Source organism: Ferruginibacter albus (genome assembly GCF_020042285.1).
Lineage (GTDB): Bacteria > Bacteroidota > Bacteroidia > Chitinophagales > Chitinophagaceae > Ferruginibacter > Ferruginibacter albus.
In genome coordinates, this window is the sequence record NZ_CP083388.1 from 3,249,876 (window position 1) to 3,307,546 (window position 57,671).

51 protein-coding genes (2 of these 51 cut by a window edge) are annotated in these 57,671 nt (G+C 36.9%); 22 read left to right on the plus strand and 29 right to left on the minus strand.

Annotation, left to right across the window (positions count from 1 at the left end; translation table 11 throughout):
- On the plus strand, nt 1-3,156 hold the 3' portion of the coding sequence (locus K9M53_RS13885; protein ID WP_224015944.1) for a ShlB/FhaC/HecB family protein. Its footprint begins 225 nt before the window's first position; only the last 3,156 of its 3,381 coding nucleotides appear in the window; its start codon lies off the left edge, out of view; it ends in the stop codon at nt 3,154-3,156.
- A gap of 23 nt (nt 3,157-3,179) precedes the next feature.
- Here the strand turns inward: K9M53_RS13885 and K9M53_RS13890 are convergent, their stop codons facing one another.
- The 9 genes from K9M53_RS13890 to K9M53_RS13930 form a co-directional block, all read right to left on the minus strand.
- Nucleotides 3,180-3,818: a DUF1361 domain-containing protein gene (locus K9M53_RS13890; RefSeq protein WP_224015946.1), complete on the minus strand. Its 639-nt coding sequence runs from the start codon at nt 3,816-3,818 to the stop codon at nt 3,180-3,182.
- Between the two features lie 70 nt (nt 3,819-3,888).
- A complete protein-coding gene (locus K9M53_RS13895) occupies nt 3,889-4,248 on the minus strand; it encodes a diacylglycerol kinase family protein (RefSeq protein WP_224015947.1) in 360 nt (119 codons plus the stop codon).
- A 10-nt stretch (nt 4,249-4,258) separates the two neighbouring features.
- Nucleotides 4,259-5,014: a ferritin-like domain-containing protein gene (locus tag K9M53_RS13900; protein WP_224015949.1), complete on the minus strand. Its 756-nt coding sequence runs from the start codon at nt 5,012-5,014 to the stop codon at nt 4,259-4,261.
- 10 nt (nt 5,015-5,024) lie between these two features.
- Entirely contained in the window at nt 5,025-6,575 is a 1,551-nt protein-coding gene (locus K9M53_RS13905; protein WP_224015951.1) for a DUF4153 domain-containing protein, read from the minus strand.
- A 41-nt stretch (nt 6,576-6,616) separates the two neighbouring features.
- Nucleotides 6,617-7,018 (minus strand): hypothetical protein, encoded by a 402-nt coding sequence (locus tag K9M53_RS13910; RefSeq protein ID WP_224015953.1) that lies wholly within the window; start codon nt 7,016-7,018, stop codon nt 6,617-6,619.
- Nucleotides 7,019-7,057: 39 nt separating this feature from the next.
- Nucleotides 7,058-7,357: a winged helix-turn-helix domain-containing protein gene (locus K9M53_RS13915; protein WP_224015955.1), complete on the minus strand. Its 300-nt coding sequence runs from the start codon at nt 7,355-7,357 to the stop codon at nt 7,058-7,060.
- A gap of 38 nt (nt 7,358-7,395) precedes the next feature.
- The gene (locus K9M53_RS13920) at nt 7,396-8,028 is read right to left on the minus strand and encodes a hypothetical protein (protein ID WP_224015957.1); all 633 of its coding nucleotides are present in this window, start codon (nt 8,026-8,028) and stop codon (nt 7,396-7,398) included.
- Between the two features lie 103 nt (nt 8,029-8,131).
- Nucleotides 8,132-13,312: a PKD domain-containing protein gene (locus K9M53_RS13925; RefSeq protein ID WP_224015960.1), complete on the minus strand. Its 5,181-nt coding sequence runs from the start codon at nt 13,310-13,312 to the stop codon at nt 8,132-8,134.
- A gap of 227 nt (nt 13,313-13,539) precedes the next feature.
- On the minus strand, nt 13,540-14,727 hold the full coding sequence (locus tag K9M53_RS13930; protein ID WP_224015962.1) for an aspartate aminotransferase family protein: 1,188 nt from the start codon (nt 14,725-14,727) through the stop codon (nt 13,540-13,542).
- A 118-nt stretch (nt 14,728-14,845) separates the two neighbouring features.
- Here K9M53_RS13930 and K9M53_RS13935 point away from each other — a divergent pair, with 118 nt between their 5' ends.
- From K9M53_RS13935 to K9M53_RS13960, 6 genes are all read left to right on the plus strand, one after another.
- Nucleotides 14,846-15,952, plus strand: a complete 1,107-nt coding sequence (locus K9M53_RS13935) for a hypothetical protein (protein WP_224015964.1) — start codon at nt 14,846-14,848, stop codon at nt 15,950-15,952.
- Nucleotides 15,900-16,160 carry a hypothetical protein gene (locus K9M53_RS13940; RefSeq protein ID WP_224015967.1) on the plus strand — a complete coding sequence of 87 codons (261 nt, stop codon included), beginning with the start codon at nt 15,900-15,902 and terminating at the stop codon, nt 16,158-16,160. The genes K9M53_RS13935 and K9M53_RS13940 overlap by 53 nt, the downstream gene beginning before the upstream one ends.
- 76 nt (nt 16,161-16,236) lie before the next feature.
- Nucleotides 16,237-16,710 carry an MlaD family protein gene (locus K9M53_RS13945; protein WP_224015970.1) on the plus strand — a complete coding sequence of 158 codons (474 nt, stop codon included), beginning with the start codon at nt 16,237-16,239 and terminating at the stop codon, nt 16,708-16,710.
- 48 nt (nt 16,711-16,758) lie between these two features.
- Nucleotides 16,759-17,274 carry a gamma carbonic anhydrase family protein gene (locus K9M53_RS13950; RefSeq protein WP_224015973.1) on the plus strand — a complete coding sequence of 172 codons (516 nt, stop codon included), beginning with the start codon at nt 16,759-16,761 and terminating at the stop codon, nt 17,272-17,274.
- 52 nt (nt 17,275-17,326) lie between these two features.
- Nucleotides 17,327-17,515: a hypothetical protein gene (locus K9M53_RS13955; RefSeq protein ID WP_224015976.1), complete on the plus strand. Its 189-nt coding sequence runs from the start codon at nt 17,327-17,329 to the stop codon at nt 17,513-17,515.
- Between the two features lie 61 nt (nt 17,516-17,576).
- Nucleotides 17,577-17,879, plus strand: coding sequence for a hypothetical protein (locus tag K9M53_RS13960; protein ID WP_224015979.1), 303 nt, complete (start codon nt 17,577-17,579; stop codon nt 17,877-17,879).
- An 81-nt stretch (nt 17,880-17,960) separates the two neighbouring features.
- Here the strand turns inward: K9M53_RS13960 and rsgA are convergent, their stop codons facing one another.
- Entirely contained in the window at nt 17,961-18,887 is a 927-nt protein-coding gene (rsgA, locus tag K9M53_RS13965; RefSeq protein WP_224015983.1) for a ribosome small subunit-dependent GTPase A, read from the minus strand.
- Between the two features lie 142 nt (nt 18,888-19,029).
- Between rsgA and K9M53_RS13970 the strand changes: the two genes are divergently transcribed.
- The gene (locus K9M53_RS13970; protein WP_224015985.1) at nt 19,030-19,362 is read left to right on the plus strand and encodes a YbjQ family protein; all 333 of its coding nucleotides are present in this window, start codon (nt 19,030-19,032) and stop codon (nt 19,360-19,362) included.
- A gap of 19 nt (nt 19,363-19,381) precedes the next feature.
- Here the strand turns inward: K9M53_RS13970 and K9M53_RS13975 are convergent, their stop codons facing one another.
- Complete coding sequence (locus K9M53_RS13975; RefSeq protein ID WP_224015987.1) at nt 19,382-21,064, minus strand: NAD+ synthase; 1,683 nt, start codon at nt 21,062-21,064, stop codon at nt 19,382-19,384.
- 88 nt (nt 21,065-21,152) lie between these two features.
- Between K9M53_RS13975 and gldB the strand changes: the two genes are divergently transcribed.
- Entirely contained in the window at nt 21,153-22,169 is a 1,017-nt protein-coding gene (gene gldB, locus K9M53_RS13980; protein ID WP_224015989.1) for a gliding motility lipoprotein GldB, read from the plus strand.
- A gap of 55 nt (nt 22,170-22,224) precedes the next feature.
- Here gldB and apaG read toward each other — a convergent pair whose 3' ends face one another.
- Nucleotides 22,225-22,611, minus strand: a complete 387-nt coding sequence (gene apaG / locus K9M53_RS13985) for a Co2+/Mg2+ efflux protein ApaG (RefSeq protein WP_224015991.1) — start codon at nt 22,609-22,611, stop codon at nt 22,225-22,227.
- A gap of 78 nt (nt 22,612-22,689) precedes the next feature.
- On the opposite strand from apaG, the gene K9M53_RS13990 reads away from it, so the two are divergent.
- A complete protein-coding gene (locus K9M53_RS13990) occupies nt 22,690-22,917 on the plus strand; it encodes a (4Fe-4S)-binding protein (protein WP_224015993.1) in 228 nt (75 codons plus the stop codon).
- A gap of 24 nt (nt 22,918-22,941) precedes the next feature.
- On the opposite strand, the gene K9M53_RS13995 is transcribed toward K9M53_RS13990, so the two are convergent.
- The 3 genes from K9M53_RS13995 to K9M53_RS14005 all read right to left on the minus strand — a co-directional run bounded on the left by K9M53_RS13995 (nt 22,942) and on the right by K9M53_RS14005 (nt 24,719).
- Complete coding sequence (locus K9M53_RS13995; protein WP_224015996.1) at nt 22,942-23,292, minus strand: translation initiation factor; 351 nt, start codon at nt 23,290-23,292, stop codon at nt 22,942-22,944.
- Nucleotides 23,293-23,294: 2 nt separating this feature from the next.
- A complete protein-coding gene (gene nadC / locus K9M53_RS14000) occupies nt 23,295-24,143 on the minus strand; it encodes a carboxylating nicotinate-nucleotide diphosphorylase (protein WP_224015997.1) in 849 nt (282 codons plus the stop codon).
- 129 nt (nt 24,144-24,272) lie between these two features.
- Nucleotides 24,273-24,719: a DUF4783 domain-containing protein gene (locus K9M53_RS14005; protein ID WP_224016000.1), complete on the minus strand. Its 447-nt coding sequence runs from the start codon at nt 24,717-24,719 to the stop codon at nt 24,273-24,275.
- 58 nt (nt 24,720-24,777) lie between these two features.
- Here K9M53_RS14005 and gpmI point away from each other — a divergent pair, with 58 nt between their 5' ends.
- The 5 genes from gpmI (at nt 24,778) to uvrC (ending at nt 30,774) form a co-directional block, all read left to right on the plus strand.
- Nucleotides 24,778-26,292 carry a 2,3-bisphosphoglycerate-independent phosphoglycerate mutase gene (gene gpmI / locus K9M53_RS14010; RefSeq protein ID WP_224016002.1) on the plus strand — a complete coding sequence of 505 codons (1,515 nt, stop codon included), beginning with the start codon at nt 24,778-24,780 and terminating at the stop codon, nt 26,290-26,292.
- Nucleotides 26,293-26,364: 72 nt separating this feature from the next.
- Entirely contained in the window at nt 26,365-26,943 is a 579-nt protein-coding gene (locus K9M53_RS14015; RefSeq protein ID WP_224016004.1) for an RNA polymerase sigma factor, read from the plus strand.
- A gap of 3 nt (nt 26,944-26,946) precedes the next feature.
- A complete protein-coding gene (locus K9M53_RS14020) occupies nt 26,947-28,137 on the plus strand; it encodes an outer membrane beta-barrel protein (RefSeq protein ID WP_224016007.1) in 1,191 nt (396 codons plus the stop codon).
- Between the two features lie 187 nt (nt 28,138-28,324).
- A complete protein-coding gene (locus K9M53_RS14025) occupies nt 28,325-28,930 on the plus strand; it encodes a hypothetical protein (protein WP_224016010.1) in 606 nt (201 codons plus the stop codon).
- A gap of 29 nt (nt 28,931-28,959) precedes the next feature.
- Nucleotides 28,960-30,774 carry an excinuclease ABC subunit UvrC gene (uvrC, locus tag K9M53_RS14030; RefSeq protein WP_224016012.1) on the plus strand — a complete coding sequence of 605 codons (1,815 nt, stop codon included), beginning with the start codon at nt 28,960-28,962 and terminating at the stop codon, nt 30,772-30,774.
- Between the two features lie 220 nt (nt 30,775-30,994).
- Here uvrC and porN read toward each other — a convergent pair whose 3' ends face one another.
- The 8 genes from porN to K9M53_RS14070 form a co-directional block, all read right to left on the minus strand.
- Nucleotides 30,995-32,026, minus strand: coding sequence for a type IX secretion system ring subunit PorN/GldN (gene porN, locus K9M53_RS14035; RefSeq protein WP_224016014.1), 1,032 nt, complete (start codon nt 32,024-32,026; stop codon nt 30,995-30,997).
- 20 nt (nt 32,027-32,046) lie between these two features.
- The gene (gene porM, locus K9M53_RS14040) at nt 32,047-33,588 is read right to left on the minus strand and encodes a type IX secretion system motor protein PorM/GldM (RefSeq protein ID WP_224016017.1); all 1,542 of its coding nucleotides are present in this window, start codon (nt 33,586-33,588) and stop codon (nt 32,047-32,049) included.
- Nucleotides 33,589-33,645: 57 nt separating this feature from the next.
- Nucleotides 33,646-34,419, minus strand: a complete 774-nt coding sequence (gene porL, locus K9M53_RS14045; RefSeq protein WP_224016019.1) for a type IX secretion system motor protein PorL/GldL — start codon at nt 34,417-34,419, stop codon at nt 33,646-33,648.
- Between the two features lie 151 nt (nt 34,420-34,570).
- Nucleotides 34,571-35,857, minus strand: coding sequence for a T9SS ring complex lipoprotein PorK/GldK (gene porK / locus K9M53_RS14050; protein WP_224016021.1), 1,287 nt, complete (start codon nt 35,855-35,857; stop codon nt 34,571-34,573).
- A 144-nt stretch (nt 35,858-36,001) separates the two neighbouring features.
- Entirely contained in the window at nt 36,002-38,044 is a 2,043-nt protein-coding gene (locus K9M53_RS14055; RefSeq protein ID WP_224016023.1) for a thioredoxin domain-containing protein, read from the minus strand.
- 132 nt (nt 38,045-38,176) lie between these two features.
- Complete coding sequence (locus K9M53_RS14060; protein ID WP_224016025.1) at nt 38,177-38,962, minus strand: uroporphyrinogen-III synthase; 786 nt, start codon at nt 38,960-38,962, stop codon at nt 38,177-38,179.
- Nucleotides 38,963-38,988: 26 nt separating this feature from the next.
- The gene (locus tag K9M53_RS14065; protein WP_224016027.1) at nt 38,989-39,930 is read right to left on the minus strand and encodes a DUF4271 domain-containing protein; all 942 of its coding nucleotides are present in this window, start codon (nt 39,928-39,930) and stop codon (nt 38,989-38,991) included.
- Nucleotides 39,931-40,006: 76 nt separating this feature from the next.
- A complete protein-coding gene (locus tag K9M53_RS14070; RefSeq protein WP_224016028.1) occupies nt 40,007-41,755 on the minus strand; it encodes a POTRA domain-containing protein in 1,749 nt (582 codons plus the stop codon).
- A gap of 94 nt (nt 41,756-41,849) precedes the next feature.
- Here K9M53_RS14070 and hemW point away from each other — a divergent pair, with 94 nt between their 5' ends.
- A complete protein-coding gene (hemW, locus tag K9M53_RS14075) occupies nt 41,850-42,977 on the plus strand; it encodes a radical SAM family heme chaperone HemW (RefSeq protein ID WP_224016030.1) in 1,128 nt (375 codons plus the stop codon).
- 3 nt (nt 42,978-42,980) lie between these two features.
- Here the strand turns inward: hemW and K9M53_RS14080 are convergent, their stop codons facing one another.
- The 4 genes from K9M53_RS14080 to K9M53_RS14095 all read right to left on the minus strand — a co-directional run bounded on the left by K9M53_RS14080 (nt 42,981) and on the right by K9M53_RS14095 (nt 46,463).
- A complete protein-coding gene (locus tag K9M53_RS14080; RefSeq protein WP_224016031.1) occupies nt 42,981-44,027 on the minus strand; it encodes an NAD(P)H-dependent glycerol-3-phosphate dehydrogenase in 1,047 nt (348 codons plus the stop codon).
- Between the two features lie 65 nt (nt 44,028-44,092).
- Nucleotides 44,093-44,797: a ribonuclease III gene (gene rnc / locus K9M53_RS14085; protein WP_224016034.1), complete on the minus strand. Its 705-nt coding sequence runs from the start codon at nt 44,795-44,797 to the stop codon at nt 44,093-44,095.
- 143 nt (nt 44,798-44,940) lie between these two features.
- The gene (gene fabF, locus K9M53_RS14090; protein ID WP_224016036.1) at nt 44,941-46,194 is read right to left on the minus strand and encodes a beta-ketoacyl-ACP synthase II; all 1,254 of its coding nucleotides are present in this window, start codon (nt 46,192-46,194) and stop codon (nt 44,941-44,943) included.
- Nucleotides 46,195-46,226: 32 nt separating this feature from the next.
- Nucleotides 46,227-46,463 carry an acyl carrier protein gene (locus K9M53_RS14095; protein ID WP_147189896.1) on the minus strand — a complete coding sequence of 79 codons (237 nt, stop codon included), beginning with the start codon at nt 46,461-46,463 and terminating at the stop codon, nt 46,227-46,229.
- A 212-nt stretch (nt 46,464-46,675) separates the two neighbouring features.
- On the opposite strand from K9M53_RS14095, the gene K9M53_RS14100 reads away from it, so the two are divergent.
- The 3 genes from K9M53_RS14100 (at nt 46,676) to K9M53_RS14110 (ending at nt 51,363) form a co-directional block, all read left to right on the plus strand.
- Nucleotides 46,676-47,107 (plus strand): GNAT family N-acetyltransferase, encoded by a 432-nt coding sequence (locus tag K9M53_RS14100; protein WP_224016039.1) that lies wholly within the window; start codon nt 46,676-46,678, stop codon nt 47,105-47,107.
- Between the two features lie 290 nt (nt 47,108-47,397).
- On the plus strand, nt 47,398-47,556 hold the full coding sequence (locus tag K9M53_RS14105) for a hypothetical protein (RefSeq protein WP_224016040.1): 159 nt from the start codon (nt 47,398-47,400) through the stop codon (nt 47,554-47,556).
- A gap of 111 nt (nt 47,557-47,667) precedes the next feature.
- On the plus strand, nt 47,668-51,363 hold the full coding sequence (locus K9M53_RS14110) for a TraB/GumN family protein (protein ID WP_224016043.1): 3,696 nt from the start codon (nt 47,668-47,670) through the stop codon (nt 51,361-51,363).
- Between the two features lie 10 nt (nt 51,364-51,373).
- Here K9M53_RS14110 and K9M53_RS14115 read toward each other — a convergent pair whose 3' ends face one another.
- On the minus strand, nt 51,374-52,993 hold the full coding sequence (locus K9M53_RS14115) for an ABC transporter ATP-binding protein (RefSeq protein WP_224016044.1): 1,620 nt from the start codon (nt 52,991-52,993) through the stop codon (nt 51,374-51,376).
- A gap of 108 nt (nt 52,994-53,101) precedes the next feature.
- On the opposite strand from K9M53_RS14115, the gene mnmA reads away from it, so the two are divergent.
- From mnmA to K9M53_RS14130, 3 genes are all read left to right on the plus strand, one after another.
- Nucleotides 53,102-54,211 carry a tRNA 2-thiouridine(34) synthase MnmA gene (gene mnmA / locus K9M53_RS14120; RefSeq protein WP_224016047.1) on the plus strand — a complete coding sequence of 370 codons (1,110 nt, stop codon included), beginning with the start codon at nt 53,102-53,104 and terminating at the stop codon, nt 54,209-54,211.
- A 34-nt stretch (nt 54,212-54,245) separates the two neighbouring features.
- On the plus strand, nt 54,246-55,001 hold the full coding sequence (locus K9M53_RS14125) for a hypothetical protein (RefSeq protein ID WP_224016048.1): 756 nt from the start codon (nt 54,246-54,248) through the stop codon (nt 54,999-55,001).
- Nucleotides 55,002-55,066: 65 nt separating this feature from the next.
- The gene (locus tag K9M53_RS14130; RefSeq protein ID WP_224016050.1) at nt 55,067-56,944 is read left to right on the plus strand and encodes a S8/S53 family peptidase; all 1,878 of its coding nucleotides are present in this window, start codon (nt 55,067-55,069) and stop codon (nt 56,942-56,944) included.
- A gap of 3 nt (nt 56,945-56,947) precedes the next feature.
- On the opposite strand, the gene K9M53_RS14135 is transcribed toward K9M53_RS14130, so the two are convergent.
- Nucleotides 56,948-57,671: the 3' portion of an RsmB/NOP family class I SAM-dependent RNA methyltransferase gene (locus K9M53_RS14135; protein WP_224016051.1), read on the minus strand. The gene runs 473 nt beyond the window's last position; only the last 724 of its 1,197 coding nucleotides appear in the window; the start codon falls outside the window, past its right edge — the gene reads right to left on this strand; its stop codon occupies nt 56,948-56,950.

Sequence of the window (57,671 nt, forward strand, 5' to 3'; positions counted from 1 at the left end):
ATTGAAACTTTCGTTGAATATTCTTTGCAACGCCGGGTTACCATTGTTGTTTATAACGAATATGCCGATATGCAGCAATCTAATATTGGATTAGGAAACGATTGGCAAAGCACCAATGGCGTAACCAAATTGGTAAATAATAAAATGGTTGTGTATTTCAATGGCGACCATTCCAATCTTCGCAAGCAAATAAAAGAAGGCATTGCGCAGGTACTAACAGAAAATGTTTTGTTTGGTGAGGACCTTGGCGAAGTAGTAGGCAATCAAACGCTATTGGATCTGCCAAAATGGTTTACCGATGGATACATTGCTTTTACCGCACAAAACTGGAGCACCCAATTAGATGATGAACTAAAAAGTGAAATACTCAGCGATAAATACAAAAACTTTTATGCGTTTGCCTTTGAAAACCCTGACCTGGCAGGACATGCGTTTTGGTACTACGTGCAGGAAAAATACAAAAAAGAAAATGTTACTTACCTGCTTTATTTATGCCGCGTATATAAAAATGTAAATAAGGCTTTTAAACAGGTATGCAAGAAAAAATTCAAGTACGTATTGGCAGATTTCATGCAATACGAAAATGAGAAATATGAAAACGATATCAATAAACGCAAAGCTTATCCAAAAGGAACTTCTGTTGAAAGCTTCAACATTAATAAACGTCATGATTATTATCGCATCAACGTAAACCCTAATAAACGCAATAATTCTTATGCGTACATCGAATATAAAAAAGGAATCACCCGTTTAAAATATTACGATGATGATGAAGGAAAAACAACCGTATTATTAAAGTATGGTGTATTAAGCTATCAAAACCAGGTTAACCCTAATTATCCGTTAATGGCGTGGGATCCTAAAGGAACAAGATTAGCATTTATTTATTTGGAAAAGGGGAAACCGACATTAATTGTATACGATGTAGTTACAAAGAACAGGGGCTTTTTGGTAAATCTTAGTAATGAGTTTGATCAGATACAGGATGTAAAATACATGCTTGATAGTAAGACACTTTTATTGAGCGCTGTTAAAAACGGGCATACAGATATTTTCACTTATAACATCGATAATCAAAAAGTAACACAAATTACTAACGACGTGTACGACGACCTGGATGCAAGTTTTGTGGCATTTCCTAACAAAACAGGAATTCTATTTGCAAGCAATCGCCCGAGCCCTTATGCTAAAACTGCCGACACTGTTTTGCCAAGCAAGAACCGTTACAATATTTTTCTGATCACCAACTTTGGCTCTAAACCTGAATTAAACCAGATAACCCAATTATCTGATCTAAAATATGGCGATGCACGTTATCCAACACAATACAACGAAAGTCATTTTACTTTTATAAGTGATGAGAACGGTGTGGCTAATCGTTACGCAGGTTTTTTCACTACCAAAAAAGCAGGGCTGGATACATTAGTGCTGATCAATGACGACATCCTCCGAAACCCTTCTGTTACAGAAGTGGATAGCGCATTGCGTGCCAATAAAAAAACGGATGTTGATTCTATTGCAGTAATAAGTGTATCGGATGATTCTGCTTATACATTTCCTCTGACCAATTATGAAAGCAGCGTGGTAGAAACAAGAATTGCAGGAACTAACCGGCAAGTAAGCGAGGTAACAAGAGATGGTGACGAAAAGACTTTGTATAAATTAAAGATCGATGAGAACACCTTACATCGTCGCAACGTAACTGTTCCGCCTACTACTTATATGAAGGAGATCATAATGGCAGACAAGGTTGTTGAAACAAAAATTGATTCTGCACTATTGCCAACTGTTGATACCACCAAAAAGAAAGCAGATATTTTTCAAAGTGAATTTGAAGACGAAAAACAGGATAGCAGTAAAGCAGGAGCGGGTAATCTATTTTCAGAAGAAAAGCCGGTTACAGAAAACGTATTAAAAACTGCCAAGCTATTTACCTACAAACCCGTTAAATTTTATGTAGACAATACCGATGTTGGGTTTGATAATACTTTATTAGGTCCACGTTTTCAGCCATACACCAACGGTTCCGGGCCAATTTATTCTAACACAAGCAGCGTATTCAATCTACTAACAAAAATCGGCACCAGCGAATTACTGGAAGATCAAAAAGTAACCGGCGCCTATCGCCTTTCCACTAACTTAAGTGATGCAGAAGCATATATTGGTTATGAAAATTACAGACGCCGTTTAGATTGGGGAGGAAACTATTACCGAAAATCAGAAGGCGGTTATGCGGCTATCATAGGAAACCTGCAGTATAACGCCAAAGTATATACAAACATTTATACTCTTAATGCTTCTTACCCGTTTGATGTAAGCAGAAGTATTCGCTTTTCTACAGCCTTGCGCTCTGATAATATTGTTTTGATACCGGCAGACAGCATAAGCCTTTTAGTTCCTAACCAAAGAAATAATTATTGGTTGAATCATTTGGAATATGTGCACGATAATGTATTAAATCCTGCTTTGAATATCTGGAATGGGTTGCGTTACAAAGTTTACATTGATTGGAATACCCGTTTAAATACCATAAAAGAAATTGGTGGACAAAACCTTGGTAAAGGTCTTTTCAACTGGGGATTTGATGCCCGTTATTATTATCCTATTTACAGAAACTTTATTTGGGCAGGAAGAGTTGCCGGTGATTTTAGTTGGGGCGGACAAAAGACGGTATTTTATTTAGGAGGCACTGATGGCTGGTTCAACCCTGAATTCAATTCAAGCAACAAGCCGGACCCTTCACAGAACTACGCCTTCCAGGGATTGGCAGTTAATCTAAGAGGATTCAATCAAAATATTGCAAACGGAAATAATTCTGTTGTTATTAACAGCGAATTCCGTTTGCCTGTAGTTACAACATTATTCAATACGCCGGTAAATAATGCTTTTTTAAGAAATTTTCAATTGATCCAATTCATTGACCTGGGCAATGCCTGGACAACTGATTTTGCTCGCCCTCAATTCTTATCCGATCCTTTAGGTCCTGTTCAAGTACGAATCAAAGCTGGGGGTATTGGTCCTTTTGCAGGAGGCTATGGCTTCGGTGCAAGAAGCACATTACTGGGTTATTTTTTAAGATTCGACCTGGCTTGGCCAATGGTTGGCTTCTTTAGCGGTAAGCCGGTAACTTATTTTAGCATGGGACTGGATTTTTAATTAAGCTTTTATTTAAGCAGTTATTACAATTTTATTTTCCATACATACTTTACTGGAATAAAGAGAAGAAAAACAAATCCTGCAAAAACAAAAGTGAAGGCCCACGCATGGAAATAATTGAATGGAAAAACAAAAAGCTTCACTACTGAAATCAGTAGCCCTCTTGGATGATTGGTAACATTCCAGCTGTTCCAACGCTGGAACCTTCCTAAATAAACACCAAATGCACCTAAGAACAAACACATCAAAATAATGGCATCTGCATATCGCTGCTTTACAAACTGACGAAGAAATATCTCTACTTTATATAGCGATGCAAAAGCCAGTATTAACCCTGCTATTGCTGCCGAAAGTATCAACAACGCATCATACCAAACAGGAACCTTTGTTTCTAATTTCAAATGCATAAGATCCGTTACTATATACAAGGAATTGGGAAAAAACAATAACCATCCAATAAACAATGCAGCAGAAAAGATTTTGATATCTTTTTCACCTGCCAATAACTTGCTTAATTGAAAAGGTATCCATGCTAAAAATAAATTCCATAGTAAAAAAATGTACATCATACTATCTGAATAAAATATTCTTGCACCAATTAAGCAGCCTGCAAAAGCGATAAATGCAAAACTTATTTTTTCTACCGGAGATACATGTTTCATTGTTAAATTTTTTTATTAAAAAGAGTACGGATATTTTGTTTTACATCAGATACATTATGGCGGCTGATTTTTATTTATAAAAAGCTGTTATTTTAGGAAGAAAAATAATAACAGCAATTACAACACTTCCAATAGCACTGATCAAAACTGCACCTGCTGCCACATCTTTCACTATTTTAATTTGTTTATTATAACCTGGCGAGATCACATTACTAATTTCTTCTAAAGCAGTATTAACCATTTCCAACGCCAACACTGCAGCAATACAAGCCACCACAACAATCCATTCTACATAAGAAATATGCAACAGAATTCCGAGAACAATGCAAATAACAGTTGCTATAAGATGAATTTTAAAATTCAGCTGCGAAACTATACAATGTCTTATTCCATTACCGGCATACGCAAATGATCGAAACAACTTAATCATCTTAACAGTATTAAAAAGATGTTTTATAATTATATTGATGTTTAGGTTTTACAATTTCCGGCTTTAGGCTGCCAATGGTTTTATAAAACTTCATCATCATTTTTTTATAGTATTGCCTAAAATTATTGTTCCCAGCTTTAAATAACCTTCTATGCGCAACCCATACTACCAACGTAGTTGCAATAAAGAAGTATTTATAGAAATGCCAGGAGATGACTTTGTTGAAGCTTGTCTTCAGCTCAAAGATCATAGCAAATCGTTCCTGTTGAAAAACAATGTGTGGCGCTTCATCGATCAGTATGTCGGTGCAAATTTGTTTTAACAGTGTGCAATCGGTAGCATTTTTTAATGATTGATAAAATACTTGTGCTGCACTTTCTACTGTTATCACAGCTAATGTCCATGCTTCCATACTTGTATTAAAGTACCGTACTTTTCTAAATAGGCTGTCGCCCCAATCTTTTTTAATCCGCTTCTCTCCTATCAGGTCAAGATATCTTCCAAGGTTATTCCCATGTTTTTGTTCTTCTTTAATGAACAACTTAACAGCTTCTACATATAGAGCATCATCAACTTTAGCAGCATATAGCCTGCTTGCATTTATCAAATTATGTCCGTCGGATGTCTCACCTAATTGCCATGCCTGCAATGATTTTAAAACCGTTTTAATTTCCTCTGCTGTAATTGTTGGTTGCAGGTTCCAATCAATTCTGTTGCGTTGACTGTTTTCTTTGAAATAATCAATCCATTGTTTAGACGTTTTCATATTAATCGTTTTAATTGTTGAGGTGTTGTTTTGTGTATGCATCTGCTTCATTCCACGACAACCAGGAATACTCTTTTTGTTCATTGAAAAAATCTTTCTTCCGCTGCTCGAAATAATCTTTTATCAAGTATGTTTTGGGATAGAAATTCGCAACGTCTATTTCAATAGTAGAATCCTTATCCAGTATATCTTTATTTTTTTCAATTAAGGGAAGAGTTTTGTCAGAAAGAGATAAGAGGAATTTAACGTCCAGCTTAATGGTATTTTTCCTTGCAAGATTATACTTAGCAATTGTTTCATCCCAATTGACACAAGAAGAAAGCACAAGCAATACTATCGCCACCCAGGCATTTACTCGTAACAAATAATAATTGGTACGTCGTTGATATATTTTTAAAAAGATGGTTATTAAGCCGGTTAAAACCATTACAAGGAAAAACAACACTCCTATACGTTTATATGCCAGTCCATAGTGGGCTATGTAATAATAATCTCTGATCAAAACAGAAATCACCAATATCATGTTTTGAAATATCCATCCATAAGCGCCAACACGTAGCCATTTATTTTTTTGATAGAAATTAAGGTTTCCTCTGAAGAAAAATAGCAGAACACTCATAGCCAACACAATAGAAAGAATAAGCAGCCAGGTTCCTTCATGCACGTAATCGGAAAGATTCATATCGTACTTGAAAGTAAACCCAAACCATACATACACTATATCAATGCAATTAATAAACAGTAACAATAAATTTAATAATGCCAGACTGATAATGCCTACAATGTTTTCATTCTTTAAAGCAAGGTTGCCTTCTGCAAGCTTGCCCATTACAAGAGATAAAGCATCAAACGCATTTGATTGCTTCCATTTTTTCAAACTTTTTCTTTTTCGTAACAAAACATCTTCTTTGGTAATATCTTTTATGGAGAAATAATTTGTTTTGGTCTTAAGCAGTAAGCCTACGGTGATAAATAGTCCTAATAACAGAAACAGTATTCGCTGCCAATTGAACCAATCAAAAAAATTAGAAAAAAACAATGCTATCTTCTCTCCTATATCATCCATAATATCTTTAAAAACATCATTGGATGCAGCATAAATAATGTAGAATACAACTACTATTACCAATGGTATGATGAGAAACCGAACCACCCTTGAAATAGAATACGAACGGGCAGGCTTAACTTTTGCTTTAGAAAACGTTGCATAGAAAGTTTTACTTATGAGAAAATAATTTGAAAATATAGAACCTGCTGCATACCATACCGAACGATGAACATATTGTATAAAAGCAATCAGCAACAGTAAACTAATACTAAATGCCAGCTTGCTTAGCAATGTATTTTGAATAATAACCGTTGCTATGGTAATTAAATGACCCAACAATAAAAGCTTTACAGTGTTATTGGTACGTGACATAGGATATAAATAAAAAACAGCCGACAAAACAAATCCATCAAAGAACAAAGTATTCAATGCCATTTTTTCTTTCCAGAAAACCATGTTGAACAATAGCGTGCCGATTACTACGAACAATGCTTTTAGAAATTCCTTTTTCATATATTTTATTTTTCCTTTTATACTTTTAATGCCAACAACATTCATTGAACACTTTTAAAAACCTTTTTCAATAACATGACTGCACTTACGGCAGATACTATAATACTTATACAAACACAAACTGTCACTTCTCTAAACTCACCCTTAAATGCGATATAATTAAAAACAGCTGCCAATACCGATAAAAGAAAAGCTGCTTGCAGTATGGTCCTATAAAATCTTTCCTCTCTATAATTCTTTTGATAAAGAATACAGGCGATTATCCAAAGCAAAAAAATAAAGGGCACGGAAAAGAAAAAGGAAAAAAAGATCACTTCAATAAAGGGTATTTGATTACGATCAGTTGATACAGCCAGCCAGCAGATCGCCAAAATACCATTGAATAAAGATGCAATTATCCAAGCTGCTGCTAAGCCTAATGAATATTTAAAAAAATTAATCATAAAAGTACTTTGAATTTCAAAGTGTAAGTACAAAAAAAATTATTTTGAGGCTTTGATCATTTTTTCCAACGCTTCTAAATGAAGGCGAAAGGATTTTTCTCCTGCCTTTGTAACAGCATAAGTAGTATTTGTTTTACGTCCAATAAATCCTTTTTGCACCCGTATCATAGCGTTCTCTTCTAATGTTTTTAAATGACTGGCCAAATTGCCATCTGTTATATCCAATAATTCTTTCAGTTCATTAAAGTTCACCGACTCGTTTACCATCAATGCGCTCATTATACCCAACCGTATCCGGTTATCAAATATCTTATTTAAATTTTCTATTGGATTATTCATGTTCGCTCTCCTCTTTGTAATATAAAATCGTTTTCAGCTTATGCTGCCTTTTCGTTTTTCCACCACATAATTGCACCATAAATTATGTGCAGTAGCCCAAAGCCAATTGCCCAAAATCGCAAACCATAACCCAAATTCCATAAATTAATTACGCCTAATATTATCTCAGCGTAACCCAGGTAGCGTATTTCACCTAATGTATATTTACTGGCATTTACCAATGCTAATCCATAAAAAATTAAACAACCGGGAGCAATTAAACCAACCATTCCTAGCCCTAACATTTTAAATAAAAAGATCGCCCCGGCCAGCAATGGTATAGTGGTATTCCATAATAAGCGCAATGTAGCACCGCCCCATATCGGAATATTTTTCTTCTTGCTATGTAAATAAGTAAATATAAAAGAGGATATAAAAGCAGCAATAAAAGTAATAGCAGCTATCATCAATAAATGTCGCAATTCGTTCAAATAATATTCCGGATGAACATTGCCCGGAATATAATCTGTATTATTCCACTGCAGCAAGCTATTATGCGCAAAATAAGCGCCGCCTAGAGCACAAATACCTGCGGCAATACCGCTTAGTCCGCTCAAGCTGATGAAACGCTCGCTTCGTTCCATCATTTTACGTATATGTTGTAGATCTTCGAGTGATTGTTGATTACTCATAAAAGCACTTTGAATTACAAAGTAAATAAATAGATATGATACTTACAACTTTTTCTTCTTGAAAAATTAAGGTTGACGGATATCCGTCAACCTTTTAACTAACTTATTTATTGGAATCTTTTATAACCCTGCTGATGATCCGTTCATTATTTAGAAGCAGCTCTACAAAATAAACGCCTTTCGATAACCCATTTAAAGAGATGGTTTGTGTAACGGCTGATGTTTGCTTAACAAAAGAAAAGCTTTTCAACGGTTGCATGGCTGCATTGTAGATCGTTACAGCAGCAGTTCCTGTAGCGTCGCTATTATAATCCAATGTAAGACTGGTTGAAAACGGATTTGGATATACATTCAAGGTTGCCTGGTTGTCTGCCAGTATCGCCGGCCTTGCCGTAACGGTTGATTCAATTTTAATATCCACTACACTTATATACCCGAATATACTTCCTGATTTTGCACGGATATCAAAAGTTACCTGCTTTAAACCTGTGAATGTAAAGACAGCTGCTTTGTTATAGTTATTGTTTACAGCGCCGTCATATTCTGTCCAGGTAGTTTGATCAGTACGTTTAATTTGTATAACCCTGTTTGTTGCATCACTTTTTGTTCCCCAGAATTTTATAGTATATGTTTTGGTACTATCTAATCCTGTAAACTGCCATTGCCCGTTGGTAGCACTTGGATCTGCAAAAGCATAATCTGCCGTTGCTGAAACCGGGTAATCATTAACGGTAATGCCGGTAGTAATATTATTTAATCCATTGGCAGAAGTATTAAATGTACCATCGATCCTGTGTACTACTACAAGATTTAAAGTAGTAGATGTATTCGTAGTGGTCTTCGCATTTTGAACACGTGTTCCTTCCCGTGCATCCGTCATATTGTTCCAATAGTTTCCATTTGCATCCGGAGAGCTGGTAAGGTTGGTAGAACCCACATCTATTAAAACCCGTTGAGAAGATACCGTTACTGCTGCATTCACGATCACATTCATAGTGTCTTTTGCTGTAGCATTGGAATTGTCTGTAACCGTTAATTCAAATTGATAAGTACCTTGAACAAGTCCTGTCACAGTTGTTTGTGCAGCAGTAGTATCTGTTATTGTAAAAGTGGTTGGCCCGCTAATTTTTTTCCAACGATACTTACTTATACTTCCATCAGAATCTGTCCCAATGCCTTTCAATGTTATACTGTTTACGGGTAATTGAATCGTAGTATCATTACCGGCCTTTGCTATGGGTGGCGTATTCGTTGCCGCAGTTACAATGGCATTCATCGTATCTTTTGCTGTAGCATTGGAATTGTCTGTTACGGTTAATTCAAATTGATATGTGCCTTGAACAAGCCCTGTTACAGTAGTTTGTGCTGCAGTAGTGTCCGTTATTGTAAAAGTGGTTGGTCCGCTGATTTTTTTCCAACGATACTTACTTATACTTCCATCAGAATCTGTCCCACTGCCTTTTAACGTTATGCTGTTTGCGGGTAATTGAATGGTAGTGTCATTACCGGCCTTTGCTATAGGTGGTGTATTCGTTGCTGCATTTACAATTGCATTCATCGTATCTTTTGCTGTAGCATTGGAATTGTCTGTTAAGGTTAATTCAAATTGATACGTGCCTTGAACAAGCCCTGTTACAGTAGTTTGTGCTGCAGTAGTGTCCGTTATTGTAAAAGTGGTTGGTCCGCTGATCTTCTTCCAACGGTATTTGCTGATCGTTCCATCTGCATCTGTACCGCTGCCTTTTAATGTTATACTGTTTGCTGGCAATTGAATCGTAGTGTCATTTCCGGCCTTTGCTATAGGTGTCGTATTCGTTGCCGCAGTTACAATGGCACTCATCGTATCTTTTGCTGTAGCATTGGAGTTATCTGTTACTGTTAGTTCAAATTGATAGGTGCCTTGAACCAAATTAGTTACAGTGGTTTGCGCTGCTGTAGTATCTGTTATTGTAAAAGTGGTTGGCCCGCTGATCTTTTTCCAACGATACTTACTTATACTTCCATCAGAATCTGTTCCGCTACCTTTTAACGTTATGCTGTTTGCGGGTAATTGAATGGTAGTGTCATTGCCGGCTTTTGCTATAGGTGGGATATTCGTTGCTGCATTTACAATTGCATTCATCGTATCTTTTGCTGTAGCATTGGAGTTATCTGTCACTGTTAGTTCAAATTGATAGGTGCCCTGAACCAAATTAGTTACTGTTGTTTGTGCTGCAGTAGTGTCCGTTATTGTAAAAGTGGTTGGTCCGCTTATCTTTTTCCAGCGGTATTTACTGATGCTTCCATCACTGTCAAAAGATCCATTTCCTTTTAATGTTATGCTACTTGCCGGCAGTTGAATCGTTGTATCATTTCCAGCCTTTGCAACAGGCGGAACATTTGGTGGCATTGTACCTGCAGATGTTATGTTGATATCTACCAAGCTTATATATCCAAACTGGCTTCCCGACTTTACTCGTATATCAAAAGTTACCTGCTTTAAACCTGTGAATGTAAAAACCGCCGCACGATTATAATCCGAATTGGTTGCAGCATCATACTCCGTCCAGGTAGTTTGATCTGTACGTTTAATTTGTATCACACGATTGGTTGCATCACTTTTTGTTCCCCAGAATTTTATAGCATATGTTTTAGTGCTATCTAATCCTGTGAACTGCCATTGTCCGTTAGTAGCACTGGGATCTGCAAAAGCATAATCGATCGTAGCAGATGCAGGATAGTCATTAACCGTAATGCCGGTAGAAACATTATTTAATCCATTAGCGCCGGTATTAAAGGTGCCGTCTATCCTATTAATAACAATTAAGTTTAGAGAAGTAGCATCGTTCTTTGTCGATATCGCATTTTGAATACGGGTGCCGGCACGGCCATCCGTCATATTATTCCAATAATTTCCATTTGCATCAGGTGAGCCGGTGAGATTTGAAGATCCTACATCTATTAATACACGTTGTACTGTAGCTGCAGCACTTACAGTAACAGTTATAGTATCTTTTGCAACAGCATTTGAATTGTCCGTTACTGTTAACTCAAATTGATAAGCACCCTGGACAAGATTTGTTACAGCTGTTTGAGCTGCAGTTGTATCTGCAATAGTAAAAGTGGTCGGCCCGCCGATCTTCTTCCAACGATACTTAGTGATCGTTCCATCTGTGTCGTAAGAAGCGTTTCCTTTAAGCGTTATTGAAGTTGCAGGCAACGTAATAACCGTATCATTTCCTGCTTTAGCAACCGGTGCAATGCCTGCAGGTCCACCGGCCCGGTTACACAAAGAATCTAATATTTTTTCTGCTACCACTCTTGTGAAGAAAATATAATGGCCGGCATTATTCACATGAATGTCATCATAATCATAAGCTGGCACTATCTTACCGTTCGTGTCTGCTACGGTTGTCCAAAAATCAATCGACTTAACACCAAATCGACTTAATGTCCAATCTCGTTGTGCTTTTAAAGAATCACGCTGTGCATCGCTGATATCATTTCTTGGTTGCGATGTAGTTACCCAAACCAGCACATTTTTAGCGCCGGCTAATGCAATAGCACGTTCATAATTTGCTTTTTGTTCCGATAACCAATATCCATTTGCCACATCGTTCGTTGGCAAATTAATGATGATGGCATCAGGATTATATTTTAATGCTGCAGTGATGTTGCGGGCCGTATCAGGTGCAGGACGATTAGCCGGCGGCGTAAGACCTGTAGGGCATAATACCTGGTATGTGGTATAACCGCCTAACGCCAGGTTGATCACCTGGCTTTGTGAATTCTTATTTTTTACATATGCTGTGTAGCGATTCACATAGGAGCTATCGATCGGTGTAGCTCCATTTCCGTAAGAAGTGGAAGAACCCAACACGACTATTGTAAATGGTCGATTACAATTGATGACATCCGTATCTGTAAGTTGATTGGGGTTGCTTTTTTCTGTTATCTGAACAGTATCTTTTTTTACAGCATTTTGATTATCCGTTACCGTTAACTGAAAAAGATAAGTACCCAATTGTAAATTATTAATGGTAGGATTAACCAGTGTCGTGTCGCTTATTGTTACCGAAGGACCGGATATTTTTTGCCAGCGATACGATTCGATATCACCATCACTATCTAAAGAAGCTTTCCCGTTTAACACACCCGAGTTAGCAGGCTGGTATATAGTGGTATCATTTCCTGCATTCGCCACCGGTAATACATTCGCAGCGGGATTTGTTACGGTAATTTTTACCGTATCCGCAGCAGTATTGCCTTGATTATCCGTTACTGTTAGTTTGAATTGGTACACGCCCGCAACCAGGTTGGTGGCCGTTGCAGTAGCGGCAGTACTATTTGCCAAAGTAAATGAAACCGGCCCGCTTACTTTTTGCCATGCATAAGAAGCGATCGTTCCATCAGCATCTGATGAAGCTGTACCATTTAGTGTTGCTTGTTTTACCGGGAATGTTATAGCCTGATCTGTACCTGCATTCGCAACCGGAGGGATTCCGGCAGCTTGTTGCCGATATTGATAGAACCATTGGTATATGGACATAGATGTACCGGACAATTTGAACAAAGAAGGATTATAAATATAGTTCTGTGTTGTATCAACATGCCCACATAAAGAAGTGCTTGGTACACAGGAAACAGTGATCTTAGCAGGGATAGCCGGGTTATAAGAATTAAACTTATTTACATAAGTGGTTCCGCAATCAGTTGGAAGTGCTGTTTGATCGTTTGAATTATGAAGATCCCATAATGCCACGCCGGCATTGGCGGCATTGGACATGGTGTTCATATCCGGCGTTGGATAACAAAATTGCTCCAACGGTAATGCAGCTGCAATTTTTTTTGCATTGGCAGCGCTGCTCATTAAGTATTGCCATGTAGCACGCCCACCATAACTAAAGCCTGTTATATATACTTTGCCTGGATCTATACGATAAGTGGAAGTTTGCTTCAATATATAATCAATAACAAGCCCCGCATCCGAAGCCGGGTATTGATTAATAAACATCGGGCAAATGATAATGTAAGAAAAAGTATCTGTGCCGGATATAAAACTAGAAGGCATTTTGCCTGCATTGATCACCAATGGAATGCCGGCCGCTTTTAATTTTTCCAAATTATTACCGTTAGTATTTCCCAATTGGCTACCACCATGAAAATAGAATATGACCGGGTATTTTTTGTTTGCATTTTGTGGCAGTTGATACCCCGCAGGCAAATACTCGTAATAACCAACAATGTTGGACCCTATAGATGAATTATACTTTGGAGTAAATGTTTGTGCGTTACAAACATTCATAAGTACTCCTATTAAAATAAGAACAGAGAGGCAATTTTTTTTCATCAGCCAATAATTGTTTAATACATTGATTAAAGCATGGCGCAATAATTCATTTGGATTTCCAGGTATCGGATAGCCACATTTACTTGTGGAGAGAGGGGGTAAATTGAGTTGTCGGCAAAGATAACTTTTATTTTTTATAAAGTCAATCGATAAAACGGTCTAACATATTGATAACACGGAGCCTATCCTTTAAAGGAATTCAGCACATCAATCATGTTTTTACAGACCTTTCTTATTTCATCAGCAGTAATAATTAGCGGGGGAACAATTCTCAGGCAATTGGATGCAAACAAGAACCAATCCGTAAAAACTCCGTTTTCAATCAGCTTATCAATTACCTGCTTGTTAAATTCATAATTTTCAAATTCTATAGCGATCATTAAGCCGCAGCCGCGAATGGCTTTTATTGCAGGATGATTGAGCGAGCTGATAAATAATTGTTCTTTTTCTTTTACCTGCTCTATCAATTTTTCTTCCAGCAAAACATTGAAAGCCGCTAATCCGGCAGCACAACAAACCGGGTGACCGCCAAATGTATTGATATGCCCTAACACAGGGTTATCACTCAATGCATCCATTATTTTTTTATCGGCTACAAAAGCCCCCAAAGGCATTCCGCCTCCCAATGCTTTGCCTAATAATAAAATATCAGGCACAATATCAAATTGTTCAAATGCCCATAAAGAACCATTACGACCAAAGCCGCACTGTATTTCATCCAGCACCAATAATGTTCCTGTTTGGGTACAGCGTTTACGCAATGCCGTTATCCATTCCTTTTGCGGAACAACTACGCCGGCTTCAGCCTGTATGGTTTCTGCAATTACGCAGGCTGTTTGTTCGGTTATTTTTTCCAGATCCTCAAATGAATTATAAGTAAGCTGAAGAATACCCGGCAATAAAGGACGAAACGCATTACGCCAATATTCATCGCCCATTATGCTTAATGCGCCTTGCGTACTGCCGTGATAGGATCTTTTAAAAGAGACGATCTCTGTTCTGCCGGCGTAACGTTTTGCCAGCTTCATGGCACCTTCTGTTGCTTCTGCACCGGAAGCTGTATAAAAAACAGCATTTAATGTTTCAGGCAGGTGTTCGGTTAGTGCTTTTGCATAAAGCACTTGCGGACTTTCTATCAATTCGCCGTACACCATTATGTGCATGTATTCATCCAGCTGCTTTTTTATGGCTTCAATTACTTTTGGGTGGCGATGCCCGACATTGCAAACGCTGATGCCGGCTATCAGGTCAATGTATTCTTTTCCTTTAGCATCGTACAGCTTAGTGCCTTCGGCTTTTACAATTTCCAATGCTAAAGGAGCGGTAGATGTTTGTCCTACGTGATTTAAAAATAACTGGCGAAGATTCATACTGCACAAATGTCGTAAACTTTGTGAATGTTATGGCAGAACTTGGCTACATGTATTGTTAGCAGCCGATCTAATTGAAATAAAAATTGTATAAATTGGTTACTAAATTAGTGGGCGTATGATTATTTTGAATACCAGCATAAAAGGTTGGCTATACTTGGTGGTATGTTGTATGCTGGCATCCTGCTGGTATTATCCAAAAGCTAAAGTCGAAAAAGATAAATTTCCTCAAATACCCAATTTTCCGCTATTTGAAGATGGGAAATTAAAAGCACAAAAAGTTTTTAGTGTCTACCCTGCTAAAGAAACAGAAGTTTGCTATTTGAACAGAAACGATACGCTGTTCCTGGTTATAATTACATCCAACTTCAGTAAAGATTCTTATTATCTCACGTATCATATAGCGGCGCTGCACTCGGGCAAGCTTTTTTTTACGGATTCATGCCTGCCAGGTGTTAGTCGCTTTTTTACAGATGTAAAAGGAAATGTGTTTTTTCAACAATGGAAGTATTATGCACCGTCTTACCAGCGCAAAGACTCTTTGGCGTATTATGATATTAATAGTATAAGAAATAAATTTCAGTCAGCGCAGTATGAAGGAGATACTGCTGTGTCCAAAAACGATTCGCTTTTACATGCAGCTACTATAAAAGAAGAAAGCAAATTTCGACAGCAGGTTTTTAACCAAATAAAAGAAATAGTACAGGTTACTCCCGACAATATTCAAACTAAAAAGTTTGGTGCTGTGGAAAATGGGCAAACATTTTTTTTATGCAACGCCAATTCCACTACTCCCTTTTATATTGATGCCAATATGTTTAATACGGCTCACCCTGAGTGGGGTAAAAATTTTGAAGCTATTGATTCCGGATATTATTATAAGATGAAGGACAAAGTGAATTTTTTACCGGCACGGCAATACTTTACAGATGACATGTATGATACCACTAAGCGGAATATTGTTACTCACCGTATCCTGCACGAGTTTGACAAAATAGTAGTAGAAAACAAATGGCTTAAGGGTGGTAGCCGTATAATTATAGAATTTGGATACAAGCAGGTTTACCTTTACTATTATGATGTTACTGTGAATACGATAAAAACAAGAACCAAGATAAATCATCAACAGCACGACAAAGTAGAAGTATACCGTGCTGCTAAAGACTTTTATATTGCAGACTGGAATATTGCCGATAACAAGCTGGATATATATTACCTGCAATAAAGCTTATGTAAGCGGCGGGTTACCGGAAGGCATGTTTGTTGGAAACATAGGCACTGGAGAAGTCCCGGAACGCATGTTTACAAGAAACATTGGCACTGGAGAAGCCCCTGAAGGCAGGCTTACCGGAAACAGGGGCAGTGGGGCAGTCCCGGAGAACAGGTTTATCGGAAATATGGGCACCGGAACTACTCCACAGCATATATTTTAACTATAAGTGGGAATTTGAGTTGAAACCGCTTCCCTGTAAAGCATGAGTAAAGTTAAAAGCTGATATTTACTATTAAATGAAATACATTTTAATCATATTTCTTTTCCCTTTTTTATTGTTTAGTTGTAAAAAGAATTACCCATTGTATATTATTTCGGATAGAGTAGATGGAGTAACAGAAGATACCAAGGTATTCATGAACGGCATTGCCGTTGGACACGTGGATAATACTGAATTATACAAAACCAAAGTATTAACTAAGCTCATTTTGAACGAAAAAGTAAATATTCCTATGGGTTCATTGATTACGATAGAATTCGATCCTTTATTTAACAGCACTATCAATATTCAATCCTCGTTAAGTAATACGTTTTTAAAAGCTAACGATACTGTGTATGCCGCCTTTAAACAAAAAGGCATCTTAGATAATTTTATTACCGATTCTGTTAACCGTGAAAAAGTAAAACAAACATTGGAAACAATTAACGATAGCCTGAAAGCATTGCTAAAAACGTCTCAATGTAAGGATTCGGCAGCAAAACGTAATTAAAGCTTATAATATCAACAGTAAACATTCAATCTAAAATAATAAATACTTATGTCAGCAGTAATTCTTCCGGTGAATGGTGTTTCACCTACGTTTGGAAATAATTGTTTTATTGCACCCAACGCTACTATTGTAGGCGATGTGGTGTGCGGCGATGATTGCAGCTTTTGGTTCAATGCTGTAGTACGCGGCGATGTAAACAGCATACGCCTGGGAAACAAGGTAAATGTGCAGGATGGCGCTGTTATTCATTGCACATTTGAAAAAACCAAGGCAATTGTAGGAAATAATGTTAGCATTGGACACAATGCAATTGTACATGGCTGCGTTATAGAAGATAATGTGCTTATTGGCATGGGGGCTATTGTAATGGACAACGTGAAAGTGGGCAGCAACAGCATTATTGCGGCAGGTGCCGTAGTTCTTGAAAATACCATTGTAGAAGCGGGAAGTATTTATGCCGGCGTTCCGGCTAAAAAGGTGAAAGCCATTTCGCAGGAATTGATCAGCGGCGAGATAAATCGCATTGCGGATAATTACCTTAAATACAGCGGATGGTTTAAGTAAATTTTAAGATTGCTTAATTGTAATAACATTTTTAAAAGAGTATTTTTGAGATATGAGAAAGTTAACAATAATTGCAGTATGCGTTTCACTGGTAATGACATCCTGCTCGGTTTTTCATAAGGACCAATACGGATGCCCGAGCAATGGAAGAAATGTAGGAGCAGAGAAGATCGCCAGTGGTGATCCCAAAGCTATAAAAGCGTCACAAAAAGCCAAATTTAAAGGTGCTCAAAGCTTTTAAAAACTGGTTTCAAAATAAGATCGTATGTATTCCTTAAACCGTAAACTTTAAAATCCAATTTATGTGCTACCATCTTAAAATGAAAAGCGGCAATACCGAAGCAGTAATCGACGACAATTGCGGCATTACAAAATTCTATTCCATTGCCGACACCTTAGCTTCTCATCTTCATGTAAAATTTTTAAACCAGGTAGATGATGCTGAAAATCTTGACTGGGATTTTCGTTTCAGGAACCAATTGCTGACATTGCATTACAGCATTTTCGGCGGCGTATCAATTTTTCCGCATCACGAAAAAAGTGTGTTGAAAGAAAATAATGCCGTGCTGGAAGTAGCGCAATTTTTAGAGCATCACGCTTATTAATTTCTCGCAACGAACGCAAAGGTTATAAAGTAAACAATGCTTTGTCGCTTTGTATTCGTTGTTCCATTGTGAGAAACAACCTCAATAATTTTTATCGCTGATAGTATCTAAAATGCTGCAATAGCTAATGTAGCGTTCCATGGTAATATTGCCATCGGCTACGGCTTGCTTTACTGCACAGCCCGGCTCATTGATGTGCATGCAGTTATTGAACTGGCAATCGTTCATCATTGCTTTCATTTCCGGAAAATAATGTGATAATTCCTGCCGGGAAATATCAACCAACCCCAATTCACGAATACCGGGTGTATCAATGATCTTACCGCCAAAAGAAAGATCGAACATCTCGGCAAAAGTAGTTGTATGCATTCCTTTACCACTCCAGCCGCTTACATCCTGTGTTTTTAATTTTAATTCCGGCAGAATAGTATTTACAAATGAGGATTTGCCTACTCCTGAATGCCCGCTTAACAAGGTGATCTTATTTTTCAGCAGATCTTTAATTTCATCCACACCGATATTTTGTTCAACGCTGATCAAAAATACTTTGTAACCGATATTTTCATACATCGATCTTAGTGCATCAAATTTCTCCGTTTCTTTTTTTTTGTAGAGATCAGCTTTATTAAAAATGATAATAGCCGGGATATGATAAGCTTCGGCAGTAATTAAAAACCGGTCTATAAAACCTTGTGATGTTTTTGGATCTTTTAATGTAGCGAATAAAACAGCCTGGTCAAGATTAGCCGCAACAACATGATGCTGGTTTTTGCTGTGCGGTGATGTGCGTATGATATAGTTATGCCTGGGTTCAATATTGGTGATTGTTACGGTTGATTCCGTTTCATTTTCCATTTCAACGTCCACTATATCGCCTACTGCCACCGGGTTGGTAGAAGTAAGCTCATCGTTCTTGAATTTCCCTTTGATACGGGCGTTGAATGTGTTGCCAAGATCATTCTTAACGATGTACCAGCTTCCTGTGCTTTTATAAACCGCTGCTTTCATGCAGCACGAATTTAATTTCAATTGCACGAATTATACGAATTATTTTATCTATTGTTGATCTTTAAAATTTGCATTTTAGGATTCATGTACTTAGCTTTAAATCGCATTATCAATCTTAATCTTTAATTATTAATTCAATTTTATGGTAGATGAACAATTAATTACGGCTTCCACTAATTTAGAAGGCTATCGTATTACCAAACATTTGGGTATTGTACGTGGCATTACAGTACGTAGCAGAAGCGTGCTGGGAAATTTCGCAGGAGGTGTACAAAGCTTTTTTGGCGGCAGACTTTCTATTTACGTTAACCTTTGTGAGAAAGCAAGAGAAGAAGCGTATCAATTGTTGATACAACATTCTAATGAACGTGGCGCCAATGCTATCATTAACGTACGTTACGACGCCAATGAAGTAATGAATGGGATTACAGAAGTATTAGCGTACGGAACGGCTGTAGTGGTGGAGAAAATATAATGCCTAAACGTTGCACTTCTTAAGACAAGTATTTTCCAACAATCGGCACTCTCCTACCAACACCAAAAGCTTTTGGTGAAATGCGAATGATGGGGCAGAATTGATTGCGCTTGTATTCATTCATATTCACCATTTTCAACACTCTGTCAACTAAAGCAGCATCAAATCCTTGCTGCTTTATTTCGTTGGGGCCTTTTCTTCTTTCAATATATTGATATAAAATCTTATCAAGCACATCGTATTCAGGCAAGCTGTCGCTGTCTTTTTGATTTGGTCGAAGCTCTGCACTTGGCGCCTTGGTAATAATATTTACAGGAATGATCTCTTTATTACGGTTGATGTATTTTGCCAGTGCATATACCTGTAATTTATAACAGTCTCCCAATACACCTAACCCGCCTGCCATGTCGCCGTATAACGTTCCGTAACCCGTTGCCAATTCGCTTTTGTTAGATGTATTTAATAGGATGTATCCAAATTTATTGGCAATAGCCATTAACAAATTTCCTCTTGTGCGGCTTTGAATATTTTCTTCTGCAATATTGAAAGGAAGGTCTTTAAAGATCGGCTTTAATTCATCAGTAAAAGATGAAAAAATATTTTTAATAGGAATGATATCATAAGGATTATCCAGGTTCTTACTCAATTGTTCTGCATCATTTACTGAATGATCGGTTGAGTATTGTGAAGGCAATAGGATCGCCCGCACATTTTCATTCCCCAAGGCTTCGCAGGCCAATGCTAATGTTACAGCGCTGTCAATTCCTCCACTACTCCCGAGTATAGCTTTCGTAAAGCCCATCTTGGAAAAATAATCTTTAATGCCCATCACTATAGCATCGTGCACTCTCGCTATATTTAATTCAGCTTCTAATTGTTCGGGATCTAATTCTTTATCAGGAATAGTATTGTTTTCTTCAACAGGAATGCCGGCGATCGTTCCATCATCATTCAATTGAAAAGATTGGAAGGCTTCTTTAAACAAGGGTAATTCTGCACATAAGTTGGCATGCTTATCAAACACCAAAGAACCGCCGTCAAAAACGATCTCCGTCTGGCTTCCAACGGTATTACAATAAAAAACGGGCAGCTTATATTTTTTAATGTTCGATTTTATCATTGCCTTTCGGTCTTCCTCATGTGTATAGTCAAAAGGAGATGCCGAAAGATTTATCATTACATCCGGTTGTTGTGTTATCAGCTTATCCATCGGGGAAATGCGGTAGATGGGTTTATCATTCACATTCCAGATATCTTCACAAACAGTAACGGCTAAACGCTTTCCTTTAAACTCAACAATGTTCCATTCAAAAGCAGGTTCAAAATAACGGTACTCATCAAACACATCATAATTAGGCAGGCAGGTTTTATGTATCATCTGTTTCACTTCTTTATTAAATAAAAAATAAGCAGCGTTAAACAATCCCTTTCCTTCTTTGGTAAGATTTCTATCCGGAGCGCCTACTAAGACACCAATGGTATCTGCATGTTGCTTGATAGTATCAATACTTTGATAGCACTTTGCAATAAAATCATCGAACTCTAAAAAATCTCTTGGAGGATAACCGCAAATACATAGCTCGCTGAACACAATTAGATCGGCACCGCTTTGCTTTGCTGTATTTATAGCTTCAATGATCTTTTTGGTATTGCTCTCAAAATTGCCAATATGATAGTTTTGCTGCGCCAGGAATATTTTCATCTATACAACGTTGAGGGGTGCTTAACTTTATTTTTAAGAATTATTTTCTTTCTTTACAAAGTTAATTTATTCAATAGCATTTTAATCTATGAGAAGATACATTCTGTTGTTGCTGCTTACCGTCTTCCTTTTTTCTTGCAGGAACAATAAAACGCCTGATGTTTCCAATATTAAAATAAACCTTACCACGCAACGGTTTGAACAGGATTTTTTTGCAGCTGATTCTGCAAATTTCCCTCAACATATAAATGAATTAAAGGCAAAGTATCCCCGGTTTCTTCCTGTATTTTTTTCTGAATTATTAGAAACAAATCCAGCAATGCCAATAGACACCACGAATAAATACATTGGTGGTTTTTTAAATTTATATAAGACCGTATATGATAGCTCTCAATTGACCTTTAAAGATTTTACTCCTTATCAAAATGAGATCGTTAAGGCGTTTCAGTATATTAACTATTATTTCCCTGATTATAAATTACCAACCACCGTTGTTACTTACATTGCCCCTATTGAAGGAACAGGAAATTTTTTAATGAGCGATTATAAACTATTGGGTATCGGGCTAGAGCATTATTTAGGTAAAAATTATCCGTTATATAAAATTGACCAGGTTCAGGAAACTTACCCTGCTTATGTTTCAGCAAGGTTTGAACCTTCTTATATCGCAATAAACTCCACACAAAATATTTTAAGTGACATCTATCCCGAAAAAGAAAACGATGATCCTTTAATTACACAAATGATCGAGAAAGGGAAGCGCTTATATATCTTAAGCAAATTATTACCGGCTACAGAAGAATATAAGCTGATAGGCTATACAGATCAACAATTAAAAGACTGTTATAAAAACGAAGCGATCGTTTGGAATATGTTCATTCAAAATTCTCTTTTGCAAGAACACAATCCCGACATCATAAAAAATTATATAGGCGAAAGCCCCAAAACACAGGCTTTGGGCGAAGGTGCTCCCGGCAACTTAGGTTCTTTTTCAGGTTGGCAGATCGTAAAAAAATATATGAGTAAGAATGAAGAGATGAGTTTAAAACAATTGATGAGTACAGATGACGAAAAAATCTTCCAGGAAGCGAAGTATAAACCGTGAGTGGTGAAAGTGCGAAGAAGAATTATTCAACAATAATTTCAGTATTGACCATTCACTAATTCATTTTAAACGGAACCGTCATTTCAAAAGCGGGAATGGTAACGTCAAACTGTTTTTTATTATTGCTGTTTTCCATTAAATAGGTGCCATACATTTTTCCCATCTCTGTACGAAAATTACAACCACTTACATATTGATATTGCTCTCCGGGATTGATCTGTGGCTGCACTCCTACAACGCCCTCTCCCTCTACTTCCCGCAGGCTGCCGGTAGCATCAAAAATATACCAATGTCTTCTCAATAATTTTACGGGAAATGAATTGTTGTTTTCGATAGTGATACGATATGCAAACATATACTCACTGTTTACAGGATTGCTGTAATCAGGCTGGTAAAAGGTTTCCACGCTTATATTTATTCCTTCTGATATTTTAGATATCATAGGTTTTTCTTTATGTAAAAGTAAAAGAAAAAATCTTTTGTAACTTACATAACGATTTAATTACATAAAAAGTTCATAATGCCACTGAAAACATTACATTATACCAACGGAGATATTACAGTTGTGTGGAAACCTGAAACATGCATCCACTCCGGCATTTGTGCCCATGGATTAATTGAGGTTTTTGACCCGAGAAGAAGACCATGGATCGATATGAGTAAAGCCGATACGGATAAAATAAGAGAACAAGTAAAAAAATGCCCGAGCGGAGCGTTAAGTTTTTTTGAAAATGAAAAGATGCCTTGACAGCACGAATTTTTAATCGAAGATCTAAGCGCCGCTTTTTTTAGAATTACTATATCCATTCTTAAGCAGCCATTGCAACACTTTATCTCTATTATCACCCTGGATAATTATCTCACCATCTTTTACAGAGCCTCCGGTACCACAGAAAGACTTCAATTTTTTACCTAGTTCTTCTTTATCCGCTTCTTTACCGATAAAGCCTTCTACTAACGTAACGGCTTTGCCTGCACGATGTTTGGTTTCGAGCTTTACTCGTAATTTTTGCTGAGCCGGAATCAAGGTCTCTTCATTCTGTATAGTATCATCTTCCAATTTAAAATTGGGATCGGTTGAATAAACCAATCCGCCTAAGCTGTTTAATTTTTTCTTGTTCACGGTTACAGTTTTATTTTTAAGCTTAGGTCCAAACTTACTGCATGATGAATGACTGCACCGCTGCTGATATAATCTACGCCTGTAGCTGCATATTCTTCAATATTATGTAAGTTGATGCCGCCGCTTGCTTCCGTTTCACAAGCACCGTTAATTAATTGCAAGGCTTCGGTAATTTGTTGCGGTATAAAATTATCCAGCATGATACGATCGACCTTTTTTGTAGAAAGTGCCTTTGCTACATCATCAATATTCCTGGTTTCCACTTCAATTTTTAATCCGGGCTTTATTTGTTGTACATATTGATAAGCTCTTTCAATAGCTGTAACGATATCGCCTGCAGCATCAATGTGATTATCTTTCAGCATGATCATATCAAACAGCCCAAAACGATGATTAACTCCGCCGCCTATACGCACTGCTTCTTTTTCCAATAAACGAAAATTAGGTGTTGCTTTGCGGGTGTCGAGCAGCTTTGTTTTGTATGGCTTTAATTTATCGGTGTATTGTTTCGTTAACGTTGCAATACCGCTCATTCTTTGCATACAGTTTAATACCAGCCGTTCGGTTTTTAAAATGGTATGCGTTAAGCCGCTTACTTCAAAAGCGGTTTCACCGAATTGCATGGCTTCCCCATCTTTTTTAAATCCTGTAAAAACAATATCGGGTTGCACCTGGCGGAATATTTTCTCGGCAACACTCATGCCTGCTAGTATGCCGGCTTCTTTAATCTTTAGCACAGCTGTGCTCACAGCATTTTTATCGATAGAAGAAATCGTGGAATGATCGCCATCACCAATATCTTCTGCTAAAGCTTCCTTGATCAAATGTTCTAATTGCAGATCGTAATTCATGATGCGCAAAGGTATGCCATACAAGTGAGTGACACAAGAATGATGAATAAGGTGAAGAGGTTGGTCACAAAAAAGAAAAAACCTGTAAAAGAAACTCTTACAGGCTGCTGGTAATTGTTAGGAATATTTTTACCTGTTTTCGAAACGAAGCTCCTGGAGATATTGACTACCGCCGCGTAGTTTCATAAAAACAGTAGTGCGATAAACTCCGGTGGATGTTTGCAACATTCCGATACAATATTGTGAGCCTGCGTTTTCTCCTTTATGAATGATAGCAAAGCTTTTTACATTGTTATTGGAAAAAAAGTCTTTTAACACTAACTCCGCCTGGCTTTTGCTATAGTTATTACTTTTTTCAGGCGTGCAAAGTTCAATATTCGTATCAAAGTATTTTGTGAGCTTTGATACATTGCCTGTATTTAATGCCACAACTATATCATCAATGGAAGTAAGACTTACAAAGGAAGAAAACAAGATAATGATAGGTAGTAAAAGGGTAAATTTTTTCATACGTTTAGCCATTGCCGCTCTTCCTTTTGCGAAAAGTGTGCCAATCTTATTAAAAAAATGAGCCATATAGAATATTTTTCTTCACCGTTTATTTAAAACATTGAAAAAAAGTTAGTTTTGATATATGGAATCAAAAAAAGTTATACTCATCATCATGGATGGATGGGGTTTAGGAAAAATTAAGAGCAGCGATGCTATTCAAAATGCTAACGTTCCTTTTGTTAGTTCTTTATATAGTAAATATCCCAACACTACTTTAATTACCTGCGGCGAAGAGGTCGGTCTTCCTGCCGGGCAAATGGGCAACAGCGAAGTAGGTCACTTGAATTTAGGAGCCGGCAGAATTGTTTACCAGGAATTGGAAAGAATAAATGTAGCTATCCGTTCGGGTGAGTTTGCCAAAAATGAAGTATTATTAAATGCTATCAAGTTTGCGAAAGACAATAATAAAACATTGCACCTGCTGGGGTTGGTTAGCGATGGTGGCGTGCATTCTCATACAAGCCATTTAAAAGCTATTACTTCACTTTGTGCCGATAAGGGATTAAAAAATGTATTGATTCATGCGTTTACCGATGGACGCGATACGGACCCCAAAAGCGGTTTAGGATTTTTAACCAGCTTACAGGAACATCTTGACAAATCAACCGGTGCTATTGCAACCATTACCGGCCGTTATTACGCAATGGATAGAGACAAGCGCTGGGAACGTGTAAAATTAGCTTATGATGGAATGATAAATGGCGTTGGTGAAAAAGCTACGGATCTGATGGCTGCTGTAAAAAAATCGTACGATGAAAATGTAACCGATGAATTTATTAAGCCAATTATAAATTCCAACCTGCCCAATACTAAAATACAAGATGACGATGTGGTGATATGTTTTAATTTCCGTACAGACCGTTGTCGTGAAATCACCCAGGTACTAACGCAAACGGATATGCCCGATCTTGGTATGAAAACGTTGAAGCTTCATTATACTACAATGACGCAATACGATCATAGCTTTAAGAATGTGAACGTGGTTTTCTCTAATGATGATCTGAAAAATACATTGGGTGAAATTTTAGAACAAAATAAAAAAACTCAAATACGCATTGCAGAAACAGAAAAATATCCGCATGTAACTTTCTTTTTTAGTGGTGGCAGAGAAAAACCTTTTGAAGGCGAAACCCGCATCTTAAAAGCTTCCCCCAAAGTGGCTACATACGATCTGCAACCCGAAATGAGCGCTTATGATCTGACAGATGCTATTGTTCCTGAGATTGAAAAAAAATCTGCCGACTTTATCTGCCTGAATTTTGCCAACCCTGACATGGTGGGACATACAGGTGTTTGGAGTGCTGTAATTAAAGCGGTTGAAACAGTTGACAAATGCGTTGAGCGTGTAGTAACGGCTGCCTTAAAAAGTGATTATGCTGTTTTCTTAACGGCTGATCATGGGAATGCAGATTTTGAAATAAATGAAGATGGTTCTCCCAATACGGCACATAGCCTAAACCCTGTTCCGCTTTTTGTAATTGACAACGAATGGAAAGGAACGGTTAAAGCCGGTAAGCTGGGTGATATTGCTCCATCTATATTGACGATGATGCACCTGCCTATTCCAAAAGAGATGACAGGAAATGTGCTGATATAGGCTGAGCTATTGACTGCTGCCCGTTTTCGTCAGTTTTTTACTATATTTATGTGATAAACCCCAGGCACAAGTATGACAGAAGAGCTTATGTTAGCCGGATGTCGAACAAACAATGCTGCTTCGCAGGAAGCCTTGTATAGCCGTTTTAGTCCTCGTATGCTGGGTGTCTGTTATCGTTTTGCACGAAATAAGGAAGATGCAGAAGATATGCTCCAGGAAGGCTTTATCAAAATATTCTCACAAATTCATCAATACCGAAACGAAGGTGCGCTGGAAGGTTGGGTAAGAAGGATCATTGTTCATACCTGTATCAATGTGCTCAAAAAAAATAAAAAATTCTCCGACAGTGTCGATATCTCTTATGCAGGCGGTTTAAAAATTACTGAAGAAAATATTCCGTCTATTGTTCAGGCAAAACAAATTGTGGAATGCATCCGGCTACTACCGATCGGTTATCGTACGGTTTTAAACTTATATGCTATTGAGGGTTATTCTCATAAAGAAATCGCCAACATGTTGGATATTGAAGAAAGCACCAGCCGTTCGCAATACACACGAGCCAAAACAATGCTGGAAGATATTTTATTAAAGAAACACATTTTATTAAATGGTCGTCACAGCGGTGCCAATTTTGCAACTGCAACTAAATAAATAATGGAGAGCAAGCTATATAGTGACAGTTTTGAAAGAATGCTGAAAGAAAATTCAGACAACTTCAGAATGTATCCCACACAAAAAGTTTGGAAAAGCATTTACAATAATATTTCTCCCGGGCGCAAGTTTCCTTCAATACTTACCAGTCTTTTTTTAATTACAACCTTATTGGCAGTTGGTTATTGGAATACCAGTATTACTACTAATACCGTTGAGGCTGTTAGCCCGTCTTCAGCACCTGTTAAAAATGAGCCTCTTATAATAAATGTTGCAAACCGGCTTAAACAAGAAGCTATGATGGCGGTTGCCGATGCCAGGCAGAAAAACAGGTTACACTATACCGTTAGTGCAAAAAGTATTTTTGAAAATAAGCCGAGACTTAATGTTCCTATCAATACTGTTGCACCAAATGAAGAAAATATTTCTGCAGTAAGCTCACAAAAAGAAGTTGTTGCCGTTGCTGTCAGTGAGTCTAAAGTAATTAATAAGCCATTTTTAAAAATAAAAGAATTATCTACTCCAAAAAACTATCCTGATCTTCATATTTCAAAGAAACAGGAAGACAAATTGGCCTTACAGGTTTATGCATCTCCTTATTTTGTATATACAGATAACAGAACCAGTGATATAGCTTTTGCACAGGACGCATCAAAATTCAGCCAGCCTTTATCGCTTGGATTAGAAGCGGGGACTGCCATGCAATACCCCTTGACACATACTATCAAATTAAAGGCAGGCTTACAATTTAATTATGCCAGTTATAATTTAGAAGCTTATCAAAATTCATTTAATACAGATTTGATCCCTAAAGCAGCAGAGCTGCCTGTTACTTTACACAATGAAATGTATCAATTTTCTTTACCTATAGGTGTTGAATTTAAACTATTGCAGAATAATAATCTTCAATGGAATGCAGGTGCTACAATTCAACCAACTTATATAGCAGGCGGAAATACTTATTCATTTGCAGATAACAATGGTAATGGAAACGACCTTTCTATCTTAAACAGGTGGAATTTAAATGCCGGTTTTGAAACGTTCATTTCCTATAAGATCAAGGACATTTCCTGGCAATTTGGACCACAGGTTCGCTACCGCTTCTCTTCTCTTTATAACAAGAATTATACACTCTCTGATGAGAAATTTGCCAACTTTGGTATTAAGTTCGGCGTAAGCAAAACACTTCATTAAATAGTTAAAAATTATATCTGTTTTCCTCCGCAATTTTTTAAATGAGGGGGCGTTTTTATATAGACAACTATAATGATTGATTTTCAAAAGCCGATGCTTCGTACCCTGCATCGGTTTTTGTTTTTTATTGCTTTAAGCCACTTTATTTTTCACTTTGCGATTACATTGCTTTGCCTAAATTTGAAAGATGAAAAATATAGTTATTGCTTTTGCCATCGTTCTTTTTTTATACAGTTGTGCCTCAAAAACGAATGATGAAACGGCAACACCTGTTCCTGTACAACCAGAAGGTGACACAACAAAACTTTCATTTTTTCCTGTTACAGACTATTTAAAAGGACAAGCCTTATTATTTGATTCGTTGCTGGTAACACCTCGCCATATTCTTACTATTAAGGAAAAATCTGATACACAATACATGAAAAGAGAAGAATTAAAGAACATGCTGCAACCCTTCTTTTCTCCTGAAATAGGCAAAACCAATCTCATAAAATATTATGGCGAATCAAAATTCAACGATAGAAGTTTAAATGCCATTACTTTAACGTATAGTCCCGTAACTAAAGTACCGGATAGCATCGGATTAATGAACTGGACGGTATATGTAAATCCTGAAACCCAAAAAGTAGATAAAATATACATCGCAAAAAAAATAAAAGGTATTGCTTTGGATACGATACAGCAGTTATTATGGCAGACAGATAAATTTGCAACTATTACTACCATTGTTACGGACACAACCGGAAAAAGCGAAGTCTTAAAAACGGAAAAATATATCTGGTCTCCTGAATAGTAGGAAAATGATATTTTCAGAACATACAAATGACACAATCGGAGTTTTCAAAAATAGCATCCTCCATTCCTTTACAACCCGGCATTTATAAATACTTTGATGCCGCAGGAGATCTGTTATATGTGGGCAAGGCTAAAAGCCTTCGCAAAAGGGTGTCCAGTTATTTTTCCAAAACATTTACATCGTATAAAACACACGAGCTGGTTCAACGCATTTCTTCGATTGAGTTTACTATTGTAAACAGTGAACATGATGCTTTTTTGTTGGAGAACTCTTTAATAAAGCAGTTTCAGCCCATCTTTAATATCAATTTAAAAGATGATAAAACCTATCCTTTTATTGTAATTAAGAAAGAACCTTTTTCGCGTGTGTTTTTTACCAGGAAAAAATTAAGCGATGGTTCTACTTATTTAGGTCCTTATACTTCGGTTGTAAAAACAAAGGAGTTGCTTGATTTTATAAAGCAGAATATTCCTTTACGTACCTGTAAGCTCAACTTAACGCCAACGAATATTGCCAAAGGAAAATTTAAAGTTTGTTTAGAATATCACCTGGGTAATTGCAAAGGACCTTGTGAAGGCTTTCAAACAATAGAAGATTATAATGAAGGATTGCAACAGGTGAAAAATATTTTAAAAGGAAATCTTTCGCCGGTGAGCAGGCATTTGAAAGATGAAATGCAGGATAATATTGAAAAGCTGGAATTTGAAAAAGCAGAAATACTAAAAAAGAAATTACTAAATCTTCAACAGTATGCAGGCAAATCTGCCATTGTAAGCGACTATACAGGCACTGCGGATGTTTTCACAATTCGTGAAACGGAAGATATTGCTTATGTAAATTATCTTTCGATAAACAATGGAACAGTTATTCAAACGCAAACCATTGCCTTACAAAAAAAGCTGGACGAAACTGCAGAAGAAATTTTACCGTTAGCGATTGCGCAATTAAGAGAAACTTTCAACAGCGAAGCAAAAGAAATTATTCTTCCCTTTGCTGTGGAATATCCTGAAGAAGGAGTTTTTGTAGTAGTACCTAAAGGCGGTGATAAAAAGAAATTGATCGAGATCTCTGAAAAGAATGTGGCTTACTTTATTGAAGAATTAAAACGAAAAAAATTAAATCATCTTGAAAATACCAACGAAGAAGATCGATTAAAAATTTTGGAAGAGCTGCAGGATTATCTTAAACTAACCAGTTTGCCTGACCATATAGAATGCTTTGATAACTCAAATTTTCAGGGCAGTTATCCTGTATCAGCAATGGTATATTTTAAGAATGGTTTACCGGATAAGAAGAATTATAGAAAGTTCAATGTAAAAACTGTAACCGGCATTAATGATTTCGCTACCATGAAAGAAGTGGTTTACAGGCGTTATAAGCGCTTAAAAGAAGAAAATCAGCTATTGCCTCAGCTGGTTATTATTGATGGCGGTAAAGGGCAATTAAGCGCCGCTATGGAAAGTATCCAGCAACTGGAGTTAGAAGGCCAGATGACATTGGTTGGATTAGCAAAGAATGAAGAAGAGATATTTTTTTGGGGAGATAAGGAATCTATTAAGCTTCCATGGGATAGTGAAAGCTTGAAATTAATACGAAGAATACGAGATGAAGTGCATCGCTTTGGAATTACGTTTCACAGAAACCAGCGCAGCAAAGGAAGTTTTAAAAACGAATTGGAAGCAATTAAAGGAATCAGCAAGATTACAGCTGATAGCCTATTAAAAAAATTTAAGTCAATAAAGAACATTCAAACAAAGAGTATTGAAGAATTGGCTGAAGTTATTGGAGTATCAAAAGCTACACTTGTTTATAAACACTTTCACGATAGTAATCCTGTTTAAAAAACAAGGGGCTGGATAGAAATCCGGCCCCGCTTTAAAATCCAATATCCTATGAAAAACCAAGGCAAAGATAATTGAAAATGCATTTTACGACTAAAACTAGCCTGGTTTTTTCTATATAAAGTACTTAACAAAAGTCAAGTGTATATTAGTGAACCTTATGTATAAAAAAAAGCTCTTCATAAATGAAGAGCTTTTTTTAAAATCAATTTTGATCAGATTAATATTGCCACAAATCTTGCTCGTAGTTGAATATTTTATCTTTAATATTTTCTCCTTCTAACAATTGAAAAAGAGTATTGTCCTTTAAACCAGGCATATTCTTTAAATCCTGATCATAAGGGTTATCCATGGAACTCTTATATATTCTACCGCTAAACATTCTGTTCTCAAATAATTCTTCCCAGCTCATTCTTGCTCCGTAGTTTTTACCATTATAAGTATCGTATTTAGCAAATACAGGTCTCATATCAGGATAATAAACCCAGAATAATTCAGTTTGGCCAAGATTTATACCTTGAGAACTAATTACATTCATTACGGGAGCTATTCCTAATATGCGCCAAACCAAGGTTGAAGTTTCTTTATCAAAAACAACTTCTTCTTTAATATGGAATTTATAAATAGAATCCCAGTTGATCTCCCTAGCTTTCATTACAACACCTATTTCATTACCCAAAGAATCATATTGTTTTACAGGTATTGGTTCTCCACCAATAGCTTTAGCAACATCAGCCTTTGTCATAGGAGTAGTAAACCTGTCATCTACACTACTAAACACTGTTACAACACTATCCTGAATTGCCTGCAACAAGATGGAAATAAAACGTTGATTACCGTTATTTTCATCCGCTGCGTAACGGAAAGGTAAATTCATTTTCTCTCTTGCATCTATTTCCCGCCATAAACGTTGCCTGTAAACCGCATCATCTGCACGAATATGATCATAGGGTAATGGTGTTCTATCTCTTATCGCATCATCATCAACAGACGCATCACGGCGCAAAGATTTAAGAACCTGTTTAATAGGCAAGCTATCATTTACCGGAGCAGGAGCTGCCGCAGCCGGAGCAGGAGTTGCTACTGAATCTACCGCAGCCGTAGGACTAACTTTTGTTTTAGTCTTCGACTTTGTAGTCTTTCTTGTAGTGCTTCTTTTGGTAGCAGTTCTCTTCTTTTGGGCATCTGCTACATTAGCAAACGCTCCAATACAAATGATAAAGAAAAGACACCTTACTAAATACTTTTTCATACTGAGAATATTAAATTATATTAATACAAAGTAAACGATTTACCTTCTATTACTCTTACACCATCTGGTCCGGAAACTTTTACGTTGTCAAAAGTGATTGAACTACCAGGTCCACACCTTTGCATATATGTAGCAAGTGGTGCTAAACTAGGTCCATTTATTGATGCAGTAATAACGTTGCTGAAGTTTGCTCCTGAGAAATAAACAGTAGCACTGATAACATTATAATGTACATCATAGATAAAATCAGGTCCCATATCAGCACGGCAGAACTGCTGGCTTTTAAATTCAACAGACGCCATACGTGCTTTACCTGGTCCTACTTTAATTTCAGGTTCAGGAATTCTTTTGATACGGAAAGGTAAAGTAATTGAAGTACTTCCTTGAGGAGATACAGTAATGGAACATTCACCCGGAGCTGTTACTTTAACAGTACCATGTGCGCCATTCATTGAAACGGAACAGTTGTTACCACTTACTTTTGTTCTATCCATACCTGTTGGAGAACCAACTGTAATTGGGTTATCCAAACCAATGTAGAATACATTCAGCTTATCCAAAGAAACACTTGCTCCTGCAGGTTTACCTACTGTATAAGGTATATCAGTGTCTAAGTTATCTTTTGTTCCATCAGGTTTTGTATATACAATAGAAACGTGTACTTTTTGATCTCCGCCGCCGCTGGCTGTAATTTCTTTTGTTGCAACACCTTCATCGTTTAAAGCAACTGGAGTTCCGCCGATAGAAATTTGAGGTTGTACCGCATCATTAAATGCACCCACACCTGCAGTAACAGTCATTTTTTCTCCAGGCATTAAATAAGTAGAGCTTGTTGTAGCGATAGGTTTAAACTTATTAAAAACTAATTTAACTGCGCCAACTTGTGTGTGACAGTAAGTAGCTTCTAAATTCTCAGCATTTTTTATGTTATTCTGAAATTTACTTAATAAAGTTAACGCTGCAACAGTAGGAGTCATGTGAAAATAGCCTTCAGTAAATTCCTTTTCTTTTCCATCCTGTCCAATAGGATTGCTTGCATCTACAGGGAAATTTTTTGTATAAGCTGCCGCTATTCCTGTATCAATACCTAGCATGTCTTTTTTGTATGCATTCAATTTATTTTGCAATTCAACGCCTTTATTACCACCGCCAGGTCCGTTACCAAATAAGCGAGTAGCAGCTTCCAGATCAGACTCATTGAATACAGGAACTTCGTTACCTGATTCATCTTTCTGCATTTTTAATCCTGCTTCCTTTTTAAGAGCATCTTTTAAATCGTCTATGTATTTATACATATCGTCAGACAATTTTTTTACCTGTTCAGCTTTAGCATTCCAGATAGTTGCTTTTTCTTTTGTACCTGCGTCATTCATTTTTTCTTTTAATGACTCATAAATAGTAGCGTTTGAGTTTGCGATATTCTTATTTGACGTTTGCAAACTTTTATCAACTACTTTAAAAGCGTTCAAAATTTCCGACGAAACGTTTAAAGCCAGTAAGGCTGTCAACACCAGGTACATGATGTTGATCATCTTCTGTCGGGGCTCTTTAGGTAAAGCCATAGTATTTTAAATTTACGGTTGTTGTTTGAAATTAATTTTATAAATCACCAAGGAGTCTTATTGACGACCTTGCATTGCAGTCAGCATATTACCATATACTGAATTCAATTTGCTAAGGTTAGTAGCCAAAGCACCAATTTGTTCTTTTGCTTTCTTAGCATCTTCTACGCTTCCGGTTAAAGATTCACTAGCTTCCGCTAATTTACCGTAGAAGTTGTTTAATGATTTCAAGTGGTTGTTGCTTTCTTTCAATTCCAATTCGTAAATAGTATTTAAAGAACCTAAGTTTTTGGTTAATACCTGTACTTGTTCGTGGAAACCTCTTGCACTTTCAGAAGCATTGTTAAAGGATGCCATTGTAGCTGCACTGTTTGTAAAGGCAGTTGCCATAGAACCGATAGCTGTTGTAGCTTCTTTAGTTTTAGCAGAAAAATCGCCTGTTGATTTTACAACATCTCCAATTTCAGTCATGTTGTTAACAGTACCGCCTAATTTATTAAATCCTTCTCCTAATTTTTTCAAATTAGTAGGAGTAATATCAGCTTCCTGTAACATTTTATCTAAAGAACCTAAAGCAGGATTTGCTTCAGCTCCTAATTTTGCACCGCCCGGTAAATGAACTTCCTGGTCATCAATTGCAGGAAATATTAAATAAAGCACACCATAACCTAAGAAGATCACAGCCTCTGTATAAAGACCAATCTTAAGCCATAAATCGGCGATTGGAGTATGAAGAATTTTTTGAAGAGCACCAAAGATAACCGCTGCTGCTGCTATTGATACACCTACGTCGAAGATTTTGCTTACTTTAGGAGGAATTGCTGCTGCCATTTTTTTCGTTTTTAGAATTGATTAATTTTAATTAAAGACAAAATATTTAAATAGTTAATTACGATTTTACAATAAGTACCCCTTAAGCCTAAACTTATAAGCCATAAGATACTTCTCTAATTAGTTAGTTATAAACTTTTGGAATTTTTTTCTACTTACCACGTTTTTGCATCGAAGGAGGTAAGTCGATCACAGTTCTGAAACCGATATATGATTTTGACGTATCCTGATATTCGTATGTACGTGTGCTTGTTTGAAGATAATAAGCCACATCTTTCCAGCTACCGCCACGAATAACTTTACGTTTCATACGTGGAGGGTCAGACTCTTTTGCGTTATAACGAATATCCGGGTTTTCATCATGTTGGAAAGAATAACCACCTTCATAATATAAAGAAGATGTCCATTCTGCAACATTACCAGCCATACAATATAAACCAAAATCGTTCGGCCAATAAGCATCGGCTCTTACTGTGTAATAACCTCCGTCTTCCGGATAGTTACCACGACCTGGTTTAAAGTTGGCTAACAAACAACCTTTTTTATTTCTTAAATAAGGACCGCCCCAAGGATAAGGTGCTTGTGAACGACCGCCACGGGCTGCATATTCCCATTGAGCTTCTGTTGGAAGTCTGAAATCAGATTCTGATGCTCTGTTTTTGCTTTCTAAGAACGCATTGTAATAATGTGTTCTCCATTCGCAGAAAGCAGTTGCCTGTTTCCAGTTAATACCTACTACAGGATAATTCCCGAAAGCAGGGTGAGCAAAGTATTTTTTAGACATTGGCTCGTTATAAGAGTAAGAAAAATCTCTTATCCAGCATAATGTATCAGGGTAAACTTTTACGTCTTTTTTTACAATAAATTTAGAACGGGGTTCGCTTTCGTTTTCTCTTTTTGCAGCTTCTTTATAATCGAAAGTTTCAGAGTGGAAAACTATTTTAGCAGGATCAATTTCTTTTTTGTCAAAAATTCTGTTGTCAGGAGTAAACAACATAGCATCGATCTTTTCCAATGTCTTGTTATCACCCCATTTAATAGTAGCCGCTTTTTTAGGATCGATCAATTCACGACCATCTTTTGTTTGCTTTACATATCCCATCAATTTAGCAGCAATTGAGTCTCTAACCCAATTAGTGAACTGACGATATTGATTATTGGTGATTTCAGTAGCATCCATCCAAAAGCCGCTGATGGAAACCTGCCTGTTGCGTGCGGTAAAATTGTAATTGATATCTTCATCGCTTGGGCCCATGTGGAAGGTCCCTGGTGGTACGTATACCATACCATACGGCTGTGTCATCATCCAACGGGCACCGGGAGCAACTCCGTGCAATTGTCCGTCAGGAGGAAGAGTACTACCACTCTTTTTAGAACAACTTTGTATAGAGGTAGCGGTAGCAACTACAGCCACAATAATTAGCAAGCGATTCTTCATTTTCTTATACTTTGGGAATAATGGGCAAATATAATGATTATTTTCAATTGTGTACATTTTCAATTCTTTTATGAAAAATTTAATAATTACCTAATTATCATAAAGAAAGTAAACGTTTATTTCAATCAAATATTGCTCTTTTACTCAATTTTTGGACAGTTTATTTAGCAAATCCTGTGCCGTACTAACAGGCTCTAAGCAAGCATAGTTTTTACATAGGTAAATTAACGTTTCTTTGGCAGTTTTTTTATCCAATAAAGGAAATTGAGCATCTGTTTTTGCCGAACACATTAATATTTTATTTGGTATATACTGCTTTGTTATTTCAAGATTAAATTTTTGATAATCTTCTCCTATTATCGCTATTTCATTAATGCCAACAACTTTTTGTAGTAAAAATATTGTCCATTGACCAAAAGAGCCCGGATATTTTTTTAATAATGGTAATAATCCGTCCAACATTTCATCTGCCCTAGTCCTCCACTCGGACTTGTCGAAAATGACAGATAATTTTAATAAGTTACTGGCCATAACAGAGTTGCCCGCAGGTGTTGCTCCATCATAAATCTCTTTTTTACGGACAATAATATCATTTTGATCATTTGCGGTAAAGAAGAAATAGGGAGAATTTGTATCGCCAAATTGTTGTATTGTATATTCAGCATACTGTTTTGCTATGTACAGGTAGTCTTGCTTAAGTGTTATTTCATAAAGATGAATATAAGCGTCTATCAAGTAAGCATAATCATCCAGAAAAGCAGGATTTTTAGCAACGTCATTTTTAAAGGTATGGAAGAGCTTTAAAGAAGATTCGGGAAAATTTGCCTCAATAAATGCAATAGTTTCTTCAGCAAGATCTTTATACCTATCATTATTTAAAGCTGCAGCCGCTTTGCAAAGCGCTTTTACCATTAATAAGTTCCAGCTTAAAATAATTTTATCATCCAGCCCCGGACGTGTGCGCTTGTCTCTTTCAACGGATAGCTTTTGTAAACAAGTGCTCATCTTGTCTTCAAAATCTTTGGGCTCCAGAAAATTGTCTTTTGCAAACTTTTCCAAAGGCACAAGCACCCTCAGTATGTTCTTTTCTTCCCAATTACCGTGCTCCGTTACATCAAAACAGTTACAAAACAATTCAGCATCGTCATTAAGAATATTTTCAATTTCTTTTTTTTGCCACACATAATACCTGCCTTCTTCTCCTTCGCTATCAGCATCTAAAGCCGCATAAAAGCCGCCCGTAACATTACCCAATTCATTTTGTACAAAAGCAATGGTTTTATGGATCGCTTTTTCATAGTGATCGTTACGTGTAAGCTGGTACGCATCGCAAAGTACATTTATCAATAAGGCATTATCATACAGCATTTTTTCAAAGTGCGGAGCCAGCCATTCTTTATCCGTACTATAGCGGGCTAATCCTCCGGCAATATGATCATAAATACCTCCTTGCAACATTTTATCAATTGAAAGCAATGCCTGGTCCAGTGCGGTTTTTTCTTTTGTGAAATGATAATACTGAAGTAAAAACTGTATGGTAAAGGTTTGCGGAAATTTTGGAGCTCTGCCAAAACCGCCCCATTCTTTATCAGCCGTGTCCATTATGGTTTGAAATATTTCATGGCAATGTTCCATTAAATTATGCTCAGGAACAATTGCAGCATTTTTTGCCTGTCCGAAACTGTTGGACTGCCGCAGGTAATTGACCATATTATCAGCCTGGCTTATAATCTCATCCCGACGCTCTTTCCAGGCGGTTGCAATTGCCATTAATACCTCTTTCCACGATGAACGATTAAATGCCTGCACGGGTGGAAAATAAGTACCCCCATAAAAAGGCTGGGCATCGGGTGTAAGAAAAACATTTAGGGGCCAGCCGCCGCTACCCGACATTGCCTGTACGGCATCCATATAGACATGGTCCAGATCAGGGCGCTCTTCCCTATCGATCTTTATATTAATGAAATGCTCATTCATGATAAGGGCTGTGGACTGATCTTCAAAACTTTCCCTTTCCATTACATGACACCAATGACAAGCCGAATATCCAATACTTACTAATATTGGTCTATTCAATTCTTTTGCTTTCTGCAACGCTTCTTCACCCCATGGATACCAATCTACCGGGTTATGTGCATGTTGTAATAAATAAGGACTGGTTTCGTGTATTAACCGATTGGTGGACATTTGGGAATTTTGAATTGTTTATGCTTCAAAGGTAAAGCATAGTAATTCCAGATTATAGAAGAACAATATCAAGGAAACATGAGATTCATCTCATTTATAAAATTCCCCCGGTCTGTAATTCCAAAATTTGGATTATTTTTTTCTAAGAGAAGCGAGGAAAAGTTCCAACGCAGAAACCATACTGGGTGCCTGAGGTTGCGGTGCCTTAATATCTAAAGTTAAACCAGCATCTTCTGCTGCTTTAAAAGTATTGGCACCAAATGCTCCGATCTTTGTTCCGTTTTGCTTGTATTTAGGAAAATTCTCAAGCAAGCTTTTAACACCGCCGGGTGTGAAAAAACAAATAACGTCAAAATTGCGTGCAATTACTTCTTTAATATCATTGCTGATGATCCTGTATAAAACCGGTGTAGCATATTCACAATGATGTGATTTTAACCAGTTGGTTATTTCGCTATCAAACGATTCTGAAGTGGGGTATAAAAATTTTTCGTTTTCCTTATGTTTATTAATTACATCAAACAAGCTTTTATTGCTTCCATCAGCGCCATAAAAAACTTTACGCTTTCTGTATAAAATAAACTTTTGAAGATATAAAGCTACCGCTTCGGTAATGCAGAAATATTTAGTATCCTGGGAAATGCTGATCTTCATCTCCTCGCAAATGCGGAAAAAATGATCTATAGCATTGCGGCTGGTAAAAATCACAGCCGTATAATTTGGAATGTCTATTTTTTGCTTGCGAAATTCTTTTGCCGGAATTCCTTCTACGATAATAAAAGGATGAAAATGCAACTCGATGTCGTATTTTCTGGCAAGATCGAAGTACGGCGATTTTTCTCCTTCCGGCTTGGGTTGTGTAATGAGAATCTTCTTTACCGCCTTATTTTCAGTGTGTTTTTCCCCGTTTTTAACCATATATTATTCCCAATGGTAGTGCAAAGTTATAGATTTTTGATTAACAAAATCATTAATACCTTGTAAATCAGTAAAAGCGGTAGAGCTTCTGTACCTATTATATAAATAAAGAAATGAAACCTGCTGACTTTTAATTTGTTTTGCAATAATCCGTAAGAACGAAAAAAGCGAAGAAACAACAATACTAGTAATAATACCAGCGAAACCAATATGGCTGTATTTGCCAATGCCGGGTCTGAAAATGCTAAAATGAACACTAACGGCAATAATAATATGGCAGTCATCTTATTTATTAAAAAAATTACAAATAAATAAGTATTCGTAATTTCTTTATAGCCGGTAAGCCATCCTGTAAATTTCAACACAATGAATTTTCCTATATAGATCACAGTTAGGCAGGCAATACAACAAAGGATGATAAAGTTTGTTTCCGATGGCTTTACAGCATAGTAATGACGGATCAAAAAATAGCTGTAAACACCGCTCGTTATAACAAAGAAAATATTGAAAAATAAAGATGCCTGTTTTGATTGGAGCAATTGATCGGTTAGCTGGTTTTGCCGTAATGATGTATTAAAGAAAACCTGGAACAGGTTCTGAAAATATCTTGCATAAAACAGTCGTAGAAAAGCAAGAAAGAAAGTAACCGTCAACAACAGGTAAAAAACAAAATCCTGCGGTGTTCTTTTTTTCAGTATTTCTTTGCTGGCCTCCGGAACACCTTTTATGTTCACAAATTTATTCTCCGCCAAAGACGTTGCTACAATATCAAAATAGCTTTTTGCATGTACAGGCGTTTTTTTTATCTGGGTTGGAAGAATAGCAGAATCTTTTTTAAGAAGTGTATCTTTTTTTACCGAATCCTTCTTTATTGCAAGCGAATCTTTTAAAAAAGATGAATCCTGCACTTGTGCAAATAATAAACCGGGAAATATAATAAGGAGTAACCAATAGAAGAGCCGCTTCAACTCTGAATGTTTTAAACAAAAGTAAGTATTTATTACACGATTAAGGGAACGAATTCCATGAAGTAAAAACTGCTATTTAAAAATAGTTTATATACCCGAAATGTATCTTGGATGCTTCTCTTAGATCAAACGGCACATCATTTCGTATGCCGGCAGCATAACTAATATTCAATAATCCTACCTTGGTTTCAAACTCCATTCCAATGCCTAAGCCTGTAAACGTATTATTAATATCCACACCCTGGAATTTATTTTTAACCCATCCCATGTCAACAAAACCAAAAAAGTAAGAATTCAATCCAAATAAATAACGATACTCTGCAGTTGCAACTGCATATTGGGTAGCGTAAATACTTTCTTCATCAAAGCCACGCAATAATTTATACCCTCCTATCTGAAACAGTTCATTTCTAAAAACATCTTCGCTGCTGAATACGCCAATATTCATGGCTCCTTTTACAGTGCTTTGCTTACCTAATTGAAAATAATGTGCGCCACTTGCCGTAATCCTGAATTGATAGCTACGCAATTTTAAAGAATCGTATAAAGAAGCATAATTAAAAGTGGGATCTTTTATAGCCAGAATGGTATTGTTCTTTTCTATATTTTTTATACCTACGGTTGCTATCACATTAATATCATTACCATTCTTAGGATTAAAATGGTAATTAGTGTTATTCCATTGATAGTCTATTCCCACATTTACAGAACTAACATCAATATTAACAGGCAGCTGCCGGGTAGCTTTCACCTGGTTGGTATCAACACCCGATTCCAACAAAATAGTGCTTTGGCTTTGAATAAATATTTTTCCGGTTTGATTGGCGGACAAAAGATATTGCAACCCTAACTGTGCATTCAATTGCAGGTAGGCAGAATCTTTTTTAAACATGCTGAACGAAAAATCAATTCCGAAAGGCGATTTAAAAATATAAGGTTGCTGATACCCTAAATCTAATTTTGGGGAACTTGGTTGCAATTGCTGCCAGTTAAGCAATAAGCTTTCTCCGGCACCAAAAGCATTCTTTAAATTTAGATTAGCCGATCCCGTTAGTTGCAATTGACCGGTTTCTGTATTAGTGGGCATTAAGCCTATCAGCACATCTACCTGGCTGCTTTTTTTAGGTTGCAGGTAAACATTTAAAATAGAACCTGTACCCAACATGGTTAGGTTAGATGCCTGGAACTCCTGAACGTAAGCCAGGTTAGATAGTTTTTTGCTTACCTGTTTCAGCTTTTCAATATTGTATATATCACCATTGTTAATGCCCAGGTATTGTTGCAGGAAACGATTGGATATTTTTGTATTGCCGTAAATGCGGATACTGTCAATATGATATAACGGACCGGCTTTTACTTTAAGCTGTGCGGTTATGCCTTTTTCGTTTTGTTGAATACTGTCTAAAAAAACGCCTGCAAAAGGGAAGCCCGTTTTTTCGTAATAATTTAAAATACGTTGCTGTATCTGTTGCAACTGTTGCATATTGATGGGCTTATTCTCTATATTAGCCGCTATATAGCCGCTTTCATCCAATGCGTTTTTATCAACACTATCGGTATTTATTTTAACCCAGGTATATTTATTGCCTACATATAAATGGATTGTGGTATACAATGAATCATAAAATATACTATCGACGGATGCCGTTATATAGCCCTTTGCATTTAATTGTGCAGGTAGTTTATTTACATATTGAGCGCAGCTTAGCTGAGTAGTAAAATCTGTCTGAAGATTTAATGACTGTTGAAACGAACTATCTTTGTCAATACAAATTATGTTTAAGCGATATTGGGCAGCAGACTTTGAGGCAACAAAAAAACTCACAATTAGAATTAGTAATTGATAATTTATAATTGATAATTTTTTTTTATCGCTCATACTATTACAAACGGTTGTCAATATTAAATCAAAAAAATTATTGTCAGGCATTTATATACATATTCCCTTTTGTAAGCAGGCTTGTAATTATTGCAATTTTCATTTTTCTACTTCCTTAAAACAAAAGCAAGCCTTTATAGACGCTTTACTGAAAGAGATCGACCTCACTTCTCCCTATTCATGTTCCGAAAAAATCGAAACCATTTACCTGGGCGGTGGTACGCCAAGCATTTTAGATATAGATGATATCACACGAATATTTGAAGCATTGAATAAAAAATTTTTAGTTACTGTTAATGCGGAGATCACTTTAGAAGCAAATCCTGATGATATCACTTCTAACAAATTGAAAGACTGGAAAAAAGCAGGTATTAATCGTTTAAGTGTAGGCATTCAATCTTTCTTTGATGAAGAATTAAAATGGATGAACAGGGCGCACAATGCCAATGAATCTTTGGTTTGTATTGATACAATAATGGAAGAAGGGTTTACCAATTTTTCTATTGATTTAATTTACGGCTCCCCTCTTTTAAGTAATGATGGATGGAAAAGAAATGTAGAAATTGTTATTGAAAAAAATATTCCCCATATCTCCTGCTATGCTTTAACTGTTGAACCTAAAACAGCATTGGATAAATTAATTGCTACAAAAAAATCGTTACCAACTGACAGTGAAAAGCAAGCCGGGCAATTTTTATTATTAATGAATTGGATGCATGCTGCAGGCTATGAGCATTATGAAATAAGCAATTTTGCAAAGCCCGGCATGAGAAGCAAACACAACAGCAGTTACTGGCAGGGAAAAAACTATTATGGCTTTGGTCCATCTGCGCATTCTTATAACGGCAAAACAAGAAGATGGAATATTGCCAATAATTCATTTTACATTGACTCAATAAACAAAAATATTATTCCTTTTGAAGAAGAGATACTCAGCAAAACACAACAATTGAACGAGTATATAATGACATCCCTCAGAACAATAGAAGGCTTAGATCTAAATTTTGTAAAGGATAAATTTGGAGAAGAAGCAAAAAATAAGCTGCAAATCGCAAGCAAAAAGTATGAAAGCAAATTAAAATTCGAAGACCAGCAATTAATACTTACTAACGAAGGAAAATTATTTGCAGACGGGATTGCTGCAGACCTGTTTGAAACCGAAAGCTAAGGATCACACCAGTTCTGTTTCTATAAATTTAAATCCTTCTTCTGCTGATAACTGCTCCCACAAAATTTTATACACCGTTTCGGCTATCGGCATTTCGGCTTTTATTTTTTGGTTGATGAGATACATGCATTTGCTGGCATTATACCCTTCTGCCACCATATTCATTTCCAGCTGCGCCGACTTAACAGAATATCCTTTACCTACCATGTTGCCAAACGTTCGATTGCGACTATACAACGAATAACAGGTTACCAACAGATCGCCTAAATAAACAGAAGCTGCATAGTTGGTAGTATAGTGCTCTAAATTTACAATTCTGTGCTGTCCGTGCTCAATAGAACCAACCTGAATATTCTGGATGCCAACCTTACGTAAAAAAACAGCCATTTCATCGGCACTATTAGCGATCAATACGCTCAAAAAATTATCTCCATAATCCAACCCGTGTGCAATGCCGGCACCAATTGCATAAATATTTTTTAATACTGCCGCATATTGAACTCCATAGATATCATGGTTTTCAACCGTATTCAAATACTCGTTCTTAAACCTCATCGCAATTTCATGTGTAGTCTCTACATCTACACCTGAAAAAGTTAGATAAGATAATTTTTCTGCCGCTATTTCTTCTGCGTGGCAGGGACCTAATACTGCAAAATAATTTTTCAGCTCTACATCAAATTCCTGTTGCAAAACATCATTCAATAAAACATTCTTATCGGGCACAATACCTTTAATAGCGTTAATGATCTTCTTTCCTTTAAAAATGTTTTTGTCTAATCCTTTTAAGATATCTGCTATGTAAGCAGATGGGACTGCCATTACAATACAATCAGAATTAGCAATTACTTCAGATGCATTAGTCGTTAACGTTAGTTTGGAAACGTCAAAATAAGCTGCACTTAAATAATGAGGATTGTGACGGCGGTTTTTAATTTGGCTGATAGTAGCCTCATTCCTGTTCCACCAATAAATAGCATTACCGTTGTCGGTTAAAATTTTTGCAAGAGCTGTTCCCCAGCTTCCACTTCCTAATATTCCGAATGTCATAATTAGTAATTACTAAACAGTACTACGCCAATAATTATTAATTGTTAACTACAAATTATAATTATTTAAAGTCCTAATTTTTCTACAGCTATTTGTGCAGCAATCTGGCTGGCATCTTTTTTATTAAATCCTTTTCCTTCCGAAACCAATTCTCCATCTATTAAGGCTCCTATTGTAAATAAACGCCTACCGTTTTCAAAACTTTCGGATAAGGTCTCAAAATCCAATACCTTACCATTTTTATTTGCCCAGCCGTACAATTTATTTTTTATGTTGATCTCTACTGCTTCCAGGTCATCGATAAATAAGTGAGGGAGAATAACATATTTTTCAACCCATTGCTGTGTTTTATCGTAACCTTTATCCAAATAAACAGCACCAATCAAGGCTTCCAGCGTATTACCAAATATTTGAGAAATTTTGAGAGAGCTATCGTACTTATTGTAAATGGTGATCTTTTTCAACCCCATCTTTATTCCAATTTCATTCAGCTGTTGGCGGTTTACCATTTTGCTGCGCATTTCCGTAAGAAAGCCTTCGCCTTTGTATGGATATTTTCTAAAAAGATAATGAGCTACAACAGAGCTCAATACAGCATCCCCCAAAAACTCAAGGCGTTCGTTATTTTCATCTGCACCTTCACGTACAGAGCGATGGCTTAAGGCGGTTTTGTATAAACTTAAATTACCCGGAGTAAATCCTAAAACATTGCTAAGCTGTTTTCTAAACTCTTTGTGGGTTCCGCTAAATAAATCTTTAATGAATTGCAAAATATTGGAAACTAAGTTTAGTCGAAATTAATATTATTTGCGGCAAAATAAAAAACTATTCGTTAATAGTTCAATAAAGAAATGATGTACAAGGGAGTGACACAACAATGATGAAGAATGAATAAGTGTTTGTTACAAAAAATCTAACCAACAAACTTTTTAACGATCACTGACGCATTATGACCACCAAATCCAAATGTGTTGCTAAGTGCAGCGTCTACGGTGCGGTGTTGTGCTTTATTAAAAGTAAAGTTGAGTTTTGGATCTAACTCAGGATCGTCAGTGAAATGATTAATAGTAGGAGGAACAACATTTTTAGTAACTGCCATGATACAAGCCAATGCTTCCAACGCACCGGCAGAGCCAAGGCAATGTCCCGTCATACTTTTGGTAGAGCTGATATTTAAGTTATAAGCGTGATCACCAAAAACATTTAAAATAGCTTTTGTTTCGGCAATATCCCCTAATGGAGTAGAGGTTCCATGTACGTTGATGTAGTGAATATCCTGCGGTTGCAAGCCTGCATCTTTCAATGCAGCTATCATTACATTTCTAGCGCCCAACCCTTCCGGATGAGGGGCTGTGATATGATGTGCATCAGCAGTAGCGCCGCCGCCGGCTATCTCACAATAAATTTTAGCACCTCTTGCCAACGCATGGTCCAGGCTTTCCAATATCAATGTACCGGCACCTTCACCCATAACAAACCCATCGCGGTCTTTATCAAAAGGACGACTGGCGGTTGCCGGAGAATCATTTCTTTCGCTCATTGCTTTCATAGCATTAAAACCACCAACACCTGCAGCGCTGATAACTGCTTCGCTGCCACCGGTAACAATTACATCTGCCTTGCCCAAACGAATGGTATCAAAAGCATCAACAATTGCATTGGTAGAAGATGCGCAAGCACTCACCACAGCATAGTTAGGACCTCTAAAGCCATGACGCATGGATATTTGCCCTGCGGCAATATCCAATATCATTTTTGGAATAAAGAAAGGATTGAAACGTGGCGTACCATCGCCGGTTGCATAATTGGTAACTTCTTCCTGGAAAGTAATTAAACCACCTATGCCACTTGCAAAAATAACCCCCACTCTATCTACATCTACATTGTCTTTATTAATGCCGGCATCTTTTACAGCCTCATCACTTGCAATTAATGCAAATTGTGTAAAGCGATCTATTTTACGGGCTTCTTTTTTATCCAAGTATTGCGTAGGATCAAAATCTTTAACCTCGCAGGCAAACCTTGTTTTGAATTTGGATGCATCGAATTGTTTAATAAAATCACAGCCACTTACTCCGTCTGTAAGACCTTGCCAGTAACTGGCTACATCTTTACCTAACGGGGTAATGGCACCCAATCCGGTAACAACTACTCTTTTTAATTCCATAAAAGTTTGCCTGCAGCGATTAAAACAGATAATTACTTGGCGTGTTCTTCCAGGTAAGTAACAGCCTGACCAACGGTAGTGATGGTTTCAGCCTGTTCATCAGGAATGGAAATATTGAATTCTTTTTCAAATTCCATAATTAATTCAACGGTGTCTAAGCTATCTGCGCCTAAATCGTTTGTGAAAGAAGCTTCAGTGGTAACTTCCGCTTCGTCAACTCCTAGTTTGTCAACAATTATTTTTTTTACTCTTGTTGCAATGTCTGACATAGTAGTATTTGTTTAGTTAATCAGGTGCAAAAATAGACTTTTTGGAATAATTACAAAGAAATAATAAACAACCACTTTTCTTTTAAAAACCGTCATACTCATATAATTCTTTACTACCATTTAAAATTGCGTAAAACTTTAATTCGGGAAAATTGTATATATTGTAGCGAACTCCTGAACTTATAGAAAAAGAAATTCTTAAAACGATTGTTATGGCTTTAAAACAAATAGACTACGGCACTAAGGAATACAAGCAAATGGTGGATCTCCGGTTTGATATTTTACGCAAACCATTAGGGCTTTCTTTTTCTGACGAACAACTGGTAAAAGAAAAGGATGATATTTTAATTGCCGCCTTTGATGATGAAGATATGGTTGGCTGCTGCATTCTTTCTCCCACCGGAAATGGCGCCTTGCGTTTACGACAGATGGCGGTACAAAAAAAATTACAGGGAAAAGGCATTGGTGAATCAATATTATCCTTTGCCGAAACCTTAGCACGTGACAAAGGATATAAAACCATAATGATGCATGCCCGCAATACCGCTATTGGCTTTTATGAACGCTTTGGCTATAAAGTAAATGGCGATCAGTTCATAGAAGTAAATACGCCGCATCATATCATGGAAAAAAGATTGGTGTAAAAATCATTACAACGATAATCTTTTCAATAAAAAAAGATAGAGGCTAATCCTTCTATCTTTTTTTATGCTTATTATTATAAGAGCTTCACTTAATAATTGGAGAGGTCGTCCTATGAAATTGAGAGGCACCGCCTATGGAATACATAGCTTGTCCTATGATCTTCATAGGTACTACCTATTAAAATCATAGGTATCGCCTAATAAATGGAGAGGTCTGCCTATTAAAATCATAGGAGGACCTATTAAAATGATAGGTACTACCTACTAATTTAATAGGATCACCTACTAAAATGGTAGGACGACCTACTAAATCACTAGGTCGTCCTAGTCATTTAGTAAGTAGAGCTATTGAAATTATAGGTCAACCTACTAAAGTAGTAAGTGTGGTTACTGAATTACCAGGCTTACCTACTAATTTAGTAGGTCGACTTACTGCAAGACCAGGTTGAGCTACTGACTTTGTAGGTCTTAGTGAGAACGCCGCTAATATTCTCTTAAATTTCTATTGAACCTGTATATATTATTTTGTATTCTCCTAATTGCTACGCAACTTTATTAATATGAAGAAAACTCTACTAAAAGTAATACTGTTAATTATTACTATCGTTACCTGTACCACCGGTTTTGGGCAAAAAAAATCTCCATCAAAATATTCCAGTCTTTTTTGGGAAATAACCGGCAATGGCTTAAAAAAACCATCCTACCTGTTTGGCACCATGCATGTTAGCAGCAAAATGGTTTTTCACTTAAGCGATTCGTTTTACACTGCTATAAAAAATGTAGATGCAGTGGCGCTGGAGCTAAATCCGCAACTGTGGCAATCGCAAATGGTAGAGATGGATAAAATGAAAGAAAACTACACCCGCTTTACACAAAAACAAGGCAATGATTATTTAAATGAAAGCTCTTTCCGGATCACTAAGTACGAAGATGAATTGAAAGCTGCTTTAAGCACCGAGCCGCCTGTTGTAAATAGTTTATTATATCGTACTTATCAAAGCCAGGAAGATTTTGAAGAAGATACTTTTCTTGATCTATACATCTATCAAACCGGAAGAAAACTAGGTAAAAGAGCTGCCGGCGTTGAAAATTATTACGAAACCGAAAAACTGATAATGGATGCATATGTTGATATGCACAATGAGAAAAAGAAAAAGACCATTGATACCGACGGAGCTTCTATGATGGAAATACAAGACAAAATACAGGAAGCCTATCGCCATGGCGACCTGGACCTTATGGATTCACTGGATAATATGATCGAAGTGTCCGACGCCTTCAATGAAAAATTTTTATATAAACGGAATGAGATACAGGCAAACTCCATTGATACTATTTTAAAGAAAAGCTCGCTGTTTGTAGGCGTGGGCGCCGCCCATTTACCCGGCAGTCGCGGCGTTATAGAACTATTGCGTGCAAAAGGCTATAAGCTTCGTCCTATTAAAATGATCGATAAAGAAGCCATGCAAAAAGATGCTATTGATAAAATAAAAGTGCCGGTTGTATTTAATACAGTGAAAGCAGATGACGGCTTTTACAGTGTAGATGTTCCCGGGTCTTTGGCAAAAACATCCGATGATCATTTTATGAACCGGAAACAATTTGCCGATATGAATAACGGCAGCTATTACATGGTTACAAGAGTAAAAACCTATGCTGCTTTTAACGGGCAGTCGGAAAAAGACATCTTGAAAAAAGTTGACAGCCTGCTGTATGAAAATATTCCCGGCAAAATTCTTTCTAAAAAAATAATTACTAAGAACGGCTATAGTGGTTATGATATTACCAATAAAACAAGACGGGGGAATGTTCAACGCTACAATATTTTCGTAACTCCTTACGAAGTAATTATTTTTAAAATGAGCGGCAACGAGGATTATGTGAAGGGCACAGAAGCAGAACGTTATTTCAACTCCATACAATTAAAAGAAGCAACAACCGTCACCACTGCTTTTTCTCCAAAGCAGGGAGGTTTTTCTATACAATTCCCACAAACTCCTTTAGAAAGCTTTAATACCAATACTACTGATGAAATTAACCGCTGGGAGTATGAAGCCGTTAATAAAACTACCGGTGATGGTTACCTTGTCTTTAAAAAAAATGTAAATAATTTTTCTTTCCTGGATGAGGATACGTTTGACCTGAAGTTGATGGAAGAGTCTTTTCGTTCCTCCGACATTTTTGAAAGACAATTGCAACGCAAGCTTTCTTCGTTTAACGGTTACCCTTGCCTGGATGTACAGGAGCTTTTAAAAGATAGCTCTGTTATAACTGCACGTTTCATTATTAAAGGCCCTGCTTATTATGCTATTGCAGCAAGAAGTGCTGATAGAAGCAAAGACTTCAGTGATTTTATACGCTCTTTCAAATTTGTTTCCAATCAATATGCTCAAAACAAAAACTATATTGATACTTTTTTAAATTATTCAGTAACAACTCCTGTAATTCCGCAAATAGATGAAAGCCTGCGTTCATCATTGGAAAAAATGAATGATAATTTAACAGGTGGTTATTACGGCTACAGTTCGAGCTATTATCAATATTGGCCTGATTATAAGTATGCCTGGTTTTGCGCCGATTCGACCGGGACTGCCATTTCCGTTTCCTTTTATCAATATCCCAAATATTATTCTATAGATACAGCCAATTCCTTTTATGCCCGAAAATTTGGAGAATATAAGGAGGAGAACAGCATGCTTGTTTCTCAAAAAGATTCTTTCACATTAGCAAACGGAACTTTTTGTGCACAGTATACATTAACCGATACCGGCTCTTCAAGAACGATGCGAAAAATTGATTTCTTAAAAGATGACCGTTATTTTGAATTGACAACAATTGGCGATACGCTTAGTAAGTTTGATGCATTTACAGATTCGTTCTTACATTCATTTTCACCCGATTTAAAAAAGCCGGGGCGTAATATTTTTGTCAGCGCTACAGATAGCTTTTTAACCGACCTGTTCAGCATCGATAGCGCTACCCGTTCCAAAGCACAAAAATCTCTTAGCAGTATTGATTTTGAAGAAAAAGATGCCGGTAAATTGTACAATGCTATTTATAAGCTAAAAGCAACAGATAAAGATTACATCGATACTAAAACAAATTTAATTACGGCATTAGGTAATATCAAAGACACTACCAAGCCTGTTATTGTTGACCAGCTTAAAAAAATATACGAGCAGGTTGGCGATACAAGTTTATTTCAAAATGCAGTGATCAGCTCATTGGCATCGCACAAAACAAAAGAAGCTACTTTATTATTTAAGCAATTGGTATTACAGGATCCGCCTGTTTTTGATAATAATTACGATTATTCCGGTTTGTTCAGAGGCTTGAACGACACATTGGCTTTGGGTGCTAAATTATTTCCTGAGATATTACAGCTGACTTCTTTGGATGATTATAAAGAACCGATAACTTCTTTATTGGTAACGTTGGTGGATAGTGGCTTTATTAAAGCCAATCAATACGAAAGCTATTTCAGCAAATTTTACTTTGATGCTAAAATTGAATTAAAGAAACAGCAAACAAAAGAACAATTAGCATCGTCTAAAAAAACAGACGAAGATGATAATGACAATAGTGTCTACAGGGACTATGGCTATGATGAGCACAAAGATGAGCTATACAATTATGCCGTTTTATTAATGCCTTTTTACGATAAGAACCCCAACATTCCTAAGTATTTTACTAAACTGTTGCAATCTTCTAACCAGGGGTTACTACTGAATACGGCGGTTTTACTTTTAAGAAATAACAAAACAGTAGCAGACAGTCTTTTGTTGTCATTAGCTTCTGATGACCAATATCGTAGCGAGCTATACAGGAACCTGAAAGAAATAAAACAATTAAAGAGATTTCCTGAAAAATACAAAACACAGGAAGATATAGCCCGTAGTGTTTTATTGGAAGGAAATAATTATTCAAAAATAGATTCTATTGTTTTCCTCACTAAACAACATGTTTATTACAAAGAAAAAGGCATTGTGTATTTCTTTAAATATCGCATTAAAAAAGAAGATGACTGGAAGATCGGCATCAGCGGCTTACAACCTGAAAAAGAAGATTCAGTAAGCACAGACGGGCGTTTAACATCCATGACCGATAAAAAATACAAAGAAGATGATCCCCGGGATGAACAATTGCAAAAGCAATTAAAGAAGCTGTTGTTTGGTGCACATCCAAGCGCCCGCAATTTTTTCTATGGAGATGATACGGATTACCTGTATAAAAGAATGTCGGAATATGGTAATTAATTACTGTAAATTAAACACCGATTCCTTTAGGCATGGAAGCTAATAATTTTTTGGTGTATGGATGTTGCGGAGAAAAATAAACATCATCTGCCGTTCCTTGTTCTATGATCTTTCCTTTCTGCATAACAAGGATCCTGTCGCTGATATAATGTACAATAGAAAGGTCGTGCGAAATAAAAATAGAAGTGAATGCAAATTCTTTCTTCAGTTCATTTAACAATGCTAATACCTGTGCCTGAATAGTAACATCCAAAGCACTTACGCTTTCATCAAAGATCAAAAAAGAAGGGCTTAATGCTAATGCCCGTGCAATACAAATGCGTTGTCGTTGACCTCCGCTGAACTGGTGCGGATATTTATCGTATACTGATGCATCCAGGTTCACTTTGTTCAATAATGTTATTACTTTTTCTTTTCGTTGTATATCTGAATTCAACATGCCATGCACTTTCATCGGTTCGGCAATAGCGTCTCCGATCTTGATCCTTGGATTTAAAGACCCATATGGATCCTGGAAAACGATCTGTATATTTTTTCTTAATGGCTGCAATTGCTGTTTGGTTAACGCTGTCAAATTAGTTCCGTTCAAGATCACTTTGCCTGCTGTTTGTTTGATCAATTGCAAAATGGTTCTTCCCAAAGTTGTTTTACCGCATCCGCTTTCTCCCACCAATCCTATTGTTTCTCCTTTGTACACTTCAAAGCTTACATCATCTACTACTTTAACATACCTATCAGCACCAAACAGTTTTTTCTTTTTTAAAAAACAAACCTGCAGATTTTCTATTTTTAAAACAGGTGACAATGAAATTCCTGCTGCTGTATATCCTTTGCCTTTTAGTTTACTACCTAATAATTTTTTTGTGTATGCATGCTTTGGTTCTTGCAGAATCTGTTTTGCATTTCCCTGTTCAACGATCTCTCCTTTATACATAACTAAAATGGTACTGCCTATTTCTGCTGCCAATGCAAGATCATGTGTTATAAAAATTATCGACATTTTTGTTTGCTGCTGTAATTCTTTCAGCAGATCGATGATTGTTCTTTGTACAGTAACATCCAATGCAGTAGTAGGCTCATCCGCAATTAATAAAGCAGGGTCGCAACTCATTGCCATGGCGATCATTACCCGTTGCTTTTGTCCGCCGCTTAGTTGATGTGGATAACGATCGAAGATAATAGCAGGTTCAGGCAATTTTACTTTTTCAAAAAGTTCGATTGTTCTTTTTTTAGCCTCACTCTGTGAAAGTTTTTTATGTAGCAGGATCGTTTCCATTACCTGCCAACCACAAGTCAAAACAGGGTTTAATGATGTCATTGGCTCCTGGAATATCATCGCTATATCTTTTCCTCTAACAGCATTTATTTCTTTTTCAGAAAGTGATAACAGATCGACAGTCGGTGCATTCTCTTTATTAAATAAAATTTTGCCGCTTGTGTTTGCTTGCTTTGGCAATAGCTGCATAATGGCTAAAGATGTAATGGATTTTCCCGAACCGGACTCTCCGACAATAACCGTGATCTCACCTGCATTGATCTCAAAAGAACTGCTTTTTACTGCGGCAACAGATTTGTTATCAGTTGTAAATCCAACAGAAAGATCTTGTATTTGAAGTAAAGGCTGGTTCATCTATATTAAAATTAAGGAAATAGGGATAGACTCTTAATTCAATTATCTCTGATCGCTGCAAAACAATACCAACCCAAACTGTGTTATCTTTGCACGGAGAAAAAAGACATGAGCAGAAAAGGTAAAGTATTGATGGCAATGAGTGGCGGTATTGATAGTACCGTGGCAGCGTTAATGCTTCATAATGAAGGTTATGAAGTGGTAGGTATTACTATGAAAACCTGGGATTACGCCAGTAGTGGCGGCAACGGTAAAAAAGAAACCGGTTGTTGTAACATTGACTCATTTAATGATGCAAGGGCTGCTGCGGTTGAACATGGTTTTCCGCATTATATATTGGATATAAGAGATGAATTTGGTGATTTTGTGATCGACAATTTTGTAGAAGAATATTTAGCAGGCAGAACTCCTAATCCCTGCGTAATGTGTAACACGCATATTAAATGGCGGGCACTATTAAAACGTGCCGATGCTATGGATTGTGAGTTTATTGCTACCGGCCATTACGCACAAATCCATCAACATACCAACGGAAGATATTTTTTACGTAAAGGCATAGATGACACAAAAGACCAAAGCTATGTACTCTGGGGACTACAACAGGATCTGTTAAGCAGAACATTGTTGCCTTTGGGGACTTATCATAAAACAGCCATCCGCCAGATGGCGCATGATTTCGGCTATCCTGAATTAGCTAAGAAAAATGAGAGCTATGAAATATGCTTTGTTCCCGACAATGATTATCGTGGTTTCTTAAAAAGAAGAGTAGATCATTTAGAAGAAAAAGTGACTGGTGGAAACTTTGTAGATACCGCTGGCAATATCCTGGGCACACATAAAGGTTATCCTTTTTACACGGTGGGGCAACGCAAGGGATTGGATATTGCGTTGGGTAAACCAGCATTTGTTACCGCCATTGACCCGGATACAAATACAGTTGTTTTAGGCGATGAAGAAGATCTGAAGAAAAATGAAATGTCAGTTGGAAAAATCAACTGGATAAAATACGATGGCGTACCAGATGGTTTTGAAGCAGTAACCAAAATACGCTATAAAGATAAAGGTGCTCTAAGTGCTTTGCATACATACCAAAACAATGCAAATGTGCGTTTTTATGAGGATGTAAAAGGAATTGCACCCGGCCAAAGTGCTGTATTTTATGAAGGAGATGATGTTGTTGGCGGAGGAATTATTCAGCGTAGCAAGCAGCCTTTTTAGCAGAAATTGTCTCTGATTATGTAACTTTCCAAATATGAAAAAATTATTTTTTCTTTCTGTTATTACTATTGCCATTCTTAGCGCTTGTAATAAAACAGATGATTTCTCTCCTGTATCATTAGGCGATTATAACCTGCAAACACCCGGTAAGTATATTATTTACCAGCTCGATTCTATTTCATATGCCAATAACGGCATTCCTCAAACAATAAGTTATTTCGCAAAAGATGTAGTGGATTCGGTGCCTATTACAGATACGCTTGGTCGTACGGGTTATCGCATTTATCATTACATCAAAAAAAATGAATCCGACGAATGGCAACCTGATAATACTTTCTTTACTATTCCTACCAAAAGTAATATTGAGTTCATTGCCGATAATCTTCGTTATATAAAATTGGCTGCGCCGATGACTGAAGGCTTTTCGTGGAAAGGGAATGCATATATCGATACTAAAACACAAACACAAACTGTTACTACTCCTGGGGTAGCTGACTGGGATCTAAGCTATATGGACGACTGGGATTACATGTATTCAAACGTAAATCAACCGGCTACTGTTGGCAATCTCAGTTTTGACAGTACCGTAACTGTAAATGAAAGAGATGAAGTTTCCGGCGATACAACTGATGTTAGTTATTACAGCGAGGTAACACACAGTGTAGAACAATATGCAAAAGGAGTAGGTTTGGTGTACCGTAATTTTGTACATCGCATATGGCAGCCTGGATTAGGTGCTTATGAATCTACCTCGTACGGCATTACACTTACCATCATCGATCATAACTAAGCCGTAGTTCTTTTATGAAGAAATGCCTGCTTTTTATTATTATTTTGCTTGCGGGCAAAAATAGTATGGCTCAATTCTCCCGTTATGTTATTCAGTTAAAAGATAAAGCAGGAACACCTTTTACCCTTAATGATCCATCACAATTTCTTACACAACGTGCTATTGACAGAAGATCACAGCACAACATTATTATTGACAGTGTGGATCTTCCTGTAACACCGGCATATCTCGACAGTATTCGTCTATCCGGAAACGTTACTATCGTAAACATAAGCAAATGGTTAAATACCGTGTGTATTCAAACAACAGATGCGAACGCATTGGCTAAAATAAACACCTTCACTTTTGTTGTCAGTTCTAATACAATTGCTATGCGACCTGCTGCAGTTGTTACACCTGAAGTAAATCGTCCAACCTCTCCTGAAGGTATTACAGGAGATAGTAGTTATTATGGTGCAGCTTTTGGCCAGATCCATTTACACAATGGGGAGTTTCTGCATAACCACGGTTTTAAAGGTAATGGCATGATCATTACTATGACAGATGATGGATTTTATAACTTTAATACTTTACCGAGCTTTGACAGTGCTCGTTATAATAACCAGATACTGGGGACATGGGATTTCGTAAGCCGTGATACATTGGTGAGTGATGATGATGCACATGGCATGCAATGCTTTAGCACGATTGCCTCCAATATGCCCGGCACTTTTGTTGGAACTGCCCCCGGTTCCAATTATTATTTATATAAAACAGAAGATCTGAATAGTGAATATCCTGTTGAGTTATACAATTGGATCAATGCTGCAGAAAAAGCAGATAGCTTGGGTGCAGATGTAATTTCAGTGTCACTCGGATATAATACGTTTGATAATAACCTTGGCTCTTATACATATGCCGACTTAGATGGAAAATCTACTATTATTGACAAAGGAATTAATATAGCCGCCCGTAAAGGAATTTTAGTGGTAGCTGCTGCAGGCAATTCCGGCGGCGATGCATGGCATTATATTGATACGCCAGGCGATGCGGACAGTGCTCTTTCTGTTGGTGCTGTTGATATTAACCGGCAACCTGCTTATTTTTCCGGGTATGGTCCTAACAGTGCCGGGCAAACGAAACCAGATGTGGCTGCCGTTGGTGTAAATGCTATAGTTGAAAGTCCTTATACAGGACAGCCCTCTTATGATGGCGGAACTTCTTTCTCCTGTCCTATTATAGCAGGCTTGTCAACTTGTTTGTGGCAGGCTTTTCCTGAAATAAGCAATATGCAAATTATTGATGCTTTGCATAAAGCATCCGATCGCTATACCGATCCTGACAACAGAACAGGGTATGGCATTCCTGATTTTAAAAAAGCGTTTGTACAATTAATTCAACAACTGCACACGCAACAAATAGTAGCTGATAACAACAGGCCATCCATTAACTGGATGGTCAAAAGTGCTGCAGACATGAATGTTATTGTTGAACGAAAACTTTCTTCAGATGCGAATTATATTGCAATAGGCACTTTAAATAAAGCCACATCTTTTACAGTTAATGATTTTTCTTTTACGGATGATCTAAGCGGGCTTCCTTCCCAAAGCATTTCTTACAGGGTCAAAATGACTATTGCTGCTGACACAAGCTTTTATCTTGATTCGACTGTTGTAACGCACCTGGATACATCTGCAGTAGTTTATACAGATAGTATTTCCATTTATCCAAATCCAGCTGTAAATGATCTGAAAGTTTTTATCTCACAAAAAAATGCATCTAACATACAGATTACAGTATGCAATTCGGCAGGACAATTAATATACACGTATAATGAAAATCAGCCGAAGGGCAGTAAAATATATACTATCCCTTTCCAGAAACTAAATTCAGGCGTTTATTTTGTAACACTATATGCAGACAATAAAAAGAAAATTACCAAGCAGGTAATACACCTGCTGTAATAGCTATCGTTTGCGGAAAATCGCTACAAACATAGTATCTGCTTTATGAGCATATCCTTGTAGCAATTCCTGTTGAACCAATTCCAGTTGAAATTTATCTTTGATAAAAGCCACCACTTCTTCATTTTCTTCTTTAAATACAGAGCAGGTTATGTAAACAAGAGCGCTATCTTTTTGAAGATAGGGTATAACGTTAGTAACAATTTGCTTTTGCTTGAGGCTGTATGCACTAATTTTCTCTTTTGTAAAAAAAACCAGTTGTTCCGGCGTTCTGCTCCATGTACCGCTACCCGTACAAGGCACATCGCAAATAACAATGGCCGGCTTTAAATTATCCTGTTGATCGACCGGTAACGTTTCTGTAAATTTTGGAGACGCCAGATCTCCAATAAAGTATTTATATGATTTAATGCCTGCCTTTGCAAAACGATGATGAAGATTTAAAATAATACTTGGCCGAATATCTGATATGGTCAGGTCTATGCGCTGATTAAAAATATCATATAATAAAATAGATTTTCCGCCGCTTGCCGCACAACAATCCCAGGCAGGGATGGCAGGCGTTTTATGAGTAGCATGTTGCGGCTTGAAAAAATTCAATACTCTTTGTGAATTAAGGTCCTGTATAACTACTTCTTTATCTAAAGTAAAGTAATCTTCTATTTTTGTTGAATTAGGCAAAGCCACACAATCATCATCCAATAATCTATACGGCAGTTTCGATTTT

Excerpts from the sequence above, each read along its gene's own strand:
- K9M53_RS13890 (WP_224015946.1), bottom strand. The coding sequence starts at position 3,818 with ATGAAACATGTATCTCCGGTAGAAAAAATAAGTTTTGCATTTATCGCT.
- K9M53_RS13895 (WP_224015947.1), bottom strand. The coding sequence starts at position 4,248 with ATGATTAAGTTGTTTCGATCATTTGCGTATGCCGGTAATGGAATAAGA.
- K9M53_RS13900 (WP_224015949.1), bottom strand. The coding sequence starts at position 5,014 with ATGAAAACGTCTAAACAATGGATTGATTATTTCAAAGAAAACAGTCAA.
- K9M53_RS13905 (WP_224015951.1), bottom strand. The coding sequence starts at position 6,575 with ATGAAAAAGGAATTTCTAAAAGCATTGTTCGTAGTAATCGGCACGCTA.
- K9M53_RS13910 (WP_224015953.1), bottom strand. The coding sequence starts at position 7,018 with ATGATTAATTTTTTTAAATATTCATTAGGCTTAGCAGCAGCTTGGATA.
- K9M53_RS13915 (WP_224015955.1), bottom strand. The coding sequence starts at position 7,357 with ATGAATAATCCAATAGAAAATTTAAATAAGATATTTGATAACCGGATA.
- K9M53_RS13920 (WP_224015957.1), bottom strand. The coding sequence starts at position 8,028 with ATGAGTAATCAACAATCACTCGAAGATCTACAACATATACGTAAAATG.
- K9M53_RS13925 (WP_224015960.1), bottom strand. The coding sequence starts at position 13,312 with ATGAATGTTTGTAACGCACAAACATTTACTCCAAAGTATAATTCATCT.
- K9M53_RS13930 (WP_224015962.1), bottom strand. The coding sequence starts at position 14,727 with ATGAATCTTCGCCAGTTATTTTTAAATCACGTAGGACAAACATCTACC.
- K9M53_RS13935 (WP_224015964.1), top strand. The coding sequence starts at position 14,846 with ATGATTATTTTGAATACCAGCATAAAAGGTTGGCTATACTTGGTGGTA.
- K9M53_RS13945 (WP_224015970.1), top strand. The coding sequence starts at position 16,237 with ATGAAATACATTTTAATCATATTTCTTTTCCCTTTTTTATTGTTTAGT.
- K9M53_RS13950 (WP_224015973.1), top strand. The coding sequence starts at position 16,759 with ATGTCAGCAGTAATTCTTCCGGTGAATGGTGTTTCACCTACGTTTGGA.
- K9M53_RS13955 (WP_224015976.1), top strand. The coding sequence starts at position 17,327 with ATGAGAAAGTTAACAATAATTGCAGTATGCGTTTCACTGGTAATGACA.
- K9M53_RS13960 (WP_224015979.1), top strand. The coding sequence starts at position 17,577 with ATGTGCTACCATCTTAAAATGAAAAGCGGCAATACCGAAGCAGTAATC.
- rsgA (WP_224015983.1), bottom strand. The coding sequence starts at position 18,887 with ATGAAAGCAGCGGTTTATAAAAGCACAGGAAGCTGGTACATCGTTAAG.
- K9M53_RS13970 (WP_224015985.1), top strand. The coding sequence starts at position 19,030 with ATGGTAGATGAACAATTAATTACGGCTTCCACTAATTTAGAAGGCTAT.
- K9M53_RS13975 (WP_224015987.1), bottom strand. The coding sequence starts at position 21,064 with ATGAAAATATTCCTGGCGCAGCAAAACTATCATATTGGCAATTTTGAG.
- gldB (WP_224015989.1), top strand. The coding sequence starts at position 21,153 with ATGAGAAGATACATTCTGTTGTTGCTGCTTACCGTCTTCCTTTTTTCT.
- apaG (WP_224015991.1), bottom strand. The coding sequence starts at position 22,611 with ATGATATCTAAAATATCAGAAGGAATAAATATAAGCGTGGAAACCTTT.
- K9M53_RS13990 (WP_224015993.1), top strand. The coding sequence starts at position 22,690 with ATGCCACTGAAAACATTACATTATACCAACGGAGATATTACAGTTGTG.
- nadC (WP_224015997.1), bottom strand. The coding sequence starts at position 24,143 with ATGAATTACGATCTGCAATTAGAACATTTGATCAAGGAAGCTTTAGCA.
- K9M53_RS14005 (WP_224016000.1), bottom strand. The coding sequence starts at position 24,719 with ATGGCTCATTTTTTTAATAAGATTGGCACACTTTTCGCAAAAGGAAGA.
- gpmI (WP_224016002.1), top strand. The coding sequence starts at position 24,778 with ATGGAATCAAAAAAAGTTATACTCATCATCATGGATGGATGGGGTTTA.
- K9M53_RS14015 (WP_224016004.1), top strand. The coding sequence starts at position 26,365 with ATGACAGAAGAGCTTATGTTAGCCGGATGTCGAACAAACAATGCTGCT.
- K9M53_RS14020 (WP_224016007.1), top strand. The coding sequence starts at position 26,947 with ATGGAGAGCAAGCTATATAGTGACAGTTTTGAAAGAATGCTGAAAGAA.
- K9M53_RS14025 (WP_224016010.1), top strand. The coding sequence starts at position 28,325 with ATGAAAAATATAGTTATTGCTTTTGCCATCGTTCTTTTTTTATACAGT.
- uvrC (WP_224016012.1), top strand. The coding sequence starts at position 28,960 with ATGACACAATCGGAGTTTTCAAAAATAGCATCCTCCATTCCTTTACAA.
- porN (WP_224016014.1), bottom strand. The coding sequence starts at position 32,026 with ATGAAAAAGTATTTAGTAAGGTGTCTTTTCTTTATCATTTGTATTGGA.
- porM (WP_224016017.1), bottom strand. The coding sequence starts at position 33,588 with ATGGCTTTACCTAAAGAGCCCCGACAGAAGATGATCAACATCATGTAC.
- porL (WP_224016019.1), bottom strand. The coding sequence starts at position 34,419 with ATGGCAGCAGCAATTCCTCCTAAAGTAAGCAAAATCTTCGACGTAGGT.
- porK (WP_224016021.1), bottom strand. The coding sequence starts at position 35,857 with ATGAAGAATCGCTTGCTAATTATTGTGGCTGTAGTTGCTACCGCTACC.
- K9M53_RS14055 (WP_224016023.1), bottom strand. The coding sequence starts at position 38,044 with ATGTCCACCAATCGGTTAATACACGAAACCAGTCCTTATTTATTACAA.
- K9M53_RS14060 (WP_224016025.1), bottom strand. The coding sequence starts at position 38,962 with ATGGTTAAAAACGGGGAAAAACACACTGAAAATAAGGCGGTAAAGAAG.
- K9M53_RS14080 (WP_224016031.1), bottom strand. The coding sequence starts at position 44,027 with ATGACATTCGGAATATTAGGAAGTGGAAGCTGGGGAACAGCTCTTGCA.
- fabF (WP_224016036.1), bottom strand. The coding sequence starts at position 46,194 with ATGGAATTAAAAAGAGTAGTTGTTACCGGATTGGGTGCCATTACCCCG.
- K9M53_RS14095 (WP_147189896.1), bottom strand. The coding sequence starts at position 46,463 with ATGTCAGACATTGCAACAAGAGTAAAAAAAATAATTGTTGACAAACTA.
- K9M53_RS14100 (WP_224016039.1), top strand. The coding sequence starts at position 46,676 with ATGGCTTTAAAACAAATAGACTACGGCACTAAGGAATACAAGCAAATG.
- K9M53_RS14105 (WP_224016040.1), top strand. The coding sequence starts at position 47,398 with ATGGTAGGACGACCTACTAAATCACTAGGTCGTCCTAGTCATTTAGTA.
- K9M53_RS14110 (WP_224016043.1), top strand. The coding sequence starts at position 47,668 with ATGAAGAAAACTCTACTAAAAGTAATACTGTTAATTATTACTATCGTT.
- K9M53_RS14115 (WP_224016044.1), bottom strand. The coding sequence starts at position 52,993 with ATGAACCAGCCTTTACTTCAAATACAAGATCTTTCTGTTGGATTTACA.
- mnmA (WP_224016047.1), top strand. The coding sequence starts at position 53,102 with ATGAGCAGAAAAGGTAAAGTATTGATGGCAATGAGTGGCGGTATTGAT.
- K9M53_RS14125 (WP_224016048.1), top strand. The coding sequence starts at position 54,246 with ATGAAAAAATTATTTTTTCTTTCTGTTATTACTATTGCCATTCTTAGC.
- K9M53_RS14130 (WP_224016050.1), top strand. The coding sequence starts at position 55,067 with ATGGCTCAATTCTCCCGTTATGTTATTCAGTTAAAAGATAAAGCAGGA.